Below are 56,563 nucleotides of genomic sequence, written 5' to 3' on the forward strand. Positions count from 1 at the left end.
GAGTAAGGAATGAACGCACCTGTCGTGATCGTTGGTACTGGGCTGGCTGGCTATAACCTGGCCCGCGAGTTTCGCAAGCTCGATGCTGAAACCCCGCTGCTGCTGATTACTGCCGATGACGGTCGCTCCTACTCCAAGCCGATGCTGTCCACCGGTTTTGGCAAAAACAAAGACGCCGACGGCCTGAGCATGGCCGAACCCGGCACCATGGCCGAGCAACTGAAGGCCGAAGTGCGCACCCATACCCGTATCAGCGGCATCGATCCGGGTCACAAGCGCCTGTGGATCGGTGAGGAAGCGGTGATTTACCGCGACCTGATCCTCGCCTGGGGCGCAGAAACCGTGCGGGTGCCTATCGAAGGTGATGCGGCGGATGCGGTGTTCCCGATCAACGATCTGGAAGACTACGCACGCTTTCGCGCAGCGGCGGCCGGCAAGCGTCGGGTGTTGCTGCTGGGCGCCGGCCTAATCGGCTGCGAATTCGCCAACGACCTGATCCTCGGCGGCTACGAGGTGCAACTGGTTGCACCGTGCGAACAGGTCATGCCGACCTTGCTGCACCCGGCGGCAGCCGCTGCGGTCCAGGCCGGGCTGGAAAGCCTGGGCGCGCGTTTCCACCTCGGTCCGGTGCTCAATCGCTTGCAACGTGTCGCTGAAGGGCTGGAAGCGCACCTGTCCGACGGCCAGGTCATCCTGTGCGATGTGGGGGTGTCGGCCATCGGCCTGCGTCCGCGCATCGACCTGGCGGCGGCGGCCGGTCTGCAGGTCAATCGCGGTGTGGTGGTCGACCGCCACCTGAAAACCTCCCACGCCAATATCTACGCATTGGGCGATTGCGCCGAGGTCGATGGGCTGAATCTGTTGTACGTGATGCCCCTGATGAGCTGTGCGAGAGCGCTGGCACAAACCCTCGCCGGCAACCCGGTGGCGGTGAACTACGGCCCGATGCCCATCACCGTGAAAACCCCGGTTTGCCCCTTGGTGGTTTCGCCGCCGCCACGGGGCACGGAGGGCGTCTGGACGGTCGAAGGGCAGGGCGCCGACATCAAGGTTTTATGCCGCGATGCCAACGGAAAACTGCTCGGTTATGCCCTGACAGGCGCGGCCGTGATGGAAAAACTGGCCCTGAACAAAGAGCTTCCGGCACTGCTGGCGTAAATACCGGTCGTTCTGTCGGAATCACCCCGCTTTTGCCCCTACAAAGGTCGCGCCGAGACTGGCGCGGCTCTCTTGTGCATGCCATTCTCACTCCCGTCTGCCGCAGAGTAGAGCACCTGCGGCGCTTTGGGCGCTGTTCCAACGAGAACAGCACGGACATAACAACAAAAAACCGTCAAAGGGGCTTCACTAATGCGTAAACCAGAACTCGCCGCCGCCATCGCGGAAAAAGCAGATCTCACCAAAGAGCAGGCCAACCGCGTTCTCAACGCCGTTCTCGAAGAAATCACCGGCGCTCTGCACCGCAAGGACAGCGTTACGCTGGTAGGCTTCGGCACCTTCCTGCAACGCCACCGCGGGGCCCGCACCGGCAAAAACCCGCAAACCGGTGAGCCAGTGAAAATCAAGGCCAGCAACACCGTTGCCTTCAAGCCAGGCAAATCGTTGAAAGACAGCGTCAACCCGTAACACGCACCGACTGCCTGCATAGCGGGTGAGCGGAATAAAAAATGGGCACGCCAACGAGGTTGGGTGCCCATTTTTTTGGCCGCAACACCGGTCCTTGTAGGAGCCGGCTTGCCGGCGAAAGCGGCGTGTCAGTCGACATCAATGTTGATAGATGCGCTGGTTTTTGTGCTCCCAGCTGTGTGCTGGGCACCGTGACGCGAAAACCCCGATGGCCAGAACACTCCCATCGGGGTTATTTACCGCTTGGTGAGTTAGCAGGCTGGGCTTTGTTGTTTGGTGAGAATCGCGGCCATTTCCGGTTCATCCAGATCATCCAGTGCTCGCTCCACCAACAAATGCACCCCGTCGGCCATGCGGCTGAGTGCCAAAGCTACGGAGCGGCGTGAGCCGTCCACATCGTCAGCGAGGTTAGCGGCGATGGCACTGATGGACAACAGGTCTTCCGAGGCGTTGGCGAGGAGGGCTTCAGTGTTGATGTCCCGGCAGACGCTGAAGAGTTGGCCGTTGCGTTTCGGTGGTTTCTTTTCGGTTGGCGGGAAGTGATGGTCGAGGGCGCGTTCGGCGGCTTCGTTTAGTTTGTTTGAATCGGGGCTTTCATAGGGGGAGACCGGATCGGTGTCCGGCGGGTTTGGCGTTACTTTGCACATAGTCTTCAATTCCTTGGGTGATGCTGACAACACTTCGCCGACTAAACGAAGGGGTGGCAGCTGTACGCAGGTTAGTCGGACCGGGGAATTGAAGAAGCCGGCGCACCCGAAGGTGCCCTACGCACAGCCGCCATCAAAAACAGGTAGGAACTACCTGTTTGAATGACGCTTGTGCAACTTCAATTACCGGCAGGCGACTAAACCCGATCACTGATAGGCAGTGACAGGAACCAAGTTACCGAGCAGCTACGAGACGCACAAGCCGGCGGATTCTGGCGTAGCCGTAGGCAACGGCGCAAGGTGTTGTAGCTTGCAGGAAGTAACTTGCAAGGCTTTTAAACAAGTAATATCGAGCCGTGTTTAATGCGCTGGCACTGAACTCTCCTGTTGGCGTATCCGCGCTACACAATCGAGTCAATATCCAAATGGTACGGGGCGCCCGGCGCAAACCCTCCCGTTATCGCCGCAATTGCCGCCTCATGGTCTTCGGGGTCTGGCGGAATCATCGCCAGTTGTTCCTTGGCGGTATTTTCTGGGTGAGCTCTCCAACGAAGCAGACTGTCTTGCACCCACTCGGGCTGGTCAGCGTAGCTGCCATAAACTTCAGCCTCGGTGACCGTCTGACGGTGCAACGCGAACAGGCGAGCCTGGGTCTGCGCTATCTTTTCCCTTTCTTTTTTTAGAGTTTCCGTCTCTTGGATATTTTGCTGGTGATTGCGATGACCGGTGGGGTTTCCTTCAATGCGCCGATTGAGGTCGCGAAGTTGTTCATCGATGCTTTTCAACGCGCCGCTGATCCATTCGTATTCATTTAGGGTGACCAGTGAACGCTTGAGTTCCTGCGCCTCCTGCCAACGACGCAGGCTCGCCCAGCAGGCAGGAATGTAACTGCTGACCATCGAGTGATGGCCGTTATCTATCAGCTGCCGCAGGAATGAATCACGCTTGGGCAAGCCATTGATCTGTCGCAGCTCCTCGGCGCAGCCATGGTCGTTGATCGTGCTGCAACCCGGTTCCCAGAGAATAGAGGATCGGCGTCCATCGTCGAAGTCCACCGGCATGAAGTGACGTAATTGGCCGTGATGGCCATAAGGGTCACCCATGAAGTTGATGATCCCGCCGATGAAGAAAGCCAAACCACCGGCCGGCTGCAGGGCAAGCACCACCCCATGAGTGGCATACGACGGCAAGCGATTGGACGGCGTATTCATCCAGGTGGAGGGAACGCTCGGCACCGGGTCGTTGTGGTTGACGATTCGGTGGTGGATGAGCGGCTTGGCGCCTTCGAGGAAGGTAGAATCGGCGGCGCGGGGGGCGCCGTAGGTGTAAAGCAAGATATCTGGGGTAAATCGTTTGTCGCGTCGCAACATCTCAGACAGGATTAACGCCACCGCCCCGCCCAGACTGTGCCCGGTAACCACCACTTTTTGTCCGCTAAAGAACTTATCCAGGTATTTCACAACAAACGCGTACGCTACCTTGGCAGCCCGATAAAAGCCGTTGTGCACTTTGCCATCCCCTTCCTCGAAGGGTACTTGGTGGGCATCCGCATCAAGCCAAGCGTCGGGACCTATCTCACTGGTTCCCCTGACGCTCACCAATATCAGCCCGTCGTGATGAATGATGAAGGCCTGCGTGTCGGTATTGTTTGCTTGGTTGCGATCATCAAGGAAGTGCAGCTTGGTCGGATTTTCCTGCTGATCACCCAACTCAGGGGCATTGACCTCTGGGTACAACTGCGGGTCGAACGGCACCACTTCCAATCGTTTGGAGTAAGGCACCTCCTCATACAGCGGATAGTGCTTTGCGGTCTGTGTGGCATCGACTTGCCACAGCTCATCAAATTGCGGCAGGGCATGACCGAACCAGTTGCCGCTGCTGGGCTGCAACGGAAATGCAACGCTGTTCGTTTCTACGGGCTGGGTGTTCGGGTCTTGACCAAAGTCGGTGTAACTCAACGTCGACATCAGCGCCAATTGATAGAGGTTGAGTGCGCAAAATTCGTTGCCGGTCGACAGCATTGGGCGCAGTGCCCTCATCGGACGCACTTCCAGCACATGATGTTTGTTCGGCAGCAGGGCGATGCCCTTTGGCTTGGGCAGTGGCGGTGCAAATCCCAGCTCGACCATGGCCGTGTCCATCGGGCTGACGACAGCGCTCATCCCGCCATCCGGGGCACCTGGATTTTGAATCGTGAACGTTCTGGTTTTGGCAGGTTGGCGCATCAGCGTGTGCACCACCATGTTGGGTGGGTCACTGCGAAAGGCCAAGGGCGGCAAATGCGCTGCGTGCTTTACCAGCTCACTCACTTCAATCTGGTAGTAGGCGCCGGGATCAGCGAGGTCTTTTGCTGGGTTCTCTTGGGTGCGTATACCGGTTTTGTTGAAGAAGCGGGTTTTTTCGGCGCGTACTTGTAGTTCGGTGATGGGGAGTGGGTAGTTCGGTCTTTCACATAAAAACGAGTATGTTTTTTCACGACCGCTATATGGCTGACTCAGCTTGAGCAATACCGGGCCACAGAAGTGGTTGTCTACCTTTCCGAAACCGGCTGCATCGAGTTTTCCTTTGTAAACGGTGTCTTCGTAATCAGTAACCTCGTAGGGCAAGCCAGCATAAGGTTTGCCGTTCCCCAACTCGTCTACTAACTGAAAACTCGTCGAATGACCGCGTAACGGGCAGGCGTGAATATTGCCACCCATAAATGGCGTATCACTCGCGGCTAAAGTTTCAATGCTCATGGGTTTCCTCCTTGTTTTCCGTGCAGCCCGGGTAGATGGTGCAGATCCGTTCATCCAGCATCTTGAAGGTGCTGAAATCCTTGTGATTGCCGTAGCAAAACGCATATTGGTCTTCAAAGTTGTCTCCCATGCAGCGCTTCCATCCACCGGGCACTTTGATCCAGGTATCGCCGATTGCTGGTCGTTCCACCTCGGCCAACGTGATTTTCAGCCTCACGGTTTTCCCCGGTAGCTGATCCAGCGTGTAAGCCGTAAAAGGACGACCTCTGATGACATTGCCTTGCGTATCGGTTTTTTTGCAGTCGAGGATTTTTGTGATGTAGCGCTTGGGGCCAACTGTGCGGAACAACCATTGGCACTGTCCGGAAAAACTGCCTTCGCCTTCAGAGTTGAAGTCGCCTTTGTATTTCTCAAGCAACTCATGGCGCACTGCGATTGAGATAAATTCGTAGGTGGTGTAACTGCGCTTGCTATCTCTGCCGATGACCCCAACGATTTTGACCTCTAAAAGGTTCAACGCCACCGGGCAGTTTTCAACCGTCCTGTACAGCTCTATCTCAGAAGTCGTTTCGTATTTCATCCCGATTTTGTTGAAACCGAGCTGAGCGTTTCTCCCTCCCGCGAGGGTGCATGTTTGCCCTTTGGCAGGAAGGTATACGGCCTTAAGTTCGTACGTGAAGTCAGGTGGAAAATCGGGAATGAAGGTAAAGGTGTCTGGCTTGCCAACAGCCGCACAACCCACGATCAGCGAAAGACAAGTGCCGAGGGCCAGTCTTTGAATGGCACGTTTCATACAGGAGCATTTCCCTGCCAATACAGCACTTGCTCATACACCCGCTCAAAATGTTCCGCCGAGTCTTCTTCCGGCTTAGGGAGCCAAGCCTTGGGTGGGAGGTAACCCGGCGTTTGCAGGCTCTGCGTCAACAAAAAATGCACCTGCTCAGGTTGCTGCCAGCCCCATAAACGGGCCGTTTGAATCAAGCCCCACAACCAATCATCCACATTCAGCTGTGTGGCCAGGCGAGCCAAGGCGTCAGTGTGCTCACGGATCAGGTAACGGCGCGTGTTTTCGAACTGCACGTTTGAATAGACAGTTTCCGGCGTCGGGGTTTTCAACCAGGCGGGGTCGAGCGGCAGCGGATGTTCGCCAGGGTCAGGGTTATCAGTGACCGTCCATTGATCAGCCTGCCAGTAACAGACGCTGGCAATCGGTCCAAGAAAATCGGCGCGCTGCTCAGGTTGCAGAAAGGTCAGGGCGCGCCCCAGTACCCGATTATCGTGGAAGCGATACACCGCTTGATTCGGGCGCTCACCGACGATTAGCCGGTCGCGCCAGTGAGAGACCAAAACATCCAGGTCAATGTTGCTGGCACTTGCCAACCAGCCCCAATGACGCTCGGGCGTGTCGAGCAGTGCCTCGATGACCGGATGTTTGACGGTTCCCATCTGAAAAAGAAAAGGACCTGTTTGCGCCAGTGAATTAGCCACCGTGCCCACATACAGGCTGCGGTACTGATGGGCTCCCAGTTCGATGACCAGCGCCGTGCGCTCGTCGAGATGGCCGTCAGTGTCGAGCATCAGGTAGAGGTCCCGACCGGACCGGGATTGCTCGAGCAGCCATTGATCAAGTGTGTTCATGCCACTTCTCCAATGCTGCATTCGCCAGCGAAACACGCCTCGCAAAGCGGGCAGTAGTCCGCCGCCTGCTGCCGAGCGGCGGACACGATAGACAGTGGGCTGGCGATGACGGGATTGGGGTAGCTGGCCACAGCCTGTGATGCCTGTAGCGGCCGAATACCCGTCAGTGGCGTACCGCCCTCGACGATGGCCACGCTGCTGAAAATCCCGCCGGCGTTGATGACGATGTGGTGACCACCCGCCGTTAGCGTCAGGCTCATGCCCGCGTCAATCACCACGTTGGTGGCGGTGACATGCGCCTGTTGACCGGCTTGGATAATGAGCGAACCCACGGACGTCGTGCTGCTATCGCCGCTAATAGTGATCAGCTCATTACCGCCAATCACCGTGCTTCGCACACCTTGGGTGGTGTGCAACTCCTCACCCTTGATCAGGCTGGTGCTGTTGTTGTTTACCTGCTCGAAGCGATCGTTGCTGATCAGGCTGTGGCTGTCGTTGAGGATCAGTTGCTCCATGTCGCGTTGGGCACGCAGGTAGATTTTTTCCTGCCCGGCGCGGTCTTCAATCGACAGTTCGTTGTAGCCGCCATTGCGCGGGGAGCTTTGGCTGCGCAGCACCGTTTTGGTCTTGTTCTCGGGCAGTTTATGAGCGACGGATGTGACCTTGTTGACCACGCAACCGGTGATGACCGGTTGGTCCGGATCGCCCTCCTGAAACGTCACGATTACTTCCATCCCGACGCGGGGGATGGTCACCGCACCAAACCCCGCACCTGCCCAACTCGATGAAACCCGCAGCCAGCAACTGCTTTTTTCGCTGTTGAGCCCGGCTCGATCCCAAGGCAGCTCGACACGAACCCGGCCGTGCTCATCGCAAAATATTTCCTCGCCGGGTGGCCCTGTGACGCGAGCGGTCTGGCAAACCAGTACAGGTCTGCGGGGAGGCAGCGGTGGGCGGTAGAGCACGTACGAAGGAATCGCAGTGAAGGTGTTGCGATAGCCCTGGGTGAATCCGTCGGCAGATTTGTCGTCGGTGATGAATGCCTCTTCCAGGGATTGCGGTTGTTTCCCTGTGTGATGGAGGCTGAGCAGTAACCACATATCGTTGCAGGCTTTGCGCGGATGGTCGGTCAGGTCGAACAAGTGACCGCTGCGCAGCGTCGGCTGATCACTTTCACCCTCGACCAACTGATAGTCGCTACGGTGTCGCTCCAGAGCCTGGCGCACGAGCTGTTTGGCATGTTCTTCAGTCTTCATCAAAAGCGGATAGCGATAGTCTTCCAGCACGGGGGTGAACTCGGCCGTGAAGCGCTGCTCCAGCAATAGGCTCGGGCGTTTCAGGTCGTAGTTACGACGTGTGACCGTGCTAGTGCGAGTGCTGAAGCCCATGGCGAACTGGTTGACGACCGGATGCTCGGCGACCATGCCAGCGTCTTGCCGATAGGGGGTTGCATCCAGCGTCGGGAAAAATACCTGGTCGTCGGTGAACACCAGCAAATGACCTTCTGGCGAATGCTGGTGATGCCATGCAATACCGTCTTCGGCGCACAGGCGCTGGACGAACTCGAAGTCATTTTCCCCATATTGAGTGCAGAACTCGCGTTCGGCGCTGGTGCTGACATGGAAGGTAAACACATCAGTCTGGATGCCATGCCCTTGGAGAACCTGAGTGATGATTTGCGGCACCGTCAGATTCTGGAAAATTCGCTGATCGTGACTGAGTTGCAAGTAGTACAGCGCAGGCACCAGGGTCAGGTGATAGCGGGTCAGGCGTATTCCGGATTCACTCACGAGCACGTTTTCGATGTGGCCATGAATGCCTTCGTTATTAGGGCCGAATTGAAGAAAAGCCGGTTGACCAAGCAAGCTTTCCAGATCGAAATCAGGGTACTCGCTGACCAGATCGACGCGGATGGCATACAGGGTGCTGATGGCTTCGGTGCCTTCGAAGGCCAGTACTTTGAAATCGTTGCGAACCGTTGGGATCACGAGCGTGAAATGAGCTGAATTAGCCATTGCGAACATGCGCTTATCCTTTTGCCTTTTTATTACCTCGTCCTTGAGCTGGAAGTGAAAACAAAACTTGAGGCGCAAACCCCTTTTGGGCTTGAACCTGCATTAATTGCTGAAACACGCTAACAAGGCATTGAAATGATTAATGTAGGAAAGCTCTCCTACATTGGTCAGAAACTTCCCGTATTGCAGGATGTTGCATAAGAGACGGAATTGCATGGCGGTAACTATTCCTACTTCAAAGTGCCATTAATCCGATGGCTCTTTAATTAACAGCTTTCATTTCTATGCATTTTCAGAAGCGTCCTACATTTTTCCTTTTCTATTTTTGTCATTCTCTGTGCCGGCTTCGGCTACAGGGTGATTGCCTCATTGAAACTCTAATTGGCGATTGACCCTAATTCTTAATAAAGGCCATGGATGACTTACTCAAACAAACTTTCCGCTCATTATCTCGAACTCGCGAAAGTCTCTGTGTCCCAAGAGAGTTTCGCGGGCGAGGACGTTCGTTTTTCGATCGACTATGAGGCGTTGGAAAGTGAGTTGGGCAAAGCCCAATCCATGCACGAAAGCGGTCAGATCGACTGGCTGAAAATCCGCGATAACAGCGAAAAACTGCTGCGTAGCCAATCCAAGGATTTGCGGGTGGGTGCCTGGCTGACGTGGGCTCTGTACCAGCGTGAATCCTTCCAGGGGCTGCTGGCGGGTCTCGGTTTGCTGCACCATTTGTGTGAACACCACTGGACCGATATTTACCCGAGTAAGGGCCGCACGCGCTCCGCGGCCATCAGTTGGTTGGTGCCGCGTCTTGAGCAGGTCCTGAACGAAAACATCGCGATCAAGGAACAACTGCCCCTGTTCCGCCGTCTGGTGGAGCATCTGGAAGGCCTCGATGCGGCTTGCACCCAGCACCTGGGTGACGATGCGCCTTTGCTACTGCCGATCTCCCGCCGCTTGAAAAACCTGGTCCAGCGCGCCGCCGACAACCAGCCGGAGCCTGGTGTAGTGAGCGCGGCTGTGGCTCAGGTCAAGCAGGCCGCTACGCAGTTGTTCACCCCCGGCGCACCGATCGACAACGAGAAAGAAGCCTACAAGGCCTTGCGCGCCCAACAGGAAAACGCACGCCCGTTGTGCGCCTGGTGGCTCAAGCAGAAAGCGACCGACCTGCGTGCGCTGCGCCTGAATCGCACGCTGCTTTGGTTGTCCATCGACGCCGTGCCCGAGCGCAACGCCGAACAGATCACTGCGCTGCGCGGCTTGCCGGCCGACAAACTCAAGTCCTTTCAGGACCGTTACGACCAAGCGAAGTACGCCGACTTGCTGGTGGAACTGGAGATGAGCCTGGCGAAGGCGCCGTTCTGGTTTGATGGCCAGCGAATGGTCTGGGAATGCCTTCAGGGCCTGAACGCTGAAATGGCCATGCGCGAAGTGGAAATTCACTTCTCGCTATTGATTCAGCGCCTGCCCGGCATCATCGAATTGCGTTTCCATGACGGTGCCCCATTCGCCGATCCAGCCACCCGCGTCTGGATCAGCGCCCACGTCATGCCGCATTTGCAAAGTGCCAGTGCGCCACGCAAGGCCGAAGTTGTCGGCACCCAACCGGCCTGGGAACTGGCCCTGGAAGCCGTGTTGCCGATCCTGCGCAAGGACGGTCTCAAGGCTGCCGTACAAATCCTCAAGCAGGACCTGCAAAGCGCCCAAGGCGGGCGCGTTCGGTTCTTCTGGCAGTTCGCCCTCGCGCGGCTGTGTTTCATGGCCAAGAAATACGAACTGGCCAAGACCCAACTCGAAACCCTCGACCAAACATTACAGGACTCAGGCCTGAACGCCTGGGAGCCCGACCTTGCGCTGGAGGTGCTGCATTTGCTGCATAGCTGCTGCGAGTTGTTACCGCAGAACCATGCCGTCCGTGAACGCAAGGAAGAGATATATCGCAGGCTGTGCCATCTCGATCTCGAAGTGGTACTCGAATAGGCCCACGGGCCTCAACCGCAAGGAAATTAGCCATGGCCAAAGAAGGCTCGGTAGCCCCCAAGGAACGCATCAACGTCACGTTCAAACCTGCCACCGGCGGTGCCCAGGAAGAGATTGAACTGCCGCTTAAACTACTGGCAATCGGTGACTACACCCACCGCAAGGACGAACGCAAAGTCGAAGATCGCAAGCCGATCAGCATCGACAAAATGACGTTCGACGAGGTGCTGGCCAAGCAAGAGCTGCAACTGACGCTGAGCGTGCCGAACCGTCTTCAGGATGAGGGCAGCGCTGAAGAGCTGGGTATGCAACTGCGCATCAAGTCGATGAAGGACTTCAATCCGGCCAGCCTGGTCGAGCAAGTGCCTGAACTGAAAAAACTGATGGAACTGCGCGACGCGCTGGTCGCCCTCAAAGGCCCGCTGGGTAACGCGCCTGCGTTCCGCAAAGCCATCGAGGGCGTTCTCGCCGACGACGAATCCCGCGGTCGCGTACTGGGTGAGCTGGGCCTGAACGCCGCAGCGCAGAACGCTTGAGTCTCCATCAGCCAAGGAAGCCAACACTATGAGCACCAGCGCAGCGCAGCAAAAGAATAACGAGACCGGCGAATACAGCATTCTCGACAGCATCATCGCCGAAACCCGCCTGACTCCGGACGACGAAGCCTACGACATCGCCAAACGCGGCGTGTCGGCGTTCATCGAAGAGCTGCTCAAGCCGCAGAACGATGGTGAGCCGGTCAAGAAAGCCATGGTCGACCGCATGATCGCCGAGATCGATGCCAAGCTCAGCCATCAGATGGACGAAATCCTCCATCACCCGCACTTCCAGTCCCTTGAGTCCTCGTGGCGTGGCTTGCAGCTGCTGGTCGAGCGCACCAACTTCCGCGAAAACATCAAGATCGAAATCCTTAACGTCTCCAAAGAAGACCTGCTGGACGACTTCGAAGATTCGCCGGAAGTGATGCAGGCGGGCCTGTACAAGCACGTCTACACCGCTGAATACGGCCAGTTCGGTGGCCAGCCGGTGGGCGCGATTATCGCCAACTACTTCATGTCCCCAAGCTCGCCGGACGTGAAGCTGATGCAGTACGTGTCCAGCGTTGCCTGCATGGCCCATGCGCCGTTCATTGCCGCTGCCGGTCCAAAGTTCTTCGGTCTGGAAAGCTTCACCGGGCTGCCAGACCTGAAGGATCTGAAAGATCACTTCGACGGCCCGCACTTCACCAAATGGCAGAGCTTTCGCGAGTCGGAAGACGCCCGTTATGTTGGCCTGACCGTGCCGCGTTTCCTGCTGCGTAACCCGTACGACCCTGAAGAAAACCCGGTCAAATCGTTCGTGTACAAGGAAACTGTCGCCAACAGCCACGAGCACTATCTGTGGGGCAACACCGCTTACGCGTTCGGCACCCGGCTGACCGACAGTTTCGCCAAATTTCGCTGGTGCCCGAACATCATCGGCCCGCAGAGCGGTGGCGCCGTTGAAGACCTGCCGTTGCACCACTTCGAAAGCATGGGCGAAATCGAAACCAAGATCCCGACCGAAGTGTTGGTGTCCGACCGTCGTGAATACGAGCTGGCCGAGGAGGGCTTCATCTCCCTGACCATGCGCAAGGGTAGCGACAACGCGGCGTTCTTCTCCGCCAGTTCGGTGCAGAAGCCGAAGTTCTTCGGCATCAGCGCTGAAGGCAAGACAGCCGAACTGAACTACAAGCTCGGTACACAACTGCCGTACATGATGATCGTCAACCGCCTGGCTCACTACTTGAAAGTGCTGCAGCGCGAGCAACTCGGTTCGTGGAAAGAACGGACCGACCTCGAACTGGAACTGAACAAGTGGATCCGCCAATACGTGGCCGACCAGGAAAACCCGAGCGCCGAAGTCCGTGGCCGTCGCCCGCTACGTGCTGCGCAAGTCATCGTCAGCGATGTCGAAGGCGAGCCCGGCTGGTATCGCGTCAGCCTGAACGTGCGCCCACACTTCAAGTACATGGGTGCCGATTTCACCCTGTCGCTGGTTGGCAAGCTGGACAAAGAGTAAGCGGAGCCCACTCATGACTGGATACGGCAGCCTATTCGAACGCCTGGGTGGCGACGCAGACAAACGCGTCGGCTGGAGCCGCGAGGTCTCCGCCATGGCGTCGGTTGCTGCCCATCTGGCGAAGATGCTCAGTACCCGTGCGGGCAGCGTGCAAACGTTGCCCGATTACGGGCTGCCCGATCTCAATGACATGCGTCTGAGCCTGCATGACGCTCTGAGTCAGGCCCGTTTGGCCATCGAACATTTCATCGAAGCCTACGAGCCACGCCTGAGCAATGTGCGTGTCATTTCCCTGCCGCGTGAACACGATCAGCTTCGCCTGTCCTTCAGTATCGAAGGCTTGCTGGAAGTCGAGGGTTTCAAGCGTCAGGTCAGTTTTGCCGCGCGCCTGGATGGCAGCGGTCAAGTCAACGTCCGCTAACGACAAGCAGGTATTGCGCGTGTCCTTTAACCACTACTACCAAAGCGAACTCACCGCACTTCGCCAGTTGGGTCGTCGATTCGCCGAGCGTAGCCCGGCGTTGGCGCCGTTCCTGGGGCAGGCCGGGCGTGATCCGGACGTGGAGCGGTTACTGGAAGGCTTTGCATTCCTGACCGGTCGCCTGCGCCAGAAGCTCGACGACGAATTGCCGGAGCTCAGCCATTCGCTGATGCACCTGCTGTGGCCCAACTACATGCGGCCGCTGCCGGCGTTCAGCATTTTGCAGTTCGATCCGTTGACGCGCTCCGGTCCGGCGCTGGTGGTCGAGCGTGACACACCGGTTGAGAGTGTGCCGATAGACAACGTGCACTGCCGTTTCCGCACTTGTTATCCGACTGAGCTTTTGCCACTGGCTCTGGCCGCGCTTACATACTCGGTGAAAGGCGACGGCTCGCTACTAAGCCTGCGGCTGCAGATGAGTGCTGACGGTCATCTTGGTGAAGTGGAGCTGAGTCGGCTTCGCCTGCATTTCGCCGGCGAGCGTTATATCAGCCAGATGCTTTACCTGAGCCTGTTGCGCAATCTGGAAGGCATCGAGCTGATCCCGCTGGACGGTGCCGGTGAGCCCATCAATGGCGTCAACGACACGCCGATGGCGTTCAAGATACCCGGCAACCGCGTGCAGCCGGTGGGGTTTGCCGAAGAAGAAGCGTTGATCCCATACCCGCTGAACACGTTCCGCGGCTATCGCTACCTGCAGGAGTATTTCGCCTTCCAGGACAAATTCCTGTTCGTCGACATCAATGGGCTGGACCTGCTCAAAGCCTTGCCGGAAGACACCCTCAAGCAGATGCGTGGCCTGGAACTACGCTTCGATATTCGCAAGAGTGGCATCCAGCGCCTGCGGCCGACCCTGGACAACGTGAAGCTCTACTGCACGCCGATCGTCAACCTGTTCAAGCACGATGCGCTGCCGATCCGTCTCGACGGCAAGCAGGACGAATACCTGCTGCTGCCGGCCAAATACGATCTGGAAAACTGCGGCGTGTTCTCGGTGGAAACCGTCACTGGCTGGAAACCCGGAGGCTTCGGTTACCAGGAATACGTGCCGTTCGAATCCTTCGAGCACGACCCGAGTTTCGACGTCCCCACCAGCCGTCCCCACTACAGCATTCGCCAGCGTCCATCTTCGCTGCATGACGGTCTGGACACCCACCTGAGCTTCGGCATCCGCCACACCGTAGCCCACGAAACCCTGTCGATCGAGTTGATGTGCACCAACCAGAATTTGCCGCGAAAACTCAAGCTCGGCGACATCTGCCGGTCCTGCGACAAGACGCCGGAGTTTTTGAGTTTCCGCAACATCACCCCGGCCACATCGAGTTTCGCACCGCCGCTGAACCGTGACTTCCTGTGGAAGCTGATCAGCAATATGTCGCTCAACTACCTGTCCCTGAACGACGTCAACGCGTTGAAGGTGATTCTCGAAACCTACGACCTGCCGCGTTACTACGACCAGCACGCGGCCAAAGTCAGCAATCGTCTGCTGGGAGGGCTCAAGTCGATCAAACATCAGCACGTCGACCGACTGCACCGAGGGTTGCCGGTACGCGGGTTGCGCACCGAGCTGACCATCGACCCGCAAGGGTATATCGGCGAAGGCGATGTGTTCGTGTTCGCTTCGGTTCTCAACGAGTTTTTCGCGCTTTACGCCAGCCTCAATTCGTACCACGAGTTGCGGGTAAAAAGTACACAAGGAGAGGTGTACCAATGGACACCACGTATGGGGCTGCAACCCCTGCTTTAAGCGGGCTGACCCGAGTGATACGCGAATACTCGCTGTTTCAGGCCGTGCTGCTGGTGGTTGACCGGTTGCGTGAGGCGCACCCGCAACTGAGTGAAGACGACCTGTACGACCAACTGGAATTCCAGGCCAATCCGAGCCTGGGTTTCCCCGGCAGCGATGTCGATCGCGTGGAGTTTTTCGAAGAACACGGGCAACTGCGCGCGCGCCTGAGGTTCAACCTGATTGGCCTGGTGGGTTCCGGTTCGCCGCTGCCGGCGTTCTACGGTGAACAGGCATTGGGCGACAGCGAAGACGGCAACCCGACTCGCAACTTTCTCGACCTGTTCCACCATCGCTTGCAACGATTGATGCTGCCGATCTGGCAAAAGTACCGCTATCGCGCGCGCTTCCAGAGTGGCGCCCTCGACCCGTTTTCTGCGCAGTTGTTTGCATTGATCGGCCTCGGTGGCGAAGAGATCCGCAGGGCCCGGGAGCTGAACTGGAAACGCCTGTTGCCATACCTGGGCCTGCTCAGCTTGCGGGCGCACTCGGCGGCGCTGATCGAAGCGGTGCTGCGTTATTACTTCAAGCATGCCGAGCTGACTATCGAGCAGTGCATTGAGCGCCGCGTCGAAATTCTCGGCGAGCAGCGCAATCGTTTAGGGCGCGCCAACAGCCTGCTCGGAGAAGACCTGGTGCTGGGCGAACACGTACGCGATCGCGGTGGAAAATTCCGCATTCACATCCGCGAACTCGACTGGCCGCGCTTTCACGAATTCCTGCCGATCGGTTTCGGCTACCAGCCGCTGTGCGCGCTGGTGCGGTTCACCCTGCGCGATCCGCTCGATTACGACATTCGCCTGGTCCTGCGCCAGGAAGAAATTCGCGAACTGCGCATCGGCGAGCAGAACGCCTGTCGCCTGGGATGGACCAGTTGGCTCGGCCGCGAAAAAGCGGACGGCGTGGTGACACTGGGCAGCAAAACTCATTAAGGACGTGAAGCCAATGATCAACGTAGACCTACAACAACTGATCCAGTCGCTGGACGCCGAAACCCGTCGTGACCTGGAAAGCTCTGCCGAACGCTGCGTCGCCCGTGGCGGTAGCAAAATCCTCGTCGAAGACCTTCTGCTGGGCCTGCTGGAGCGCCCGCAAGGCCTGCTTGCACGCGCGCTGCAAGACGCTGAAGTGGATGCCGGTGAACTCAGCGGCGCGTTGCAATCGCGGGGTGAGTACAGTGCTTCGCGCAATCCGGTGTTCGCCCCGGAACTGGTGCAGTGGCTGCAAGATGCGTTGCTGGTGGCCACCCTTGAATTGGGTGAAAGCCAGGTCGAGCAAGCGGCATTGATCCTCGCGCTGCTGCGCAACCCGATGCGCTATGCCGGCAGCCGCTACCAGTCGTTGCTGGCCAGGTTGAACATCGAGCGCCTGAAAGAATTTGCCTTATCACAGAAAGAACAAACGACCACCGGCCAATCAGCCGTGCCGGGTGAATCACTGCTGGAGCGCTTCACCCACAACCTGACGCAACAGGCCCGAGACGGCCAAATCGACCCGGTGTTGTGCCGCGATGGCGCGATCCGGCAGATGATCGACATCCTCGCCCGTCGCCGCAAAAACAACCCGATCGTGGTCGGTGAAGCCGGCGTCGGCAAAACCGCCATCGTCGAAGGCCTGGCCTCGCGCATTGCCGCTGGGGAAGTGCCGCAAGTGCTCAAAGGTGTTGAACTGCTGTCACTGGACATGGGCCTGCTACAGGCCGGTGCCAGCGTCAAAGGTGAATTCGAACGCCGCCTCAAAGGCGTGATCGACGAAGTCAAAGCCTCACCAAAACCGATCATCATCTTTATCGACGAAGCCCACACGCTGATTGGCGCGGGCGGCAATGCCGGCGGGTCCGATGCAGCCAATCTGCTCAAGCCGGCCCTGGCCCGCGGCGAGTTGCGCACTATCGCCGCGACTACTTGGGCGGAGTACAAGAAGTATTTCGAAAAAGACCCGGCGCTGGCCCGTCGTTTTCAACCGGTGCAACTGCACGAACCGACCGTCAGCGAAGCGGTGACCATCCTTCGTGGCCTGGCTCCGGTGTATGAAAAGAGCCACGGCATCTACTTGCGCGATGACGCCGTGGTAGCGGCGGCCGAGCTGTCCGCCCGTTACCTCGCGGGTCGTCAGCTGCCGGACAAAGCCGTCGATGTGCTCGACACCGCGTGTGCTCGCGTGCGCATCAGCCTCGCCGCCGCCCCGGAAAGTCTGGAGCATCTGCGAAGCGAGTTGGCCGAAGGTGGCCGTCAGCATCAGGCCCTGCGCCGCGATGCTGAAGCAGGCTTGCTGATCGATCATGAAGCGCTGGATGCTTTGGAAGATCGACTGGTCGCCGCCGAGGACGAAAGGGGCGCACTGGAAACCCGCTGGACCGAACAGAAAGAACTGGCCGAGCACCTGCTGGACCTGCGTCAGCAACTGGCCAAGGCCCGCGAAACCACTGCCGTCGATGAAACCCCAAGCGTCGAATCCCTTAAAGCCGCGTTGAACGAAACCCACCGCGCCCTGACCGATGCCCAGGTCAAGGAACGGCTGGTGAGTTTCGAAGTCTGCCCGCGTCTGGTGGCCGAGGTGATCAGCGCCTGGACCGGCGTACCGTTGGCGCAGTTGGCCCGCGAACACAACGCCAAGGTTGCGAGTTTTGCCACCGATCTGCGGTCACGCATTCGCGGTCAGGAGCAAGCCGTTCACGCACTGGATCGCTCGATGCGCGCCACCGCTGCCGGCCTGAACAAGCCGGATGCACCGGTAGGCGTGTTCCTGCTGGTGGGCCCGAGCGGCGTCGGCAAGACTGAAACCGCACTGGCCCTCGCAGACTTGCTGTACGGCGGCGATCGTTTCATCACCACCATCAACATGTCCGAGTTCCAGGAAAAGCACACCGTCTCGCGCCTGATCGGTGCGCCACCAGGTTACATCGGTTATGGCGAAGGGGGCATGCTCACCGAGGCCGTGCGACAGAAGCCGTACTCGGTGGTGTTGCTCGATGAGGTCGAGAAAGCCGACCCGGACGTGCTCAATCTGTTCTACCAAATTTTCGACAAAGGCGTGGCTAACGACGGGGAAGGGCGCGAAATCAACTTTCGCAATACGCTGATCCTCATGACCTCGAACCTGGGCAGCGAGCGCATCAGCGAGCTCTGCGAAAACGGCGCGCGGCCCACCGCGCAAGTGCTCGAAGAAACCATCCGCCCGGTCCTCAGCAAGCACTTCAAACCGGCGCTGCTGGCGCGCATGCGCGTGGTGCCTTACTACCCGGTGGGCGGACCGGTGCTGCGTGAGCTGATCGAAATCAAACTCGGCCGCTTGGGCGAACGGCTGAACCGTCGTCAGCTGGATTTCACTTACTCGCAGGACCTCGTCGATCACCTGGCCGAATGCTGCACCCAAAGCGACAGCGGCGCACGCCTGATCGACCATTTGCTGGATCTGCACGTGCTGCCACTGTTAGCCGATCGTTTGCTCGATGCGATGGTCACCGGCGAAAGCCTCAAGCGTGTTAATGCAACGCTCGACGGCAATGCCTGCGTCATCTGCGAGTTCGCTTGAGGTGGGTGTGATGTTCACTCAGGTGCCACAACCACTGGTGTATGCCGAAGCCTTGCTGGCGCAATTCGCCAGCCTGTCGCGGGTGGCGGACGGTGCAGCGTTGCTGGGGGAATTCGTGCGCGGGTTGGCTGAGCTCAGCGGGTGTGAGCTGACGCAGCTATACCTGCTGGACGCCACTCACACGAGCCTGGGAATGAACGCCGAGTGCTTGAACGGTATTGTGCAACCTCGGGAATCGGCGAGCCTGCCGGCGGATTACGACGGTGAGCAACTGCTGCAATTCGCCCTGCGCCAAAACCGCGTGGTATGCCTCAGCGAGTTGAGCGGGAGCCTGCATGAAACCAGCTTCCTGCCGGCCCAGGCCACGCCTTGGCAGTCGCTGCTGTGCGTGCCGCTGGTCAATCAGCAGAAGACTGTCGAAGGGTTGCTGGTGTGTGCCAGTTGCCGGCATATCGACCTGCAAGGCTTTGCCGATTCCCTTGGTCAACTGGGTTCGTTCGTGCTTGATCAATGGCGTCTGCAGCAACGGCTACGTCGGCCATCTGGCGACGCACGACCGGCACCGACCAGCGTTCCGAGCGCCAATGGGTTTGGTCTGCTCGGCAAGAGCTTGGCCATGCGCCAGACCTGTTTGTTGATCAGCAAGGTGCTGAACAGCCCTTACACGGTGCTGTTGCGTGGCGAGACCGGCACCGGCAAGGAAGTAGTCGCGCGAGCGATTCACGACTGCGGCCCGCGGCGCTCCCAGGCATTCATTGTGCAGAACTGCGCGGCGTTCCCCGAGAACCTGCTGGAAAGCGAGCTGTTCGGCTACCGCAAAGGCGCGTTCACCGGCGCCGACCGTGACCGCGCCGGTCTGTTCGACGCAGCCAGCGGCGGCACCTTGCTGCTGGATGAAATCGGCGACATGCCGTTGTCCCTTCAAGCCAAGTTACTGCGTGTTTTGCAGGAAGGCGAAATCCGTCCGCTGGGTTCCAACGACACCCACAAAATCGACGTGCGCATCATCGCCGCGACTCATCGGGATTTGTCGGTGCTGGTGCGCGAAGGCAAGTTTCGTGAGGACTTGTATTACCGCCTCGCGCAATTCCCGATTGAGCTGCCAGCCCTGCGACAGCGTGAAGGCGACATCCTCGATCTGGCCCGGCACTTTGCCGACAAGGCCTGCTCGTTCTTGCAGCGGGATATGGTGCGCTGGTCCGACGCAGCGCTGGACCATCTGTCCGCTTATGCCTTCCCCGGCAACGTACGGGAGCTCAAAGGTCTGGTCGAGCGTGCGGTGCTGTTATGCGAAGGCGGCGAGTTGCTGGCTGAGCATTTCTCCCTGCGCATGGACACCACGCCGAAAGCCAACAGCCTGAACCTGCGTGAACGGTTGGGGCAGGTCGAACGCAGTCTGTTGCTCGATTGTCTGCGCAAAAACGACGGCAACCAGACCCGCGCAGCCCGAGAGCTCGGATTGCCCCGCCGCACGCTGCTGTACCGCCTCGGGCGCCTGAATATCCATCACGGTGCCTTCGATGGCTAGGTAACGGACCGTCGATTCCACCTCAACCGCTTATTGCAGCGCAGCCCGAACGGGCCGGTGCATTGTGCATTGTCTACCCCTGGAGACCCTCTGATGTCTGTTCGTCACTGGCAAGCCGTCCTGCTGACCCTCGTCGTTCTATGCGGCCTCGGCGGCTGCAGCGGCAATTACAAATTCAACGACGACACCTATCGCCCCTTGGGTGATCCGCAGGCGGTCAATCGCGGCAAGTGACCGCAAGGAGTATCACCATGGAATTGGTTTTCGAAATGCTCAACACCAAGCAGTTCGTGCCCACGGACTTGTGCCAGAAGACCTTCAATCAGGCCGGCGGTGTGATTTGCCGGGGCAAGGATTGCGACTGGATCATTCCGGATCGCAAGCGTCACCTGTCCAACCACCACGCATTGATCAGCTACTGCAAAGACGCGTTTTTCCTGACCGATACCAGCAGCAACGGTATTCAAGACAGCGAAAGCGGCGCGCGCCTGCGCAGGGGCGAAGCGATGCGCCTCGAGCACGGCAGCGTCTATGTGCTGGGTGATTTCGAGATCCGCGCACGGCTGGTGCGCGCCCCGGCGACCTTCGACGTCGAAGCCGGCCGGCCGCAAATCGCGGGCAGCACCATTCCGGACAATGCGTTCCTTGACCTCGACCCGCTGAACGCCCTCGACGAGCAAGAGCACGGGTACTCGGAAATCGATGAGCTGACCGCGCTCAACGCACCCCGTCAGGAGCCGGAGCAACGCGCTGACTACGCGCGTATCGACATGGAAAGCCTGATGGTCCCGGAGCTGATCGACGCCCCGGTCGAACCAGCACCAGCCCTGGGACTGAAGGCAGTCGAGCGTCAGAGCGAAGGTTTCTGGGAGCATTTCGGCGCCGCGTTGGGCGTGGACCTCAATGGCCTCGACCACGACGCCCGCGAAGCCTTGGCACTGGATGCTGCACGTCTGCTCAAACAGAGCGTCGGCGGTTTGCAGCAGAGCCTGCGCACCCGTAGCGAACTGAAAAATGAACTGCGGCTGGCCCAGACCACTGTGCAAGGCACCCACAAAAACCCGCTGAAATTCGCCGTTGATGTCGATGAAGCGTTGGGCATTTTGTTGCAACCGAAGAGGCCCGGCCAGTTACCGGCCGAGCAGGCAATCTCCCGGGCGTTCCGCGATTTGCAGGCGCACCAGGTGGCTTTGCTCACCGCTACTCGCGCCGCTGTGCGCAGCACGCTGGAGCACTTCTCGCCTCAACAATTGACCCTGCGTTTCGAGCGCGACAACAAGCCGTTGCTCGCCACGTCCGGCAGCCGTTGGAGAGCTTACGGCCGCTATCACCAGGCCCTGCGTCAGGACGATGACTGGAGCGAACGCCTGCTGGCTCGTGACTTCGCCCAGGCCTACGAAGAACAGATCCGCCTGATTTCCACTCTTCACTCCGACCACCAAGGATGATGCGCATGTCTCGCTGCTCGACCGTTTTTTTCAAAACACTGGCTGCGCTCATGGCCTTGGTGCTGCTGGCTGGCTGCTCGTCGCTGTCACCGTATTCTCACGTCACCAAACTCAACCTGAAGCTCACCGCCAGCGATCAGCTGAACCCGGACCTCAACGGTCGTCCATCACCCATCGTCGTGCGCCTGTTCGAACTCAAGCACCCGGTGGCTTTCGAGAACGCAGACTTCTTCAGCCTGTACGAGCGCGCCAAGGAATCCCTGGCCCCGGACTTGCTGGCCAGCGAAGAAGTCGAATTACGCCCGGGTGAAACCGTCGAACTCAAGCTCAGTGTGCAGGAGGGTAGCCGTTACGTGGGCGTCCTTGCAGCCTATCGTGACTTGCCGGAAACCAAATGGCGCTACACGGTGCAAGTCACTCCAGTGGATGTCACCGAGGCTGATCTGACCCTCGACCAGGCCGGTATACGCAACAGCAACGAAGCGCTCGCCAAGGCGGATGACTGATCATGAACACCCATAAAGTCATTTGGCAGGAAGGCATGCTCCTGCGTCCGCAGCACTTGCAGCACAACGATCGTTACTACGACCACCAGATGAAGACCCGCACTCAGTTGCTGGGCAGCTACACCTGGGGTTTCCTGAACCTGGAGATCGACTTGCAGTTCCTCAACATGGGCAAACTGGTGATCAGCCAGGCCTCGGGGATTCTGCCGGACGGCAGCCTGTTCGAACTCAGTGGCAGTACCGAGCCGTTGGCGCTGGATGTGCCGCCGAACACTGGCAACATGCCCATCTACCTGGCGCTGCCGCTGGTCACCGGCAACCACATCGAGTCGCGTCGTCCAGAGCAATCCGACGTGTTGGCGCGCTACACCGCGTACGAAACACAAGTGGCCGACTCCAATGCCGGTGACGACTCCGCCAGCCAGGTCAGTTGCGCCCGACCTGATTTCCGCTTGTTGCTCGGCGAGCAGCAGAGCGATCAGGCTTACGTGAAGTTGAAAATCTGCGAAGTGCTCGACACCACGCCCGACGGCGTGATCAGCCTCGACGCGGATTTCGTGCCGACCTTTATACAGGCGCATTCGTCGAGCTATCTGTTGTCGTGCCTCAAAGAGGTCATCAGCATGCTTGGCCATCGTGGCGACACGATCGCCGAGCGGATTCGCTCCAACGGCAAGGTCGGCGGGGCGGAGGTCGGCGATTTCATGATGCTGCAACTGATTAACCGCACCGAGCTATTGCTGCGTCACTACCTTGGCCTGGAACAGATTCACCCGGAAGCGTTGTACCGCACGCTGCTGACCATGCTCGGCGATCTGGCGACGTTCTCCAGCGACAGCAAACGCCCACGTCTGGATAGCCGTTACCAGCACAGCGACCAGGGCGCGAGCTTCCGCAAACTGATGGAAGCGATCCGTCAGGTGCTGTCGATGGTGCTCGAACAGCACGCCATTGAACTGGTGCTGCAAGCGCGTCAGTACGGAATCATCGTCTCGCCGTTGCTCGATCACAAACTGCTCGGGTCGGCGTCGTTCGTGCTGGCAGCCAGTGCCAATTGCGACTCCGAAGAACTACGCCATCGCTTGCCGGCCCATCTCAAGGTGGGCCCGGTGGAGCACATTCGCCAACTGGTCAACCTGCATCTGCCTGGCTTCAGGGTCAAACCCTTGCCGGTGGCCCCACGGCAGATCGCGTTCCACTCCAACAAAACTTATTTCATTCTCGAACTCAGTGCAGAAGACCTGGCGCAACTCGAGCGCTCCGGCGGCTTCGCGTTCCACGTGTCCGGAGAATTTGCCGAGCTTGAACTGAAATTCTGGGCCATCAGGAACTGACCGACATGATCAAGGACAGGGAACATGACCAGGACGACAAAACTGTCCTGCTCGACCATCAGGGCCATGGCCCGGCGCAACGTCCGCTGACAGATTTCGCGTCACCGCCACGTTTCGAAGCGCTGGCAGAGCGGATGATCTACACCGCACGTTTGGGTCAGGCAGAAACCTTCAATATTAGCCTCAACCCGCTGGTGGCCGCCGGGTCCGAGCTGTTTTCCGAAGTGGTGCGCCTCAAGCGCGGCGACACTCGTGAAGATGTGTACGCGCTCAAAGAACGACTGGTCGCCGCGCTGAAACTGTTTGACGTGCATGCGTTGCACAACGGTGCCGAAAACAGTCAGGTGATTACCGCTCGTTACGTGCTCTGCACCGTGGTCGACGAAGCGGTCGTGACCACGCCATGGGGCAATGAAAGCGAATGGTCGCAGATGAGCCTGCTCAGCAGCTTCCACAACGAAACTTTCGGCGGCGAGAAGTTTTTCCAGCTGCTGGATCGCCTGTCGAAAAACCCGGTCAAGCACTTGCCGATGCTGGAGCTTATGTACCTGTGCCTGTCCCTGGGCTTCGAGGGCAAGTACCGCGTGCAAGCGCGCGGCATGCTCGAGCTCGAAGGCCTGCGCGACGCCTTGTATCGCCAGATTCGTCAATTGCGTGGTGATGTTCCTCGCGAACTGTCGCCGCATTGGCAAGGCTTGAACGATCGGCGCCGCAGCCTGGTGCGCATCGTGCCGGCGTGGATGGTGGTGCTGTTCACCGTGGCCTGCCTGATGGTGATGTATTCGGGATTCGCCTGGGTACTGGGCGAGCAACGCGAAACTGTGCTGCAACCTTATCAGCTGCTTGATCCGGCGGCGGTTCAGCCGCTGCCGTAAACAGGGATGTGTGATGAAAAAGTTTTTCAAGAAAGTCGGCGCATTCTTGCGTCAGGCCTGGGTCTGGACCTTGCTGTTGGTGCTGTTCGTAGCGCTGCTGGTGTGGTCCGTCGGGCCGCTGCTGGCGGTCGATGACTACAGATTCTGGGAAGGTTCGACCTCCCGCTTGTTGACCATTAGCGTGCTGTTTCTGATCTGGGGCCTGACCATGGTCTTCGTCAGCTGGCGTGCTGGCGTACGTAAGAAAGCCTTCGAAGACACCGAAGATGGCCAGGATCGTATCCGTAGTGAGGGGCAGATCGACGAAGAGCAAAAAGTGCTTCGCGTACGTTTCAAGGATGCGTTGAAAACGCTGAAGACCTCAAGCCTGTATCGCGGCCGCAGTGAACACTGGCGCGATGATTTGCCGTGGTACTTGCTGATCGGCCCGCAGGGCAGTGGCAAGACCAGCCTGCTGGACTTTTCGGGCCTTGAATTTCCGATTAACAAGATCGAGCGCAAACTGACCCGCGACACCCTCGGTACTCGTCATTGCGACTGGTACTTCGCCGACCACGGCGTGCTGATCGACACCGCCGGCCGTTACTTCACCCAGCCGGATGCCGAAGTCGACGGCAACGCCTGGTTCAGCTTGCTTGAGCTGCTGCGCAAGCGTCGTCGCAACCGCCCGTTGAACGGGGTGTTGGTGGTTATTCCGGTGGAAATATTGCAGGAGCCCGCCGGGCGGGGGGGCGCCACGCGGGCTAGCCAAGTGCGGGCTCGCCTGCAAGAAGTACATCAGAAACTACACGTCGATTTGCCGATTTATCTGGTGTTGAGCAAGGCTGATCAACTGCTCGGTTTCGACGAGTTCTTCGATCAACTGACCCGCGAAGAAAGCGATCAGGTACTGGGTACGAGCTTTCGCAATGAGCAGAGCGGCACCGACGTCGCCATCCTGCGCGTCGAGTTCGAGGCACTGCTGCGTCGCCTGAACAGCCAGGTCATCATGCGCATGCATCAGGAGCGGGACACCCAGCGCCGTGGTCGCATACTCGATTTACCGCATCAATTGGGGCTGATCGGCGAGCGCTTGTGCCTGTTTGTCGACATGGCTTTCACCGGCAACCGTTATCAGCGTGCCAGCCAGTTGCGTGGTTTCTACCTGACCAGCGCGCCGTACCTGATCGAACAGTTGGACCAGACCACCGCCGGCGTCGGCGCCAGTCTGGGCATTGACGCCGGTGTGCTGCCAACTCTGCGCAGTGGCCGTTCGCGGTTCATTCACCATTTACTCAGCCGGGTGGTTTTCCCCGAAGCCGATCTGGCCGGACTCGATAAGCGTGAACGTCGGCGCATTCATTGGGGGCAACGTGCGTTGTACGTCGGTGCATTGGCGGCGTTGGGCCTGTTCGGTCTGTTATGGGCGAGCGGCTACTCCGCCAGCTACGAACGCCTGGAAAACCTGCGCAACCTTGCACAAGCCTGGACTCAACAGCGCTCAGCCCTGACTGCTCGCGATGATTCCATGTCGGTACTCAAGCCCCTCGATACCCTCTACGCCGCAACTCAGGTCCTCCCGAAAAAAGGCGATGTGTCCTATCACGAGCGTGGCGGTCTGTACCAGGGCGAAAAGGCCAACCCGGTGGTCAAGGCTGCCTACGAGCGTGAGCTTGAAGTGCAACTGCTGCCACGGGTCGCGACGCTTCTGGAAGGGCAGATCCGCGTCAACATGAAGGACCGCGAACGCCTGCTCAACAGCCTGCGCGCGTACCTGATGCTGAACATGAAAGAGCGTCGCGATGCTGCGTGGCTCAAGGATTGGGTCGCCACTGACTGGTCCCTGCGTTACGCCGGAAACACCGTGGTGCAAAACGGTTTGAACATGCACTTCGAGCGCTTGCTGAAGCACCCGTTTACCTACCCGCTGAACGATCAACTGGTGGCCCAGGCGCGTCAGGTCTTGCGCAGCGAGTCGCTGGCTAACGTGGTTTACCGGATGCTGCGCGAGCAGGCCCGCCATCTGCCGGAATACCGCTTCAACCAACACTTGGGTCCACAGGGTGGATTGTTTGTCGGCACCGATTACGTGATCCCCGGGTTCTACACCCAGCAGGGTTATCAGCAGTATTTCTCGGTCCAGGGCTCGGCGCTGATCACCGATATCCTGCGTGACAATTGGGTGCTGGGCGAAGGGGCGGGTATCAGTGACATGGACTTGCGTCGGCTGATGGTGGAGCTGGAGCAACTGTACTTCCGTGATTACGCCAACTTCTGGAGTGAAGCGGTCGGTCAGGTTGCCCTGCAACCTGTCAACGATGCCGGCGAAGGCGCCGAGCAACTGGCGGGCCTGACTTCGGCCCATTCCCCGGTGCTGCAATTGCTGGTGGAAGTGCGCAAGAACACGCGCTTCCCGGTGATCGCGGACAGTGCAGATGACGCAGCCGCGGCTGCTGGAAAACTTGGAGAGAAGGTCGGCAAGCTCGGAAAGCTGACTGCGGCAGTCGCTGATAAAGCATCGGACATGGCGATGAGCCTGCCGGACACCGCGAAGAAATCCCTGCAACGTCGCTTCGAACCGCTGCACCGTATGCTGGATAAAAACAACGGCCCAACCGCCGATTTGATTCCGGCACTGACGGCACTCAACGACCTGCAAATGCAACTGGCGAGCCTGGCCCGCGCCAGCGCTCCGGAACACGCCGCGTATGAAATGGCCAAGACCCGCATGAGCGGCCAGCGTGATGCGCTGAGCAACTTGCGCAATGCCTCGAGTCGGCTGCCGCGCCCCCTCAGCGTGTGGTTCAACGTACTGGCCGAAGACACCTGGCGCCTGGTGCTCAACGATTCCTACCAGTACCTGAACCAGCGTTATCAGCGCGAGCTGTACAGCTTCTACGGCAAGGCAATCAACAAGCGCTATCCGTTCAGTGCCCACAGCACCAGCGACGTGGCGATCAGCGACTTCCGCGAGTTCTTCAAGGCTCAGGGCATCGCCGATCGCTTCTTCGAGAACTACATGCGTCCGTTTGTGAGTGGCGATCCAGGCAACTACCGACTGCGCAGCATTGACGGCCACAGCCTGCCGATCTCCAAGGTTTACCTCGACCAGATGGCCGCCGCACAAGTGATCCGCCAGAGCTTCTTCTCGATCAACCCGGCCGAGCCACACGTGCAGTTCAAACTGGAGCCGTACACCCTCGACCCGGCAGTCAGCCGTTCCGAGTTCAAGTTTGGCGACAAGACCATCGAATACCGCCATGGCCCGATCGTGCCGGTGTCGTTCAAATGGCCGACTGACGCTGAAGAGGGGCGCACCAGCCTGGTCCTCGACAAAATGGTCGGTCGCCCGATTGGAATCGAGAAAAACACCGGCCCATGGTCGCTGTTCCGTCTGTTCGACCTGATGCAGACCGAGTACCTGAGCGGTCGCGATGTGCTGGTATTGAAAGCTGACCTGGGAGGCCTGCGCGCCAACTACCTGCTGTCGAGCCAGCGCACACCGAACCCGTTCGACATGGGCGTGCTGCGTACCTTCCGTATGCCGGTGCAGCTCTGATGCCGATTGCCAGTCCCTGGCGCAGCGCTGCGCGCACCGACGCCGGCAAGGTTCGGGCGCGCAACGAAGATGCTTTTCTCGACTGTCCACAGCAGGGGCTGTGGGTGGTCGCGGACGGCATGGGCGGTCATCAGAGCGGCGACATCGCCAGCCAGTTGATCGTCGCCAGCCTGGCGGAATTGCCAGTGCAGGATGACTTCGACGAACGACTCAAAGGCGTGCGCCAGTGCCTGCACTGGCTCAACCGCCGCTTGGGCCAGGAGTTGACCGTCACGGCCGGGCGCCACGACAGCATCATGGGCAGTACCGTGGTGGTGCTGCTGGTGGAAGGCCAGCGCGCGGCCTGCATCTGGGCCGGAGACAGCCGCTGCTACCTGTGGCGCGGTCAGCGTTTGTATCAGCTGTCCAGGGACCACTCGCTGCAACAGTTGCTGATCGATGAGCAACAGATGAGCGTCGAGCAAGCCAAGGCGCATCCTTCTGCCCATGCTTTGACCCGTGCGATCGGGGCTGCCGAGCAATTGACTCTGGATGTACTCGAACTGGAGGTGTACCAAGGCGATGCGTTTCTGTTGTGCAGCGATGGTTTGTACAACGGGCTGAGCAGCGATGCCCTGGGCAATGCCCTGAGCCTGATCGCGCCACATATTGCGCTGGAGCGTCTGTTCGATAGCGCTTTGCGTGGTTCGGCACGGGACAACCTGACTGCCGTCGTGATTCGAAAATGACTCAACCCATACCGCTGCTCAACGACTTGCTGGTGAGCGCAGAGCAAGCCAATAACCTGACTTACTTTGCGTTCGCCAAGTCGCACCAGGCTGAGCCAGCGCTGGTGCCGACTCGTGTCAGTGTCGGCGAAATGCCGGATGTGCTGGCAGGCCGTTACCGTATCGAGCGTCTGCTCGGTGCCGGCGGCATGGGCACGGTTTACCGCGCACGGGACCTGCTGGGCGAGCAATTCGGCGATCCCGCCCCTTACATCGCGCTGAAAATCCTCAGCGAAGAGTTTGCCGAATCGCCGGACGCCAGCGCCTTGCTCTTCAGTGAGTTTGCCCTGACCCGACGACTGCGCCACAACAACGTGCTGCGTTTGCACACCTTTGAAGTGGACACCGACTGCCAGCGCGCCTTCATCACCATGGAGCTCATGCGTGGGCTGACCCTGGACAAACTGCTTTGCGAGCGGCCTCTGGGCCTGCCGTGGAAAGAGCTGCGCGACATCGCGCTGCCGCTGCTCGACGCGCTAGCCTACACCCACAGTCGCGGCGTGCTGCATGGCGACATAAAGCCGAGCAACGTGATGCTCAGCGAAGAAGGTGTGCGCCTGTTCGACTTCGGTCTGGGCCAGGCAGAAGCGGGAGTCCTGCCCGGTCTGCCGCACCTGAGCCGTAGCCGATTCAACGCCTGGACCCCGGGCTATGCCGCGCCCGAATTGCTCGACGGCCAACCGTTGTCGGCCCGCGCCGACGTCTACGGCGTGGCGTGCGTGCTGTATGAATTGGCGAGCGGTAAGCACCCGTTCCGTCGCTTGCCTTCGACCGAGGCCCGGGATGGGTATCTCGACCGCGAACTCCAGGCACCAAAGAATCTACCCAAACACTGCTGGCCAGCCCTACGAACGGCCCTGACTTTTGATGCGGCCAAGCGCATGGTCACTTCCGCTCAACTGCGTGACACCATGGGCGCCTCTTCATTTTGGCTGCAAAGACTGCGCAGTCGGGCGTAACACAAACCTTGTAGGAGCTGGCTTGCCAGCGAAGGCGGCGTGACAGCCAGCGTTGATGTGGACCTGATGGCTTCTTCGCTGGCAAGCCAGCTCCTACTGACTGCTTTTGGCCTCATGGACCGATTTCAGATGCGTGACTTGGCAGTCATCATGCGAGAAAACCCCTTCATCGTCCTCTAACGTTACCGGATAGTGGCGTTATTACCTGAAGCCGCTACACTGCGCCGGCCGTTCATTTTTTTCTTGAGGCTGTGCGCATGAAATTTCGTTTTCTGCTGTGGATGCTGGGTGTGTTGATGGGCAAGGCCAGTCGGACCAATCCTGCGTTTCAGCAGCAGTTGGGTGACAAGGAATTGGTGTTTCAGCTACAGACCCTGGACGGGAAAGTGGCGCGGCATTTCTTTGTGAAGGATCAGCGCATCACCAGCAAGTCGGGCGTGTATGCCGAACCTGCGTTTGCGATTGCCTTTAAAGATGCGGCGTATGGCTTTGCCACGATGCAGGCGAAGAACAAGCAGTTGGCGTTCATGACGGGGATTCAGGACAAGTCGATCCAGATCAAGGGCAACCCGGCGCTGGTGATCTGGTTCCAGGGGTTGACCAAGTATTTGAAGCCGCGCAAGGCCAAGGCAAAAGCCAAGGTTTGAGGCCTTTCAGGTAGCCCGCGGGGAGGCTTCGAGAGCAAGTTTGCCTCTTCAGCCATCCGACTCGGGAGGCTCGCGGGTGTCGAGTGGCTTCGTCCGGTATGTCTTGTAGATCTGCTGGACTTCCGGGCTGTTCAGGCTCTCGTATGTGATGCCTTCCTTGTCCAGGCCATCCAGGCCTTTGATGCCACTGATGGTCTCTGGCCACTCGTCACGACTGGATATGTCGATGACGAACGGGTTGAGGTAGTGATCGAGAGGTCTCTCACGAGGCTCTCTGATCTCATCGCTCATGGCCCGAAGATAGTCATCCTTGTTTGTCTTTGACCAGTCGATGGCGAACCCGGCCCGATAACAGAGCTCCATGAAGACTAATAGAATCGTGCGTCCGTTGCCGTCCAGGAAGGGGTGTGCGAAGGCCAGCTGGCCCATCACCCCGCCGGGATGGTCTCTGAAGCGTTTCTTGTCTGCCGCTAGCTTAAGCGCATAGTCGACAGACATTTTGATGGAGTCTGGGCGCTCGAAGACGGTGCTTCGGGGATCGCCGTGGGAGCCCTTGAAGACTGCCAGGTGAGGGACAAGCTCGTTCCGATCTTTCCCTGCCCAGTGATAGAAGCCGGAGAACGGGATTGCGTGAACGTTGAGTACTGTCTTGTAATCGATGGGCTCTTTCTTGGCCAAATAGGCAAGGGCATCTTCGATACTCAATTCGAACGAAAGATGCTCTGACTCTTTAACTTCAGTGGGATCTTTCAGTTGCAGCGAATTTTGTAGGTATCCAGCAGTTTCGAAGTCGCCGAACGGATCAAAACTCATGCGCTACGTTTCTTTGAACGCCTTTCCTGAAGGTAGCGTCCTTGGAGCGCCAGAATCTCAGACTTGCTCAGCACGCCTTTTCTCTTGAGGTTGACGAGCAACTGTTCGATACCATCCAACTCGACAGCATCGCCAGCCAAACGGGTAATGCTCACGGCCATACGACTCATGCCGTCACGTTCAGCAGTGACCTTGTGGTCTTTAGCAAGTTTGCGGACCTGGCTTGCAACACTGACAGCAGCTGATTGGGTCATCGGAAAGCCCTCTATTTGCCGTCAAATCATAGCAGCGTGCTTGTTTTTTGTCGTCGTTGGCTCATAGGCCATAACCATGCAGTCTGTCAGTTAGACCGAGGTGGATTCTTCGCGGGCAAGCCTCGCTCCTACAGGGTTTAGGTTGTTCCAATGGGTTGAACAACACGATCCTGTAGGAGCGAGGCTTGCCCGCGAAGCTTTCTAGGCCTGAGAGAATTGCGAAGCGAGCTCGCGCAGCAGCACTTCAGCTTCCAGCACTTTGCTGACGACGTCGTTGGCTTTGTCGCGACTCAGGCCAACGCGTTCGAGCAGGGCGTCGGGGATGTCTTCATCCGGACCGGAACCGATCCCACGGCTACGCAGCAGGCGTACAGCCAGGCACACCAGGTTTGGGTATTCGGCGTAGTCGCCGTCATAGCCCGGATCGTGCTGGAAGCGCAGGGCGGTGGCCAGTTCTTCGGGCATGTCCCAGTAGCGCATCAGCCATGAGCCGATCTGTTCGCGGCTGATGCCCAGCAGGTGCTGCTCGACATAGCTGTGGCACAGGTGCGGGTTGACCTCCAGGTGGCGGCAGATCAGCGAGAAGTGCGGTGGGAACACGTGGGCCAGCAGCAAGTAGCCAAAGTTGTGCAGCAGGCCGGCGAGGTAGGTCAGGCCGGCTTCAGGGCGCTGGGCGCGGGGCATGGCGCGGGTCAGGCCTTCGATGACGGCGGCGGTGTAGATCGATTGCTGCCAGTACGGCGTGGTCTGTTGCGGGTGGTCTTTGGGCAGGCTCAGGGTTTTGCCCAAGGCCAGGCCCAGTGCCAGGTTGATCACCAGGTCGAAACCCAGCACCCGGACGATGGCGTCTTCCACTGAGCGAATCTTGCCCGGCGAGGCGTAGTACGGCGACGCCGCCCAGCTCACGACTTGCGCGGCCAGGGCCGGGTCGGTTTCGACGACGCCGGTGATGTCGTCGATGGTGGCGTTGGGGTCGACCCGCAGCTTGATGATTTTCTGCGCGGTCTCGGCCAGCGGCGGTATTTCGATGGTCGATTCCAGGCGTTGCTGGATGCGCCGCGCGGTGAACGCTTGAACGGCCTGGGTGATTTCCTGGCGGTCATCGTCGGGGCGGTCGAGGTTCGGGCGGATGCTGGTCAGGGCCTCGCCGAAGTTGGCGGCGCTGGCCTTGGTCAGCAGGGTTTTGAACGCTTCGCTGGTGACTTCCAGCAACACGCCGGGCTCGCCCGAGTTGATCAGCAATTTCGGTTCGCGCAGCAGGCTTTCTTCGTACAGGCACGGCGAGCTGGTCAGCGCCGGCAGGCCGGGCAGCAGGCTCAGGTTGTGCTTGCCGAGCATTTTTACCAGGCGTTCGCTGGACACGGCGGTGAGGCGCCGGCCCGTCAGCTCGGCGAGGCGGTTGAGGTCGAGCAATTGGCTTTGGGGAAACAGCACCATCAAGGTGCCTACGGCATCGTCCACCAGAACAGCCTGCACTTTGCGCGCGGCGTTCAGACCGTGGTGGTCGAGGACTTCTTCGTAGGCAATGCCCAGTTTGCCCAGCAGCAGCCGAATAGCCGACGGCGCGTGCGGGATGGCGGGTGCGAGGGCAACTTCGGTCATGGTCTGTATCCGTTTTAAAACAATGGCAGGAGTATAACCAGCTTGCTCAGGACGATGGATCAGAAACTGCGACGGTGCTCACACTTGGCCGTATTGCTGCCCATGACGCAACCAGCGGTCGAGCAACGGGCTGACGTGATCCGGCCAGCGCTCCAGCAATGCCTGGGCAGCGTCGCGCACGGCGGGCAGCAGATCGGCGTCACGCATCAGGTCGGCGACCTTGAATTGCAGCAGGCCGGTCTGGCGGGTGCCGAGCATTTCGCCGGGGCCGCGCAGTTCGAGGTCCTTTTCGGCGATGACAAAACCGTCGTTGGTTTCGCGCATGATGCCCAGCCGCTGACGACCGATCTGTGACAGCGGCGGATGGTAGAGCAACACGCAATGGCTGGCGGCGCTGCCTCGACCGACGCGGCCACGCAATTGGTGCAGTTGCGCGAGGCCGAGGCGTTCGGGGTTTTCGATGATCATCAGGCTGGCGTTCGGTACGTCGACGCCGACTTCGATCACCGTGGTGGCGACCAGCAGTTGCAGGTTGCCAGCCTTGAATTCGGCCATGACGGCGGCTTTCTCGACGGGCTTCATACGGCCGTGGATCAGCCCGACCTTCAATTCGCCAAGGGCGGCGGTGAGGTCTTCGTAAGTGGTTTCGGCGGCCTGGCAAGTCAGCTCTTCCGACTCTTCGATCAGCGTGCACACCCAATAGGCCTGACGCCCCTCGGCGCAGGCGCCGCGTACGCGTTCGATGACTTCGACGCGCCGGGTATCGGTGATCAGCACGGTATTGACCGGGGTTCGACCGGGCGGCAGTTCGTCGAGGATCGAAGTGTCGAGGTCGGCGTAGGCGCTCATCGCCAGCGTCCGCGGAATCGGCGTGGCGGTCATGATCAGTTGGTGCGGACACATCCGCCCGCCGACGCCTTTCTGCCGCAACGCCAACCGCTGCTGCACACCGAAACGGTGTTGTTCGTCGATGATCGCCAGCGCCAGGTTCTTGAACTGCACTTCGTCCTGGAACAGCGCGTGGGTGCCGACCACCATCGGCACGCCGCTGGCGATTTGCTCCAGCGCGGCCACGCGGTTCTTGCCCTTGAGCTTGCCCGCCAGCCACGCGACTTCAATACCCAGCGGTTCGAGCCAGCGCTTGAAGGTGATGAAGTGCTGCTCGGCGAGGATTTCGGTGGGCGCCATCAACGCAACCTGATAACCGGCCTCAAGCGCTTGAAGCGCGGCGAGGGCGGCGCCCCCGGTTTTACCCGCGCCGACATCGCCCTGAATCAGCCGCAGCATCGGCTCGTGCTGACTCAGGTCGTAAGCGATTTCGTTGCCAACGCGTTGCTGCGCCCCAGTCGGCGTAAAGCCGAGATTGGCCAGGTACTTGGCCGGCAGCTTGGTGGCTTTCGGCATCGCCGGCGCGCGCAGGGAACGCATGCTCTCGCGCAGGCGCTGCTGGGACAGTTGATGCGTCAGCAGTTCTTCGAAGGCGAGGCGATGTTGCGCCCAGTGATGCCCGAGGGCGAGTTCGTCGACGTCGGCATCGGCGGGCGGGTGATGCAGGTAGCGGATCGCGTCGGCCAGTGGCGCCAGTTGATAGTCCCGGGCCAGTTCGGTCGGCAGCCAATCGGGCAGGCTGGTGGGACCGAGCATGGTCAGGGTTTGCATGCACAGTTGGCGCAAGCGTTGCTGGGTCAAACCTTCGGTGAGCGGATACACCGGGGTCAGGGTTTCGTCCACCGGCGGCGGCTCGTCGCCAGTGATCGCGCGGTACTCCGGGTGGTAAATCTCCAGCCCCGATGCACCGGGCCGCGCTTCACCGTAGCAGCGAATGCGCGTGCCGCGTTTGAGGCCTTCTTTCTGCGCGTTGCTGAAGTGATAGAAGCGCAGGCTCAGCCCGCCGGTGCCGTCCTGAATACGTACCACGAGACTGCGGCGACGGCCCATGACCACGTCGGCGCCGCTGACGGTGCCTTCGATCACGGCGTCTTGCCCGGGCCGCAAGTGGCCGATCGGGACCACACGGGTGCGGTCCTGATAACGCAGCGGCAGGTGAAACAACACGTCCTGGAGATTCTCCAGGCCGACCTTGGCCAATTTCTCGGCCATGGCTTCGCCGACACCCTTGAGTGCCGTCACTGACACTTGCGACAACTCGGTCATGGCTGCGGCTTAACCTGCGGCCACTGGCACCGGCGGCTTGGCCACCGAGCACAGGCGAATGGAGTCAGCGAGGATCTCGATGGCTTTTGGACGCGGGAAGCTTGCACGCCAGGCGATGGCCACGGTGCGGAACGGCACCGGCGGCGACAATGGGCGCACTTCGATCACGCCGGGGGCGTAGTGATGGCTGTCCACCGCCGAGAGCGGCAGGATCGAAATGCCGAGGCCGGAGGCGACCATGTGGCGGATGGTTTCCAGGGAGCTGGATTCCACCGTGGTGTGCTTGGCGCCGTCGTTGCCTTTGGCCAGGGTCGGGCAGGCCTCCAGCACCTGATCGCGGAAGCAGTGACCTTCGCCGAGCAGCAGCAGGCTCTTGTCATTGAGCAGGGCGGCGTCGATGGTTTCTTTTTGCGTCCACGGGTGCTGGGCCGGCATCAGGACGTAGAACGGCTCATCGTAGAGCTGCAGTGTCAGCACGTCGGCTTCGTTGAAGGGCAGGGCGATGATGATCGCGTCCAGCTCACCGTTGCGCAGTTTGTCGCGCAGGATGTGGGTGAAGTTTTCTTCGATGTACAACGGCATCTGCGGGGCGACCCGGTGCAGTTGTGGGATCAGGTGCGGGAACAGGTACGGGCCGACGGTGTAGATCGCGCCGACTTTCAGCGGGGCGGTCAGCTGGTTTTTGCCAGCCTGGGCCAGTTCGCGGATGCCTTGGGCCTGTTCCAGGACTTTCTGTGCCTGGGCAACAATGCCTTCGCCGACCGGCGTCAGGCGCACGGCGCTTTTGCTGCGCTCGAAAATCAGCACACCGAGTTCGTCTTCAAGCTTTTTCACGCCCACCGACAGGGTCGGCTGGCTGACGTGGCAACGCTCGGCCGCGTGGCCGAAGTGCTGCTCTTGGGCGAGGGTAACGATGTAGCGTAATTCAGTAAGAGTCATAGCAAGCGTCCATGAAGTTGCGGGCCAAGCATACCGGCTGCAATCGATAGACGCACGTTATCAGAGTGCGTGTGGTGGGCGACACCGGGCAATGCCGGTTTGCCGCGGATAGATAGGCAAAAGGCACCTTTCGGTGCCTTTCTGGCTGTTGCATCCCCCTGTAGGAGCGAGCTTGCTCGCGAAAAAACTGAGATCGCCCCGGGGATTCAGGCTTCAAGCGTTATCGTTCGCCTCATTCGCGAGCAAGCTCGCTCCTACAGTGGTTCTGCGGTTCTCAGCGGCGGCGTTTTTCCAGCGAGTAAACAAACGGTGCAACGATTTCGATGGAGCCGTTGTTCAGCATGTCGGCCGGTGGCTTGGGCAGCGGTTGGGCGCGCTTGATCATTTCCAGGGTGGCCCGGTCGAGATCGGCAGTGCCGGGGCCGCCCACCAGTTGGTCCGACAACACGTACCTTCGGCGTCCACCACGAAGCGCAGACGGTTCATGCCTTCCTTGCCCCGCGCCTGTGCACTGGCCGGGTACTTTTTGTACTTGGCCAAATGAGCGAGCAGGGTGCCTTGCCAACTGGCCTTGGCCGCTTGCTGCGCCGGCGATGGGCCCGGTGCCGGTTGTGCGGATTTCTCCGTTGGCGCCTGGGTCGGTTGCGCGTCGCTCGGTTTTTCCTCGGACGGCTTCTCCTTCGGCGGCTCCGGCTTCTGTTTCTCCACAGGCTTGGGCGGTTGAGGCTTCGGCTTGGGCTTGACTGGTTTCGGCCCCACGATCTCGGCTTTCGGTACTTCAGCCAGTTTCGGAATCGGCAGTTCTTCCACCGGGGCAGGTGGCTGTGGCGGCGTTATGACCTTCGGCGGTGCCGGTGGTGGCGGGGCTGGAACGGGCGCCAGCTCGACCATCATTGCCTGAGGCGGCAATTCGATCGGCGGGCGGGCGGTCCAGTTCATCGCCAGCGCAATGGCCAGCGCGTGAACGCCCAGCACCACGGCCAGGCTCCCGCTATAACGCGTCAGCTTATGGCGCGTCGTGATCATTTCTTGGCTGCCGTCTCGAGTCCGACCAGACCCACCTTCAGGTAACCGGCGGAGCGCAGGTTGTCCATCACGCTCATCAGGTCGCCGTAATCCACGCCTTTGTCGGCCTGGAAGAAGATTGTCGTGTCTTTCTTGCCCTGGGTCTTGGCGTCCAATGTGGCGCCGAGTGCTTCGGCCTTCACTTCGACTTCGCCGAGGAACAGGCGCTGGTCAGCTTTAACGCTGAGGAACACCGGTTTCTCCGGCCGTGGCGCCGGTTTGGCGCTGGAGGCAGGCAGGTCAACCTTGATGTCCACGGTGGCCAACGGGGCGGCCACCATGAAGATGATCAACAGCACCAGCATCACGTCGATGAACGGCGTGACGTTGATTTCGTGGTTCTCGGCCAGATCGTCGTCTGCGCCTTCTTTCAAATGCAGGCCCATGGCCGATTACCCCACTTTCACCATGTGCGGTTGCGAGCTGCGCTCAGGCTGGTGGTCGAGGTCGCGGCTGACCAGCAGCAGGACTTCTGCCGACGCGTCGGACACTTGCGCCTTGTAACCGGCGATGGAGCGGGCAAAGACGTTGTAGATCACCACGGCCGGAATCGCCGCAACCAGACCCAACGCAGTGGCCAGCAAGGCCTCGGCGATGCCGGGGGCCACGACGGCGAGGTTGGTGGTCTGGGTTTTGGCGATGCCGATGAAGCTGTTCATGATGCCCCATACGGTGCCGAACAGGCCGACGAACGGCGCGGTGGAACCGATGGTGGCGAGTACGCCGGTGCCGCTGCTCATGTTGCGACCGCAGGCTGCAACCAGGCGCTCGAGGCGGAAGGCAACGCGTTCCTTGATGCCTTCTTTCTCGCGGCTGTTGGTCGACAGGCGCATTTCTTCCAGGGCGTCGTGCACCAGCAGGTTGGCGAGGGTGCCGGCCTTGGTGGCGGTAGCACTGGCTTCTTTAAGGGTGGTGGCTTTTTTCAGGTGGACGATTTCAGTGCGCAGACGACGCTTGGCGCCCATCAACTCGAAACCCTTGGCGATCCAGATCGTCCAGGTGATGATCGACGCGATGGCCAGGCCGATCATCACGACTTTCACGATGATGTCAGCGTTCTGGTACATGCCCCAAGGCGACAGGTCGTGGGCCATGCCCAGGGTGTTGTCGGCTTCGAGGACTTCAGGAACGTCTTCGGCGGTGGTGTCTACAGCCTGGGCCGGGTCGGCCGCAACCGGGGTCACGGCTGGAGCGGCGTGATCGGCTGGCGCTGGCGCCGTGGCGGCGGCCGGAGTGGCTGGCGCTTGTGCATCAGCGAAAGCGGCGGTTGGCGCCAGCATCAGGCTGAGCAGCAGGGCGGCCACCGCGCTCCAGGCGCGAGGTCGTTTGGTTGGCGAAGCGGGGAATTGATTGCGTGTCATGCTGGCCGGACCTGAGAAAGAAAATCGGTAAATGCTCTTCCAGGCCTCGCGAGGCCGAGAACAAAAGTGGCGGGCATTATTGCAAGTAATTCTTGTTAACAAAAGTAATAGAGTTTCTTTTTTTCTACCATTGCTAGCCGCTCGTCCATTGCCGGCGCTAGTCTGTGCCTTTCTGACGGGAGTTTTCTGATGTCCGCGCCATCTGTTTTGATCGCCGGTTGTGGTGATGTTGGCAGTCGTCTGGCCACCCAATTGCTGGCTTTAGGGTGGGAGGTTCATGGCCTGCGGCGTGACGTCTCACGCCTGCCCCAAGGGGTGATTGGCGTTGCTGGCGACTTGTTTAATGAAGACTGCCCGCAGACGTGGCCAGTCGGTGCGGTGGATTACCTGGTGTATTGTGCAGCCGCGACTGATCACGATGAAGCCGGTTACCGCGCGGCTTATGTGCAGGGTTTGCAGCATGTGCTGGAGTGGCTGACCGACTATGGGCAGGTGCCCGATCGACTGCTGTTCGTGTCCAGCAGTAGCGTGTATGGGCAACAGGAGGGCGAGTGGGTCGACGAGACTTCACCGGCCGTGGCGGCAGGCTATTCCGGGCGTGTGATGCTGGAAGCCGAGCAGGTGGCCCTCAACAGCGGCATCCCGGCGAGCATTGTGCGGTTGACCGGTATCTACGGTCCGGGCCGTGAGTGGTTGCTGACTCAGGTTCGCCGGGGTTATCGCGTGGCGGTCGATCCACCGCTGTATGCCAATCGCATTCATGCCGACGACGCGGCAGGATTGATGGCGTGTCTGCTTGAGGCTGATCAGCGCGGTGTGGCGCTGGATGACGTCTATATAGGCGTTGATGATGCGCCGGCAGCGCTGGCGGAGGTGGTGGGTTGGTTGCGCGAGTATCTGGGCGTGACCGAGTGGTCCGAAGATGCGAGCGTGCGGCGTACCGGCAGCAAACGTTGCAGCAATGCACGGGCGAAAGCCTTGGGCTGGGTGCCGAAGTACCCAAGCTATCGCGAAGGCTATGCCGCGATTCTTGAAGGCCGCTGCTGAAATCCAGTTTCACACAAACAACTGTGGGAGCGGGCTTGCCCGCGATGGCGGTGTAACAGTCAGCCTGGATGCTGACTGTTATGGCCTCATCGCGGGCAAGCCCGCTCCCACAGGGTTATCTGTTGGCTTCAGATCCGGGTTACTGCTTCTCGAGCAACCACTTGCGATCACCCGGCGTGAACGAAGGCATTTCATCCGCCTGCGCCGTGTTCACCGCCTGGAGAATCTCCAGTTCCTTGCCCTTGCGCGCAAAGATCCAGGTGTTGCCCTGGCCGTTCAGTTGCAACCACATGTTGTCGTTGCCGCCGCTCATCGACGCGCAATCGCCCGCCAGGCACAGGGCATAACGATCCGCGCCGGGCAAACCGGCGACCTGACCGTCGGCCTGGAATTGCACGGTGTTGCCTTCACCCGGGCCGCTGACGACTTTCCAGCTGCCACCCATATAAGCCGAATACAACGCACGCTCGAAGCTGGCGCCGATCGGTGCGCCCTCCGGCACCGGGATCAGTGCACGGTCGAAGACCTGCGCCGACTCGTTCTCGGTCGCGGACTGGCTCAGTTGCTTGCCATCACGCTTCAGCTCACTGCCGGAACTGCCATAAAAGTCGACTTTCCACGCGCCGGACTCTTCGCCCAGCAGCTTGCCTTCGACATTTTCAAAACCATTGGTGTAGCGGGCCTGATTGGCCTTGGTGTTGACGTCCCATTCCAGGTTCGGACCATAGGCCTGGAGTGCTTCGCGCAGTGGGCCGCCTTTGGAGGCAGCATCAATCGCCACCTGATTGATCCAGGTGCCGCTGATATCACGGTCGGCAGGGTTGCTGGCACAACCGCCCAAGAGTAGGGCGACCAGCGAGATAGCTAGCGCTTTGCGCATGGTGGAATCCTTTCAAAACGCCTTTTATACGTACGCCAGCGACACAGCCTTGAAAGGCTGCGCCGCACGCATTACTCGATGACCAGAATGGCATCCATTTCAACCTGCGAACCCTTTGGCAGGGCGGCTACGCCGATGGCGGCGCGTGCAGGGTAAGGCTGGTCAAAGTATTTACCCATGATCTCGTTGACCTTGGCGAAGTGGCTCAGGTCGGTGAGGAAGATGTTCAGTTTGACGATGTCCTTGAACGAACCGCCGGCCGCTTCGGCCACGGCTTTGAGGTTCTCGAACACCTGGACGGTCTGGGCTTCGAAGCCTTCAACCAGTTCCATGGTTTTTGGGTCCAGAGGAATTTGACCCGACATGTAAACGGTGTTGCCAGCCTTGATCGCCTGGGAGTAAGTACCGATGGCGGCCGGGGCCTTGTCGCTGGTGATAACAGTCTTGGTCATGAATGACTCCTTGTAATAGTGGGCTTAGGCACGCATGCGGGTGATGCGAATCACCCCGGTCAGAGCGCGCAGTTTCTTGATCACGCGGGCCAGGTGCACGCGGTCGTGCACGCTGACCACCAGTTGGACCACGCTGATGCGACCATCGCGTTCGTCCATGCTGATTTTTTCGATATTGCCGTCGGCCGCGTTGACGCTGCTGGCCAGCAGGGCGATCAGGCCGCGCTGGTGTTCCAGCTCGACGCGCAGTTCGACGTTGAATTCGCCGGTGACATCCTTGGCCCACGAGAGCTGGATGCATTTTTCCGGGTTGTGGCGGATTTCGCTGATGTTGCGGCAGTTGTCCAGGTGCACGACCATGCCTTTGCCCGCGGACAGGTGGCCGACAATCGGGTCGCCCGGGATCGGCGTGCAGCACTTGGCGTAGCTGAGCACCAGGCCTTCAGTGCCACGAATCGCCAGCGGGCCTTCCGCGCTCGGCAGCTGTTCGCCTTCGCCGAGCAGGCGGCGGGCGACCACATAAGCCATGCGATTACCCAGGCCGATGTCTTCGAGCAGGTCTTCGATCAGTTCGAGGCGGTACTCGGTGAGCATCGCCTTGACGCGCTCGCCCGGGACCTTTTCCAGGGAGCTGTCGAAACCGTTGAGGACCTTGTTCAGCAGGCGTTCGCCGAGGCTGATGGACTCGGAGCGGCGTTGCAGTTTCAGCGCATGGCGGATGTGGGTCCGCGCCTTGCCGGTGACCACAAAATTGAGCCACGCCGGGTTCGGCCGTGCGCCGGGAGCGCTGACGATCTCGACCGTGGAGCCGCTTTGCAGCGGTTCGGACAGCGGCGCGAGACGGCGATTGATCCGACAGGCGATGCAGCTGTTGCCCACGTCGGTGTGCACCGCGTAGGCGAAGTCGACCGCCGTGGAGCCTTTTGGCAGCTCCATGATCCGGCCTTTGGGCGTGAACACGTAGACCTCGTCCGGGAACAGGTCGATCTTCACGCTTTCGATGAATTCCAGCGAGTTGCCGGCGCGTTGCTGCATTTCCAGCACGCCTTTGACCCACTGGCGCGCGCGGGCATGCGTGCCTTTTGGCTGCTCGTCGCCGCTGGATTTGTACAGCCAATGGGCGGCGATGCCATTGTTGGCCATCTCTTCCATTTCACGGGTGCGGATCTGGATCTCGATCGGCACCCCGTGCATGCCGAACAGCGTGGTGTGCAGCGACTGATAGCCGTTGGCTTTCGGGATCGCGATGTAATCCTTGAAGCGCCCCGGCAACGGTTTGTACAAATTATGCACAGCACCCAGCACGCGGTAGCAGGTATCGACCTTGTCGACGATGATCCGGAACGCGTAGACGTCCATGATCTCGTTGAAGGCCCGACGCTTGCCGCGCATTTTCTTGTAAATGCCGTAGAGGTGTTTCTGGCGACCGCTGACCTCGCCCTGGATTTCATCGATGGCCAGGCAATGGCTGAGGGATTCTTCGATCTTGTTGACGATTTCCTTGCGGTTGCCCCGGGCGCGCTTGACCGCCTGGTTGATCCGCGCGGAACGCATCGGGTGCATGGCCTTGAAGCCGAGGTCTTCGAACTCTATGCGGATGGCGTGCATGCCCAGCCGATTGGCAATGGGCGCATAGATTTCCAGGGTTTCCTTGGCGATCCGTCGGCGTTTTTCGCCGGACAGGACTTCCAGCGTGCGCATGTTGTGCAGGCGGTCGGCGAGCTTGACCAGGATCACGCGGATGTCGCGGGCCATGGCCATGGCCATTTTCTGGAAGTTTTCAGCCTGGGCTTCGGCCTTGGTCTCGAAGTTCATCTGGGTCAGTTTGCTGACCCCATCGACCAGTTCGGCCACGGTTTCACCGAACTGCGCTTGCAGCGCTTCCTTGGCAATACCGGTGTCTTCGATCACGTCATGCAGCATTGCAGCCATCAAGCTCTGATGGTCCATGTGCATGTCGGCAAGAATATTCGCCACCGCAAGAGGATGCGTGACGTACGCCTCGCCGCTACGGCGGCGTTGGCCGTCGTGGGCTTGTTCGGCGTAGAAGTACGCTCGGCGGACCAGGTTGACCTGGTCCTTGCCGAGGTAGGTCGATAAGCGATCGGCGAGGGCGTCTATGCTCGGCATGATAATTCCTGCCGTTCGCTGTGACCCCGCGCCGTGCTACGTCGACCAGGCATGACTTAGACTGCCTCGTTGGACTCGTCCTCGAACGCTGCGAACAGCGGTTCGTCTTCGACGATTTCAGCGTTGGCGATGAACTCGTAGCTCATCAGGCCTTCAGCGATTTCACGCAAGGCTACAACGGTAGGCTTGTCGTTTTCCCACTGAACCAGGGGCTCTTTGCCGCCGGTGGCCAGTTGACGGGCACGCTTGGTAGACAGCATGACCAGCTCAAAGCGGTTTTCCACGTGGTTTAGGCAATCTTCAACGGTTACGCGGGCCATGGTATTCCTCGGAGCGAATGCAATATGCGCGCTGCCCGGTTGGGCGAGCGGACTCGACAGTTTAAAAAATCACCAGCGTTTAGGGAAGCGCTGATTTTTTGACCAAGCCCTTCAACGCGCTGCAAGCACCAATGTAAAGCCCTTGCAGCTGTTTTGGGAAGAGCGAATCAACCCAGCAATTCAGCCAGCAATTTGCCGTTGCGCTGTTGCTGACGCTTCTGATGCAGCTGATTGGCACGGAAAATCGCCTTCAGATCGTCCAGGGCGTGGGCGAAATCGTCGTTGATGATCAGGTAGTCGTAGTCGACGTAGTGGCTCATCTCGCTGACGGCTTCGCGCATCCGGCCTTCGATGATCTCGTCGCTGTCCTGGCCGCGATTGGTCAGGCGCTGACGCAAGGCTTGCTGGCTCGGCGGCAGAATGAAGATCGAACGGGCCTGCGGCATCAACTTGCGCACTTGCTCGGCGCCTTGCCAGTCGATTTCCAGAATCAGGTCGTGGCCTTCATCCAGGGTCTGCTGCAAGTGGCTTTGCGACGTGCCATAGAGGTTGCCGAACACTTCGGCGCGCTCCAGGAAATCACCGTGCTCGATCATCTTCACGAATTGTTCGCGCGAGACGAAGTTGTAGTTCACGCCGTCCACTTCGCCCGGACGCATGGCGCGGGTGGTGTGGGAAACGGACACCTGAATCTGCGGCTGAGCGTCGATCAGCGCCTTGACCAGGCTGGTCTTGCCGGCGCCCGAAGGCGCGGAAATGATGTAGAGAGTGCCGGTGCTGTGGGTCATTTCAGGTTTGCCTTACTCAATATTCTGCACTTGTTCGCGCATCTGCTCGATCAACACTTTGAGGTTGACCGCAGCCTGGGTGCTGCGCGGGTCGAAGGCTTTGGAGCCCAGTGTGTTGGCTTCGCGGTTAAGTTCCTGCATCAGGAAGTCCAGGCGCCGACCCGCCGCGCCGCCGGACTTGAGCACCCGGCGAACTTCGATGATGTGAGTGCTCAGGCGATCCAGTTCTTCGGCGACGTCGCTTTTTTGCGCGAGCATGACCATTTCCTGTTCCAGCCGCTGCGGGTCCATCTCGGCTTTCATGTCGGCGAAGCGGTCGAGGACTTTCTGGCGCTGGGTGGCGAGCATCTGCGGGACCAGTTCACGCAGGGTCACCACATCGCCTTCAATCGAAGTCAGGCGATCGTTGATCAACCGCGCCAGCTCCGCGCCTTCGCGCTCACGGCCGGCCTTCAGTTCTTTCAGGCCTTCGTTGAACAGCGCCAGCGCTTCGGCATTCAACGCTTGCGGGTCGGTGGCATCGCCCACCAGCACGCCTGGCCAGGCGAGGACTTCCAGCGGGTTCAGCGCGGCCGGGTTTTTGATCAGGCCAGCGATTGTCTCGGCGGCAGCGACCAATTGCGCGGCGCGCTCGCGGTCAACTTGCAGGGGTTTGTCGGTGTTTTCTTCGGTGAAGCGCAGGGTGCATTCGAGTTTGCCCCGAGAGATTCCCTGGCGCAGGGCTTCGCGGACCGCGCCTTCGAGGTCGCGAAAGGACTCCGGCAAACGCAAGTGGGGTTCCAGGTAGCGGCTGTTGACCGAGCGCAGTTCCCAGCTAAGGGTGCCTTGGGCGCCGGCTTTCTCGACGCGGGCGAAGGCGGTCATGCTGTGCACCATGGAGATACCTCGCAATGCAGGTCAACGCTACCCTGAGGTTTCGCGGACCCGATATCTATTAATAAAAGCCGACAGGCAGCAAAGGCGCAGGATTGTAGCGCAGTGGGGCGGATGCGCCCAAACACACGGTGTGACAAAGGGCTGCAGGCCGTCGGCAATGCGTCGTCCAAGGCGCAGATCAGAGCCTTCAGTCGTCGGAGGATTTTTTTAGAAGTGCCCAGTTGTGGCCAGCGGCTCTATAATGCTCGGCAGTTTTCCGTCCCCGTACAGGTATTCCCTATGAAACGTCCAAGTGGTCGCGCTGCCGATCAGCTCCGCTCGATCCGCATTACCCGCAACTACACCAAACACGCCGAGGGTTCTGTACTGGTCGAGTTCGGTGATACCAAAGTCATCTGCACCGTCAGCGTCGAAAACGGCGTGCCGCGTTTCCTCAAAGGCCAGGGCCAGGGTTGGTTGACCGCCGAATACGGCATGCTGCCGCGTGCTACCGGCGAGCGTAACCAGCGTGAAGCGAGCCGTGGCAAGCAAGGCGGCCGCACGTTGGAAATCCAGCGCCTGATCGGTCGCTCCCTGCGTGCTTCGCTGGACATGTCCAAGCTGGGCGACGTCACCCTGTACGTCGATTGCGATGTGATCCAGGCTGATGGCGGTACTCGCACCGCGTCCATCACCGGCGCCATGGTTGCACTGGTCGACGCCTTGAAAGTGATCAAGAAGCGCGGCGGCCTGAAAGGTGGCGACCCGCTCAAGCAAATGATCGCGGCCGTTTCGGTGGGCATGTACCAGGGCGAGCCGGTGCTCGACCTCGACTACCTGGAAGACTCGGCTGCCGAGACCGACCTGAACGTAGTAATGACCAGCACTGGCGGCTTCATTGAAGTGCAGGGTACTGCCGAAGGCGCACCGTTCCAGCCTGAAGAGCTGAACGCTATGCTGGAGCTGGCGAAGAAAGGCATGAACGAAATCTTCGAGCTGCAAAAGGCTGCACTGGCCGACTGATCGGGCCCGCTCCAGGCAAGGAGGACGTATGAGTGACGAGCAACAGCTGCTTCCCACCCCGAGCAAAGAGGTTCGGCAGTGGGCGATGTTTTGTCACCTGTCTGCCTTGCTGGGGATCTGGATTCCGTTCGGTACGCTGATCGGCCCGCTGATTCTCTGGCAGATGAAGCGCGAGATGGACCCGTTCGTTGATGCGCAGGGCAAAGAGGCGCTGAACTTTCAGATCACCGTAGCCATTGTCTCGGCGATTTGCTTCTTGCTGATGGTGGTGATCGTCGGGTTCTTCCTGTTTGGGCTGGTTGCGATTGGTGCGTTGGTGCTGACGATCATTGCCGGGGTGAAAGCCAATGAAGGGTTTCCTTATCGTTACCCATTTACTTGGCGGTTGATCAAATAAGCTTCGAACAAATCCCCTGTGGGAGCGGGCTTGCTCGCGATAGCGGTAGATCTGTCAACTTCAATGTTGAATGTTAAGCCGCCTTCGCGAGCAAGCCCGCTCCCACATTGCGATTTAAAACAAATGCCCTGACTTGTCGGGGCTTTTGTTTTTTTGCAATAGGACTTTTCTGAAACGCTATACAGCGGTCGCTATTTAAGTTGAATACTGAGTTCCTCAAAGTCTGCTTGTCTTCCTTACACTTCTAGTCACAACTGCACGGCTTCAGCACCTCCTATAGGCTTGGCAATAAGACTGTGTGGTTGATAAAGTTGCCCGGCGCAATATCTTTTAAGAAATATTTCGATACGTTCAGACCATTGACGGTCCCTGAATCTAATACCAATCAGTGTTGAGACGAATCAACCTGTTCAAGAGACGTGCACAGGTAAAAAGTTCGCCTCTGAATGTATACCTAAGAATATCCCAATGCTTCAGCTCGATTTCTACGGAACACTTGTGGCCGCCTCTTTAGTGCTTTTACTCGGGCGCGGACTTGTTACACATGTCGGTTTTTTACGTGCCTATAATATTCCCGAGCCAGTAGCGGGCGGCCTGGTAGTTGCCCTGGGTCTATTGGCTTTGCGGGCCCTTGATATTGAAGTCCGATTTGATACTTCACTGCAGACGCCTTTGATGTTGGCGTTTTTTGCCACCATTGGCTTGAGTGCGGACTTCGCCAGCCTGAAGAAAGGCGGGCGCGTAGTGGGGGTTTTTGTGCTGGCGGTGACCGGGCTTCTGGTGGTCCAGAATGCCTTGGGCATAGGGCTCGCAAAGGCGTTGGGACTCGATCCTTTAATGGGACTGCTGACCGGCTCGATATCGTTGGCGGGCGGCCACGGAACAGGCGCTGCGTGGGGAGCGACGTTCAGTGAGAAGTTCGGTCTGGCTTCCGCCTCTGAACTGGCGATGGCCTCTGCGACGTTTGGCTTGGTGCTCGGCGGGTTGATTGGTGGTCCGGTCGCTCGCCTGCTCATCAAGCGTGTCCAGACACCTGGCTGCCAGCAGGAAAAGCCACGGCTGCCAAAGGGTTTTGAGCAGCCGAACAAAGAGCGCTCGATCACGCCATTTTCGTTTATCGAGACACTTGCCCTGATCGCTGTCAGCTTGCTGGCAGGCTCTCTGCTAAATGGCTTGCTGCACGGAACCGCATTTGAGTTGCCGACGTTCGTTTGTGTGTTGTTCGTGGGTGTGGTTTTACGCAATGGACTTTCAGCGCTTGGCCTTTATCAGGTGTTTGAGCGTGAAGTCTCGGTGCTGGGGAATGTCAGCTTGTCGCTGTTTCTGGCGATCGCTTTGATGTCGCTCAAACTGTGGGATCTGGCCGCACTGGCGTTGCCATTCTTTATCATCCTGGCGGCGCAAACGTTGGTCATGGCGCTGTTTGCGATTTTTGTGACGTTCAGAATGATGGGCAGTAATTACGATGCGGCCGTGCTGGCGGCAGGACACTGCGGTTTTGGCCTGGGTGCCACACCAACGGCCATCGCTAACATGCAAGCGGTGACGCAGCGCTACGGACCTTCGCAGATAGCGTTCCTGGTGGTGCCGATGGTGGGGGCGTTCTTCATCGACATCATCAATGTCATCGTGATCAAGTTGTACCTTGCGCTGCCGTTTTTCGCCGCGGCTTGAAGGTCTGATCACTGCTGAAGATCCATAAAAAATGCCCGTATCTTGCGATACGGGCATTTTTTACCGGCCAGTTTTCTCTCATCGAAAAAACTTAGATGGTCAGCGTCCAGTCGTAGTCCACGATCAGCGGTGCGTGCTGCGAGAACCGTGGCTGACGTGGCAAACGCGCGCTGCGTACAAAGCGGCGCAGGCCTGGGGTCAGCAGCTGGTAGTCGAAACGCCAACCGAGGTTGAGCATCTCCGCCTGTTCATTGTCCGGCCACCAGCTGTACTGGTCGCCTTCACGGCTGACTTCGCGCAGGGCGTCGACATAACCCATGTTGCCGACAATCTCGTCCATCCAGGCACGTTCAGGTGCCAGGAAGCCCGGGGATTGCTGGCTGTCGCGCCAGTTCTTGATATCCAGCTTCTGTTGCGCCACGTACAGCGAGCCACAATAAATGTACTCGCGACGTTTGCGTCGCTGTTTATCCAGATAACGGGCGAAATCGTCCATTAGCTTGAACTTCTGGTTCAAATCTTCATCGCCGTTCTGCCCCGAAGGGAGCAGCAAGGTCGCGATGCTGACCTTGTCGAAATCGGCTTGCAGGTAGCGCCCGTAGCGGTCGGCTGTCTCGAAGCCGAGACCGCTGATGACTGCCTTCGGTTGCAGCCGCGAATACAAAGCCACGCCACCTTGGGCGGGTACTTCGGCTTCGCAGGCATAAAGGAAGTAGCCATCCAGTTGGAAAGCTGGATCGTCCAGTTCAAAGGCGGAGGCGCGGGTGTCCTGCAGGCAGATGACGTCGGCATTCTGTGCTTGCAGCCAACTGAGCAACCCTCGCTCCACTGCAGCCTGAATACCATTGACGTTCACACTGATGATCCGCATAAATGGCCCCAAAAATCGCGTGCGTGTATGATACACGGCGTCAACCTAATTAGCTAAATCCGTGGTATTTGGGGTTTTTTTCATGCAAGCGTATCAGCGCGATTTCATTCGTTTTGCCATCGATCGCGGCGTTTTGCGCTTCGGCGAGTTCACCCTGAAGTCCGGGCGTACCAGTCCTTACTTCTTCAATGCCGGCCTGTTCAACTCGGGTTCGGCCCTTGCGCAGCTGGGGCGTTTCTACGCGGCAGCCATCGTCGAGAGCGGCATTCCCTTCGACGTACTGTTCGGTCCAGCCTACAAAGGTATTCCGTTGGCGGCGACCACGGCAGTGGCCTTGGCCGAACATCACGCCCGTGATCTGCCATGGTGCTTCAACCGCAAGGAAGCCAAGGCTCACGGCGAAGGCGGCAGCCTGGTCGGCGCACCGTTGACCGGCGAGGTGCTGATCATCGACGACGTGATCACCGCTGGCACCGCGATCCGCGAAGTGATGCAGATCATCGCTTCCCAGGATGGCGCCAAGGCTGCGGGCGTACTGATCGCCCTGAACCGTCAGGAGCGCGGCAACGGCGAGTTGTCGGCGATCCAGGAAGTGGAGCGTGACTTTGGCATTCCGGTGATCAGCATTGTTTCGCTGAACCAGGTGCTGGAATTTTTGGCCGACGACCCGCAGCTCAAGCAGCACCTGCCAGCCGTCGAAGCCTACCGCGCCCAGTTCGGCGTCTGACACCGCAGACCTGTAGGAGCGAGCTTGCTCGCGAAAAACGTCAACGATAACGCGGGGCACCTGATGCCCCGCGGTGTTCTGACGTCCATCGCGAGCAATCTCGCTCCTACAGAGATTGTGTGGGTCAGTGCAGTCTTCGCCATTTCCCGACCAGTCTTACTGCCAACCCCAGGTTGAACAGCGCAAACACCAGCAGTGCCAGGACGACTAACACGTACAGCGTTCGATCCACGTCGAAGTCCCATAGATCCAGTGTGCTGGTGCTCATGATCCTCACGGCGGCTGGCAAGTTGACGTAAAACAACGCCATGAAGGCGCACGTCAGCGGCACGGCGCAACCCAACAAAACCCCCAGCACTTTCCCCCGGCTGCGTTTTCTGGCCAGCGGACCTGATTGTTTTTCATCCAGCTCCAGTGCTTCATGCAACCTTGGCCAAGCCAGGTTGAACATGAAAGTGGTCAGGGTCAGCAGCAAGCCACTGACCGCCACAATGTCATTGAACGGCATCGATCCCCAATGTTGCGCACAACAGGTCGTGGGAGTCTTCGCTGATTTCGAACTGCCCGGCGCTACCCTTGCGCTTGGTGATGGGTTTGAAGGTCGGCTGGTTTTGCGTGATCAGCATGTTCAGTTCATCGCGGATCACGTCTGAAGTGATCACTACCAGATAAACCGTCTGCGCATGTTCTGCCGTCTCGATCACGGCCCTCATGCTGTGCTGAAGGATGTCGTCGAGTTGATTGCGAAACCGTGAAACCGTGTTTTTCAGCAAGGTTTTGCTCTGGCTCTGAGTCAGCTGGAAAATCGTCGATATCTGCGACTCGGTCGGCAATGTCTGTCCGAAGTAGCTTTGAATCAGATACAGCAAACGATCCTGCTTGGCCTCATCGGCCCTGCTGGGCATGCCACCTTCGACCAGCATCTTCAGGTATTCGGTCAGGCTTGCCTTGGCTATCCGCTGCAGGGCGTGGGCGATTTCGCCGTCGCAAATCCTCAAGGTTTTTTTGACCGGCTCCTTTTGCTCGAGGTCGAAGGCCTGGGCGTCGATCGTGAACGAGATCAGCATGTTCAGTCCCCCGTGGTCACTTGGAAGGCTCGTTTGGGTACGGATCTGCCTCGGCGTCGCCTTGGCCGGTCAGGATCTTCCAGCCATTGAGCACGTGCGTGCTTGGTTTGAAGTCAGGGCATGGCGGAAGCGAAGTCTTTGACTGATTGCTGTATTCGCGCCCGCAGTCTGCGCACTCATAGGTGCCTGCTGAAACATCACTGCCGTAGGGAACGTGGTTTTTTTGCATGGGGAAGATCTCCTGTGGATTCAGGGAAGATCCTATGCAGATTGTTTCTTTTGCGATGTCGGACGTTTCGCTTACTTAAGTCGGACAATTCCTGCAGGCATAAAAAAGATCGCAGACTTCGTCAGCTCCTACAGGAATTTCGTACATCCGAAAAATCCTGTAGACGCCGCCGAAGGCTGCGATCTTTTGAGGTGTTTGAATCAGTGACGCTTGCGATTGCTGATCAAGGTGCCCACACCGGTGTCGGTGAAGATTTCCAGCAGAATCGCATTTGGCACCCGGCCATCAATGATCAACGAGCTGCCCACGCCGCCCTGAACTGCTTCCAGCGCGCAACGGATCTTGGGCAGCATGCCGCCGTAGATAGTGCCGTCAGCGATCAGTTCGTCGACCTGTTGAGTCGTCAGGCCGGTGAGGACCGTGCCCGACTTGTCCATCAGGCCGGCGATGTTGGTCAGCAGCATCAGCTTCTCGGCTTTCAGCGCTTCGGCCACTTTGCCGGCCACCAGATCGGCGTTGATGTTGTACGACTCGCCGTTGGCGCCGACACCGATTGGCGCGATCACTGGAATGAAGTCACCTTTGACCAACAGGTTCAGCAGATCGGTGTTGATCCCGACCACTTCGCCCACCTGGCCGATGTCGATGATTTCCGGCTGGGTCATCTCCGGCGTCTGGCGGGTCACGGTGAGCTTCTTCGCACGAATCAGCTCGGCGTCTTTACCGGTCAGGCCGATGGCGCTGCCGCCATGACGGTTGATCAGGTTGACGATGTCCTTGTTGACCTGGCCGCCGAGGACCATTTCCACCACGTCCATGGTCTGCGCGTCAGTCACGCGCATGCCGTCGATGAAGTGGCTCTCGATCGACAGACGCTTGAGCAGGTCGCCGATTTGCGGACCGCCGCCGTGAACCACTACCGGGTTAATGCCCACGGCTTTCATCAGCACGATGTCGCGGGCGAAGCCGGTTTTCAGCTCCTCGCTTTCCATCGCGTTGCCGCCGTATTTGATCACCAGCGTCTTGCCGACATAGCGGCGAATGTAAGGCAGCGCTTCGGACAGGACCTTGGCGGTGTTGGCGGCGGCTTCGCGTTCGAGGGTCATTCAGGGCTCCGGGTGCTTCAGAAGATCAAAACGGTAATTGGAGATCAGGGGCAACACGCTTCAACTGGACTTTGAACACGTCCTTGATGCGCTGCAATTCAGCCTCGTCATCGGCCTCGAAACGCAGCACCAGCACCGGTGTGGTGTTGGACGCGCGCACCAGGCCCCAGCCTTTGGCGTAGTCGACTCGCACGCCGTCAATGGTGGTCAGGTCGGCGCCTTCGCCCCACTTCGCGTCGTGCAGAGCATCAATGATGCTGAATTTGCTCTCTTCGGTCACATGGATATTGATTTCCGGCGTAGAAATATCGTTCGGGAAGGTCGCAAACAGCTCTTCCGCAGTGGATTTTTCCTTGCTGAGGATCTCCAGCAGACGCGCGGCACTGTAAATGCCGTCGTCGAAACCGAACCAGCGCTCCTTGAAGAAGATGTGCCCGCTCATTTCGCCAGCCAACAGGGCGCCGGTTTGTTTCATTTTCTTTTTGATCAACGAGTGACCAGTCTTCCACATGAGCGGGCGACCGCCGTACTCCTTGATCAGTGGCGTCAGGCGACGGGTGCATTTGACGTCGAAAATGATTTCCGCGTCAGCGTTGCGCGCCAGCACGTCGCGGGCGAACAGCATCAGCAGGCGATCGGGGTAGACGATGCTGCCGGTGTTGGTCACCACGCCCACGCGATCGCCGTCGCCATCGAAAGCCAGGCCAATGTCGGCGTTGGTTTCCTTGACCTTGGCGATCAGGTCGACGAGGTTTTCAGGCTTGCCCGGATCCGGATGGTGGTTCGGGAAGTTGCCGTCGACGTCGCAGAACAGCGGGATGACTTCGCAGTTCAGCGCTTCGATCAGTTGCGGAGCGATCACGCCAGCGGCACCGTTACCGCAGTCGACCACGACTTTCAGGCGGCGGGCCAGTTTGATGTCCTGGACGATTTCGGTGTTGTAGCGATCGAGAATCTCGACCTGGGTGATGCTGCCCTTGCCGCTGCTCAGGTTGTTGGTCTTGAGGCGGTCGTGCAGGGCCTGGATCTGTTCGTTGGCCAGCGTGTCGCCCGCGATAACGATTTTGAAGCCGTTGTAGTTCGACGGGTTGTGGCTGCCGGTGAGCATCACCCCGGATTTGCCGGCCAATACGTTGGCGGCGTAGTACAGCGCCGGCGTTGGCACCAGGCCGACGTCGCTGACGTGGCAACCGCTGTCAGCCAGGCCTTTGATCAATTGCTCCACCAGCTCGGGGCCGGACAGACGACCGTCGCGGCCGACGGAAACGTTCGGTTCATCCTGGGCCAGGCTCTGGGCACCGATGGCACGACCGAGCCAATAAGCGGTTTCAGCGTTCAAGAATTCCGGGACGGTGCCACGAATGTCGTAGGCGCGGAAGATGCTGTCGGGGAACTTGGGTGGGACTTGGGCTGGGTTGCTCATTACTGGAAATGCTCCATCTCGAAGGTGGCTGGACCTGCTGGCGAAGAACTCGCCGACCGGCTCAAACTGAAGGGTATGACGGCTTTTTCCACTGAGAGTTCGTGGTGTGTAAAGGCCATGCCACCAGCGTTTGCATGGGAATGATCGGCCAATGCCTTGATTTTTGGCGGTAAACCTTCCAGATGAACTTTATAAATTGTGGCGGGGGGGGTGGCCTTGTGTAGGAGCTGCCGAAGGCTGCGATCTCTTGATTTTCGTTTTTAAGATCAAGAGATCGCAGCCTTCGGCAGCTCCTACATGGATCAATGGCTGCCGGAATGCCCAAAGCCGCCCGCACCGCGCTCGGTTTCAACGAACTCTTCGACCATCTCGAAGTGCGCTTGAACCACTGGCACCAACACCAGCTGAGCCAGGCGCTCGCCGACCACCATGTTGAAGTCGGTTTGCCCACGGTTCCAGCACGACACCATCAGCGGACCCTGATAATCGGAGTCGATCAAACCGACCAGATTGCCCAGCACGATACCGTGCTTATGGCCCAGGCCGGAGCGTGGCAGGATCAACGCGGCCAAACCTGGGTCGCCGATGTAGACAGACAGGCCGGTCGGGATCAGCACGGTTTCACCTGGCTTGATCACGGTGTCTTTTTCCAGCATGGCGCGCAGGTCGAGGCCGGCGGAGCCTGGGGTGGCGTACTGCGGCAGCGGGAATTCTGTACCGATGCGAGGGTCGAGGATTTTGGCTTGCAAAGCGTGCATGTAAATTAAACCTGGTTCAGACGTTCGGCGATAAAAGTGATCAGCTGGCGAGCGATTTTGCTCTTGCTGGTCTGGGCGAAAAGTGTGGCGTGGAGCTCACGGTCGATCACGCTGCAGGCGTTTTCTTCGCTGTTGAAGCCAATACTCGGGTTGGCGACGTCGTTGGCGACGATCAAATCGAGGTTCTTGTCTTTCAACTTGCGCGCAGCGTAATCGAGCAGGTGTTCGGTTTCGGCAGCGAAACCAACACTGAACGGACGGTCGGGGCGCGTGGCGATGGTGGCCAGGATGTCTGGGTTACGCACCATTTGTAGTAACAAGCCGTCGCCGTTCGTAGGGTCTTTCTTGAGTTTTTGTGGGGCGACGACTTCCGGGCGGTAGTCTGCGACGGCTGCCGAGGCGATAAACAGATCGCAAGGGATCGCGGCTTCACATGCGGCGAGCATGTCGCGGGCGCTGACCACGTCGATGCGGGTGACGCGATCCGGCGTCGGCAGGTGCACCGGGCCGGTGATCAGGGTCACACGGGCGCCGGCTTCCACGGCGGCTTCGGCCAGGGCAAAGCCCATTTTGCCGGAGCTGTGGTTGGTGATGTAGCGCACCGGGTCGATGTTTTCCTGGGTCGGGCCCGCCGTGATCAGCACGTGTTTACCGGTCAGCGCCTGGCGCTGGAAGCAGTCGGCCGCGCACTGGGCGAGGTCGGTGGCTTCAAGCATGCGACCCAGGCCGACGTCGCCGCAGGCCTGGCTGCCGGAGGCCGGGCCGAAGGCTTTGATGTCGCGGCTTTCGAGGGTTTGCAGGTTGGCTTGGGTCGCCGGGTCGCGCCACATGGCCTGGTTCATCGCCGGGGCAACGGCGACCACGGCGTCGGTGGCCAGCACCAAGGTGGTCAACAGGTCGTCGGCAATGCCTTGGGCCAGACGGGCGATCAGGTCCGCGGTGGCGGGGGCGATCAGCACCAGGTCGGCCCATTTGGCCAGCTCGATGTGGCCCATGGCGGCTTCAGCCGCGGGGTCCAGCAAGTCGAGGTGGACCGGGTGCCCGGACAGCGCCTGCATGGTCAGCGGAGTGATGAACTCGGCGCCGCCACGGGTCATGACCACGCGCACTTCGGCGCCCTGGTCCATCAGACGGCGAACCAGATCGGCGCTTTTGTAGGCAGCAATGCCGCCGCCGACGCCCAGAACGATGCGTTTCCGATACAGCCGCTGCATAGGTCTGCCTTTCATTTCGTTGATGACTGCGTGGCGATACCCCCTCCCCAGGGATGAAATCGCCCGCAAAAAAGATGGGCTACGATATCACAGCGACCGCTACGGAACAGCGGCGCCCATATTCCAGGGAGGTGCTATGAGTATTCGTGATTGGCCGGCGGCTGAGCGGCCGCGGGAAAAGCTTCTTGAGCAGGGACCGGCGAGTCTGTCCGACGCCGAGTTGCTGGCAATCTTTCTACGAACCGGTGTAGCCGGCAAAAGCGCGGTGGACCTGGCGCGACACCTGCTGCATCAATTCGGCAGCCTGCGCACGTTGCTGGAGGCTGACCAGCTAACGTTCAGTAAGCAGTTGGGACTAGGGCCGGCAAAATTTGCCCAGTTGCAGGCCGTGCTGGAAATGGCTCGGCGCCATCTGGCCGAGCGGTTGCGGCGTGATTCAGTGATGGAGAGCCCGCTGGCGGTGCGCGACTACCTGAAAGCGATGCTGCGACACGAGCCGCATGAGGTCTTCGGTTGTCTGTTTCTGGACTCCAAGCATCGGGTGCTGGCGTTTGAAACGCTGTTTCGCGGCTCCATCGACAGCACCAGCGTGTATCCGCGGCAGGTGGTCAAACGCGCCTTGGCCCACAACGCCGCAGCGCTGATCCTCTGCCACAACCATCCGTCCGGCAACACCGACCCCAGTCAGGCCGACCGAATGCTGACCAAGCGCCTGCAAGAGGCGCTGGACCTGATCGATGTGCGGGTGCTCGACCATTTCATCGTTGGGGACGGTGACCCACTGTCCATGGCCGAGTACGGGTGGATGTAACTCAAAACTCTGTAGGAGCGAGCGTGCTCGCGAAAAACCTGAGACCGCCACGGGGTGTCAGGTTTATCGCGTTATCGTTGACGATCATCGCGAGCAAGCTCGCTCCTGCAGGGCGCCTGGCTATTTGAGGTTGACCTTCGAGTAGTCCTGGCGACCGAAGGGGCTGACCGAGTAACCCTCGACGTCCTCACGCGTCAGCGCGAACGCAGTCGGGTGCGCCAGCGGCAGCCACAGCGCCTGCTGCTGGATCTGCGCCTGGGCCTGTTCGTAAAGCTTGGTGCGCACACCTTGCTCGCCGGTGGTCTTGCCGGCGCTGATCAGCTTGTCCAGGTCCTGGTTGCAGTAACGGGCGAAGTTCGTGCCGGATTTGACTGCCGCGCAGGAAAATTGCGGCGTGAGGAAGTTGTCCGGGTCACCGTTGTCGCCAGCCCAGCCCATGAACAGCAGGTCGTGTTCACCGGCCTTGGCACGGCGAATCAACTCGCCCCATTCGATCACCCGAATCTCGGCCTGAATGCCGAT

Annotated in this window: 51 protein-coding genes and 2 pseudogenes (1 of these 53 cut by a window edge); 25 read left to right on the forward strand and 28 right to left on the reverse strand. The window is 59.4% G+C overall.

Annotation, left to right across the window (positions count from 1 at the left end; translation table 11 throughout):
- Positions 1–9 precede the first annotated feature (9 nt).
- Both AEQ67_RS10725 and AEQ67_RS10730 read left to right on the forward strand, forming a co-directional pair.
- Positions 10–1,158, forward strand: coding sequence for an NAD(P)/FAD-dependent oxidoreductase (locus tag AEQ67_RS10725; RefSeq protein WP_059403842.1), 1,149 nt, complete (start codon positions 10–12; stop codon positions 1,156–1,158).
- Positions 1,159–1,350: 192 nt separating this feature from the next.
- Positions 1,351–1,626: an HU family DNA-binding protein gene (locus AEQ67_RS10730; RefSeq protein ID WP_003213368.1), complete on the forward strand. Its 276-nt coding sequence runs from the start codon at positions 1,351–1,353 to the stop codon at positions 1,624–1,626.
- A gap of 251 nt (positions 1,627–1,877) precedes the next feature.
- Here AEQ67_RS10730 and AEQ67_RS10735 read toward each other — a convergent pair whose 3' ends face one another.
- The 5 genes from AEQ67_RS10735 to tssI form a co-directional block, all read right to left on the reverse strand.
- A complete protein-coding gene (locus AEQ67_RS10735) occupies positions 1,878–2,273 on the reverse strand; it encodes a DUF6124 family protein (RefSeq protein WP_059403843.1) in 396 nt (131 codons plus the stop codon).
- A gap of 401 nt (positions 2,274–2,674) precedes the next feature.
- Positions 2,675–5,011, reverse strand: a complete 2,337-nt coding sequence (locus AEQ67_RS10740; protein ID WP_059403844.1) for a lipase family protein — start codon at positions 5,009–5,011, stop codon at positions 2,675–2,677.
- A complete protein-coding gene (locus AEQ67_RS10745; protein ID WP_059403845.1) occupies positions 5,001–5,804 on the reverse strand; it encodes a hypothetical protein in 804 nt (267 codons plus the stop codon). The genes AEQ67_RS10740 and AEQ67_RS10745 overlap by 11 nt, the downstream gene beginning before the upstream one ends.
- Positions 5,801–6,649: a DUF4123 domain-containing protein gene (locus AEQ67_RS10750; RefSeq protein ID WP_059403846.1), complete on the reverse strand. Its 849-nt coding sequence runs from the start codon at positions 6,647–6,649 to the stop codon at positions 5,801–5,803. Before AEQ67_RS10750 ends, AEQ67_RS10745 begins: the two co-directional genes overlap by 4 nt.
- Positions 6,646–8,673 carry a type VI secretion system tip protein TssI/VgrG gene (gene tssI / locus AEQ67_RS10755; RefSeq protein ID WP_059403847.1) on the reverse strand — a complete coding sequence of 676 codons (2,028 nt, stop codon included), beginning with the start codon at positions 8,671–8,673 and terminating at the stop codon, positions 6,646–6,648. The genes AEQ67_RS10750 and tssI overlap by 4 nt, the downstream gene beginning before the upstream one ends.
- 408 nt (positions 8,674–9,081) lie before the next feature.
- Between tssI and tssA the strand changes: the two genes are divergently transcribed.
- The 17 genes from tssA (at position 9,082) to AEQ67_RS10840 (ending at position 30,081) form a co-directional block, all read left to right on the forward strand.
- Positions 9,082–10,638: a type VI secretion system protein TssA gene (gene tssA / locus AEQ67_RS10760; protein ID WP_059403848.1), complete on the forward strand. Its 1,557-nt coding sequence runs from the start codon at positions 9,082–9,084 to the stop codon at positions 10,636–10,638.
- Positions 10,639–10,670: 32 nt separating this feature from the next.
- On the forward strand, positions 10,671–11,174 hold the full coding sequence (tssB, locus tag AEQ67_RS10765) for a type VI secretion system contractile sheath small subunit (RefSeq protein ID WP_059403849.1): 504 nt from the start codon (positions 10,671–10,673) through the stop codon (positions 11,172–11,174).
- Positions 11,175–11,202: 28 nt separating this feature from the next.
- The gene (tssC, locus tag AEQ67_RS10770; protein ID WP_059403850.1) at positions 11,203–12,678 is read left to right on the forward strand and encodes a type VI secretion system contractile sheath large subunit; all 1,476 of its coding nucleotides are present in this window, start codon (positions 11,203–11,205) and stop codon (positions 12,676–12,678) included.
- A gap of 13 nt (positions 12,679–12,691) precedes the next feature.
- On the forward strand, positions 12,692–13,099 hold the full coding sequence (gene tssE, locus AEQ67_RS10775; protein WP_059403851.1) for a type VI secretion system baseplate subunit TssE: 408 nt from the start codon (positions 12,692–12,694) through the stop codon (positions 13,097–13,099).
- Between the two features lie 19 nt (positions 13,100–13,118).
- On the forward strand, positions 13,119–14,906 hold the full coding sequence (gene tssF, locus AEQ67_RS10780) for a type VI secretion system baseplate subunit TssF (protein WP_059403852.1): 1,788 nt from the start codon (positions 13,119–13,121) through the stop codon (positions 14,904–14,906).
- Positions 14,870–15,877 carry a type VI secretion system baseplate subunit TssG gene (gene tssG / locus AEQ67_RS10785; protein ID WP_059403853.1) on the forward strand — a complete coding sequence of 336 codons (1,008 nt, stop codon included), beginning with the start codon at positions 14,870–14,872 and terminating at the stop codon, positions 15,875–15,877. Before tssF ends, tssG begins: the two co-directional genes overlap by 37 nt.
- Positions 15,878–15,890: 13 nt before the next feature.
- The gene (gene tssH / locus AEQ67_RS10790; RefSeq protein WP_059403854.1) at positions 15,891–18,479 is read left to right on the forward strand and encodes a type VI secretion system ATPase TssH; all 2,589 of its coding nucleotides are present in this window, start codon (positions 15,891–15,893) and stop codon (positions 18,477–18,479) included.
- Positions 18,480–18,489: 10 nt separating this feature from the next.
- Positions 18,490–20,007, forward strand: coding sequence for a sigma 54-interacting transcriptional regulator (locus tag AEQ67_RS10795; protein ID WP_059403855.1), 1,518 nt, complete (start codon positions 18,490–18,492; stop codon positions 20,005–20,007).
- 93 nt (positions 20,008–20,100) lie between these two features.
- Positions 20,101–20,241, forward strand: a complete 141-nt coding sequence (locus AEQ67_RS10800; protein WP_059403856.1) for a hypothetical protein — start codon at positions 20,101–20,103, stop codon at positions 20,239–20,241.
- 17 nt (positions 20,242–20,258) lie between these two features.
- Positions 20,259–21,455 (forward strand): type VI secretion system-associated FHA domain protein TagH, encoded by a 1,197-nt coding sequence (gene tagH, locus AEQ67_RS10805; protein ID WP_059403857.1) that lies wholly within the window; start codon positions 20,259–20,261, stop codon positions 21,453–21,455.
- 5 nt (positions 21,456–21,460) lie between these two features.
- Complete coding sequence (gene tssJ, locus AEQ67_RS10810; protein WP_059403858.1) at positions 21,461–21,961, forward strand: type VI secretion system lipoprotein TssJ; 501 nt, start codon at positions 21,461–21,463, stop codon at positions 21,959–21,961.
- A 2-nt stretch (positions 21,962–21,963) separates the two neighbouring features.
- On the forward strand, positions 21,964–23,295 hold the full coding sequence (gene tssK / locus AEQ67_RS10815) for a type VI secretion system baseplate subunit TssK (RefSeq protein WP_059403859.1): 1,332 nt from the start codon (positions 21,964–21,966) through the stop codon (positions 23,293–23,295).
- Between the two features lie 5 nt (positions 23,296–23,300).
- Positions 23,301–24,170, forward strand: a complete 870-nt coding sequence (gene icmH, locus AEQ67_RS10820; RefSeq protein WP_059403860.1) for a type IVB secretion system protein IcmH/DotU — start codon at positions 23,301–23,303, stop codon at positions 24,168–24,170.
- A 13-nt stretch (positions 24,171–24,183) separates the two neighbouring features.
- Positions 24,184–27,708, forward strand: coding sequence for a type VI secretion system membrane subunit TssM (tssM, locus tag AEQ67_RS10825; protein ID WP_059403861.1), 3,525 nt, complete (start codon positions 24,184–24,186; stop codon positions 27,706–27,708).
- Positions 27,708–28,436 carry a PP2C family protein-serine/threonine phosphatase gene (locus AEQ67_RS10830; protein ID WP_059403862.1) on the forward strand — a complete coding sequence of 243 codons (729 nt, stop codon included), beginning with the start codon at positions 27,708–27,710 and terminating at the stop codon, positions 28,434–28,436. Before tssM ends, AEQ67_RS10830 begins: the two co-directional genes overlap by 1 nt.
- The gene (locus AEQ67_RS10835) at positions 28,433–29,434 is read left to right on the forward strand and encodes a serine/threonine-protein kinase (protein WP_059403863.1); all 1,002 of its coding nucleotides are present in this window, start codon (positions 28,433–28,435) and stop codon (positions 29,432–29,434) included. The genes AEQ67_RS10830 and AEQ67_RS10835 overlap by 4 nt, the downstream gene beginning before the upstream one ends.
- Before the next feature lie 257 nt (positions 29,435–29,691).
- Positions 29,692–30,081, forward strand: a complete 390-nt coding sequence (locus AEQ67_RS10840; RefSeq protein WP_059403864.1) for a hypothetical protein — start codon at positions 29,692–29,694, stop codon at positions 30,079–30,081.
- A gap of 48 nt (positions 30,082–30,129) precedes the next feature.
- Here the strand turns inward: AEQ67_RS10840 and AEQ67_RS10845 are convergent, their stop codons facing one another.
- From AEQ67_RS10845 to exbB, 8 genes and pseudogenes are all read right to left on the reverse strand, one after another.
- Entirely contained in the window at positions 30,130–30,894 is a 765-nt protein-coding gene (locus AEQ67_RS10845; protein WP_059403865.1) for a Fic/DOC family protein, read from the reverse strand.
- Complete coding sequence (locus tag AEQ67_RS10850; protein ID WP_059403866.1) at positions 30,891–31,148, reverse strand: hypothetical protein; 258 nt, start codon at positions 31,146–31,148, stop codon at positions 30,891–30,893. The genes AEQ67_RS10845 and AEQ67_RS10850 overlap by 4 nt, the downstream gene beginning before the upstream one ends.
- A 201-nt stretch (positions 31,149–31,349) precedes the next feature.
- Complete coding sequence (locus AEQ67_RS10855; RefSeq protein WP_059403867.1) at positions 31,350–32,750, reverse strand: aminoacyl-tRNA deacylase and HDOD domain-containing protein; 1,401 nt, start codon at positions 32,748–32,750, stop codon at positions 31,350–31,352.
- A 78-nt stretch (positions 32,751–32,828) separates the two neighbouring features.
- Positions 32,829–34,904, reverse strand: a complete 2,076-nt coding sequence (gene recG / locus AEQ67_RS10860; protein WP_059403868.1) for an ATP-dependent DNA helicase RecG — start codon at positions 34,902–34,904, stop codon at positions 32,829–32,831.
- A gap of 9 nt (positions 34,905–34,913) precedes the next feature.
- A complete protein-coding gene (locus tag AEQ67_RS10865; RefSeq protein WP_059403869.1) occupies positions 34,914–35,843 on the reverse strand; it encodes a hydrogen peroxide-inducible genes activator in 930 nt (309 codons plus the stop codon).
- A gap of 274 nt (positions 35,844–36,117) precedes the next feature.
- Positions 36,118–36,869 (reverse strand): annotated as a pseudogene (locus AEQ67_RS10870) (TonB family protein).
- Entirely contained in the window at positions 36,866–37,294 is a 429-nt protein-coding gene (exbD, locus tag AEQ67_RS10875) for a TonB system transport protein ExbD (RefSeq protein ID WP_059403870.1), read from the reverse strand. Before exbD ends, AEQ67_RS10870 begins: the two are co-directional and overlap by 4 nt.
- 6 nt (positions 37,295–37,300) lie before the next feature.
- Complete coding sequence (gene exbB / locus AEQ67_RS10880; protein ID WP_059403871.1) at positions 37,301–38,269, reverse strand: tonB-system energizer ExbB; 969 nt, start codon at positions 38,267–38,269, stop codon at positions 37,301–37,303.
- Between the two features lie 189 nt (positions 38,270–38,458).
- Here exbB and AEQ67_RS10885 point away from each other — a divergent pair, with 189 nt between their 5' ends.
- Complete coding sequence (locus AEQ67_RS10885; protein WP_059403872.1) at positions 38,459–39,316, forward strand: SDR family oxidoreductase; 858 nt, start codon at positions 38,459–38,461, stop codon at positions 39,314–39,316.
- Positions 39,317–39,455: 139 nt separating this feature from the next.
- Here AEQ67_RS10885 and AEQ67_RS10890 read toward each other — a convergent pair whose 3' ends face one another.
- The 6 genes from AEQ67_RS10890 to AEQ67_RS10915 all read right to left on the reverse strand — a co-directional run bounded on the left by AEQ67_RS10890 (position 39,456) and on the right by AEQ67_RS10915 (position 44,762).
- Entirely contained in the window at positions 39,456–40,196 is a 741-nt protein-coding gene (locus AEQ67_RS10890; RefSeq protein ID WP_059403873.1) for a hypothetical protein, read from the reverse strand.
- A gap of 71 nt (positions 40,197–40,267) precedes the next feature.
- Entirely contained in the window at positions 40,268–40,648 is a 381-nt protein-coding gene (locus AEQ67_RS10895) for a RidA family protein (protein ID WP_003229509.1), read from the reverse strand.
- A 24-nt stretch (positions 40,649–40,672) separates the two neighbouring features.
- A complete protein-coding gene (spoT, locus tag AEQ67_RS10900; RefSeq protein ID WP_059403874.1) occupies positions 40,673–42,778 on the reverse strand; it encodes a bifunctional GTP diphosphokinase/guanosine-3',5'-bis pyrophosphate 3'-pyrophosphohydrolase in 2,106 nt (701 codons plus the stop codon).
- A 56-nt stretch (positions 42,779–42,834) separates the two neighbouring features.
- Positions 42,835–43,098, reverse strand: coding sequence for a DNA-directed RNA polymerase subunit omega (gene rpoZ, locus AEQ67_RS10905; protein WP_007894670.1), 264 nt, complete (start codon positions 43,096–43,098; stop codon positions 42,835–42,837).
- Between the two features lie 167 nt (positions 43,099–43,265).
- Positions 43,266–43,886 (reverse strand): guanylate kinase, encoded by a 621-nt coding sequence (gene gmk / locus AEQ67_RS10910; protein WP_059403875.1) that lies wholly within the window; start codon positions 43,884–43,886, stop codon positions 43,266–43,268.
- A gap of 12 nt (positions 43,887–43,898) precedes the next feature.
- Complete coding sequence (locus AEQ67_RS10915) at positions 43,899–44,762, reverse strand: YicC/YloC family endoribonuclease (RefSeq protein ID WP_059403876.1); 864 nt, start codon at positions 44,760–44,762, stop codon at positions 43,899–43,901.
- Between the two features lie 279 nt (positions 44,763–45,041).
- Here AEQ67_RS10915 and rph point away from each other — a divergent pair, with 279 nt between their 5' ends.
- The 3 genes from rph to gltS all read left to right on the forward strand — a co-directional run bounded on the left by rph (position 45,042) and on the right by gltS (position 47,835).
- Positions 45,042–45,764 (forward strand): ribonuclease PH, encoded by a 723-nt coding sequence (rph, locus tag AEQ67_RS10920; RefSeq protein ID WP_059403877.1) that lies wholly within the window; start codon positions 45,042–45,044, stop codon positions 45,762–45,764.
- A gap of 28 nt (positions 45,765–45,792) precedes the next feature.
- On the forward strand, positions 45,793–46,161 hold the full coding sequence (locus tag AEQ67_RS10925) for a DUF4870 domain-containing protein (RefSeq protein ID WP_059403878.1): 369 nt from the start codon (positions 45,793–45,795) through the stop codon (positions 46,159–46,161).
- A gap of 468 nt (positions 46,162–46,629) precedes the next feature.
- On the forward strand, positions 46,630–47,835 hold the full coding sequence (gltS, locus tag AEQ67_RS10930; protein WP_059403879.1) for a sodium/glutamate symporter: 1,206 nt from the start codon (positions 46,630–46,632) through the stop codon (positions 47,833–47,835).
- A 91-nt stretch (positions 47,836–47,926) separates the two neighbouring features.
- On the opposite strand, the gene AEQ67_RS10935 is transcribed toward gltS, so the two are convergent.
- Positions 47,927–48,706, reverse strand: coding sequence for an exodeoxyribonuclease III (locus tag AEQ67_RS10935; protein WP_007934608.1), 780 nt, complete (start codon positions 48,704–48,706; stop codon positions 47,927–47,929).
- An 82-nt stretch (positions 48,707–48,788) separates the two neighbouring features.
- Between AEQ67_RS10935 and pyrE the strand changes: the two genes are divergently transcribed.
- Entirely contained in the window at positions 48,789–49,433 is a 645-nt protein-coding gene (gene pyrE, locus AEQ67_RS10940) for an orotate phosphoribosyltransferase (RefSeq protein ID WP_059403880.1), read from the forward strand.
- Positions 49,434–49,557: 124 nt separating this feature from the next.
- Here the strand turns inward: pyrE and AEQ67_RS10945 are convergent, their stop codons facing one another.
- The 7 genes and pseudogenes from AEQ67_RS10945 to coaBC all read right to left on the reverse strand — a co-directional run bounded on the left by AEQ67_RS10945 (position 49,558) and on the right by coaBC (position 55,230).
- Positions 49,558–49,941, reverse strand: coding sequence for a hypothetical protein (locus AEQ67_RS10945; RefSeq protein WP_059403881.1), 384 nt, complete (start codon positions 49,939–49,941; stop codon positions 49,558–49,560).
- On the reverse strand, positions 49,928–50,500 hold the full coding sequence (locus AEQ67_RS10950; RefSeq protein ID WP_059403882.1) for a hypothetical protein: 573 nt from the start codon (positions 50,498–50,500) through the stop codon (positions 49,928–49,930). Before AEQ67_RS10950 ends, AEQ67_RS10945 begins: the two co-directional genes overlap by 14 nt.
- A gap of 16 nt (positions 50,501–50,516) precedes the next feature.
- Positions 50,517–50,729, reverse strand: coding sequence for a hypothetical protein (locus AEQ67_RS10955; RefSeq protein ID WP_059403883.1), 213 nt, complete (start codon positions 50,727–50,729; stop codon positions 50,517–50,519).
- A gap of 200 nt (positions 50,730–50,929) precedes the next feature.
- Positions 50,930–51,835: an acetylglutamate kinase gene (gene argB / locus AEQ67_RS10960; RefSeq protein WP_010465204.1), complete on the reverse strand. Its 906-nt coding sequence runs from the start codon at positions 51,833–51,835 to the stop codon at positions 50,930–50,932.
- Between the two features lie 25 nt (positions 51,836–51,860).
- Positions 51,861–53,264 (reverse strand): annotated as a pseudogene (locus AEQ67_RS10965) (phosphomannomutase/phosphoglucomutase); the annotation flags it as partial.
- Positions 53,265–53,560: 296 nt separating this feature from the next.
- The gene (gene dut, locus AEQ67_RS10970; protein ID WP_059403885.1) at positions 53,561–54,016 is read right to left on the reverse strand and encodes a dUTP diphosphatase; all 456 of its coding nucleotides are present in this window, start codon (positions 54,014–54,016) and stop codon (positions 53,561–53,563) included.
- A gap of 5 nt (positions 54,017–54,021) precedes the next feature.
- Entirely contained in the window at positions 54,022–55,230 is a 1,209-nt protein-coding gene (coaBC, locus tag AEQ67_RS10975) for a bifunctional phosphopantothenoylcysteine decarboxylase/phosphopantothenate--cysteine ligase CoaBC (protein WP_059403886.1), read from the reverse strand.
- A 136-nt stretch (positions 55,231–55,366) separates the two neighbouring features.
- On the opposite strand from coaBC, the gene radC reads away from it, so the two are divergent.
- Positions 55,367–56,041, forward strand: coding sequence for a RadC family protein (gene radC / locus AEQ67_RS10980; protein ID WP_059403887.1), 675 nt, complete (start codon positions 55,367–55,369; stop codon positions 56,039–56,041).
- Positions 56,042–56,161: 120 nt separating this feature from the next.
- Here the strand turns inward: radC and AEQ67_RS10985 are convergent, their stop codons facing one another.
- Positions 56,162–56,563, reverse strand: partial view of an ABC transporter substrate-binding protein gene (locus tag AEQ67_RS10985; protein ID WP_059403888.1) — the 3' portion only. It continues 1,185 nt past the right edge of the window; 402 of the gene's 1,587 nt are visible here — the last part of the coding sequence; the start codon falls outside the window, past its right edge; the stop codon is at positions 56,162–56,164.

It is taken from the genome of Pseudomonas sp. RIT-PI-q (assembly GCF_001297125.1).
Classification (GTDB): Bacteria; Pseudomonadota; Gammaproteobacteria; order Pseudomonadales; family Pseudomonadaceae; genus Aquipseudomonas.

What these genes read in the sequence shown, in the direction of transcription:
- AEQ67_RS10830 (WP_059403862.1), top strand. Translation starts at nt 27,708, where the DNA reads ATGCCGATTGCCAGTCCCTGGCGCAGCGCTGCGCGCACCGACGCCGGC.
- AEQ67_RS10950 (WP_059403882.1), bottom strand. Translation starts at nt 50,500, where the DNA reads ATGCTGATCTCGTTCACGATCGACGCCCAGGCCTTCGACCTCGAGCAA.
- AEQ67_RS10795 (WP_059403855.1), top strand. Translation starts at nt 18,490, where the DNA reads ATGTTCACTCAGGTGCCACAACCACTGGTGTATGCCGAAGCCTTGCTG.
- AEQ67_RS10915 (WP_059403876.1), bottom strand. Translation starts at nt 44,762, where the DNA reads ATGGTGCACAGCATGACCGCCTTCGCCCGCGTCGAGAAAGCCGGCGCC.
- spoT (WP_059403874.1), bottom strand. Translation starts at nt 42,778, where the DNA reads ATGCCGAGCATAGACGCCCTCGCCGATCGCTTATCGACCTACCTCGGC.
- icmH (WP_059403860.1), top strand. Translation starts at nt 23,301, where the DNA reads ATGATCAAGGACAGGGAACATGACCAGGACGACAAAACTGTCCTGCTC.
- tssA (WP_059403848.1), top strand. Translation starts at nt 9,082, where the DNA reads ATGACTTACTCAAACAAACTTTCCGCTCATTATCTCGAACTCGCGAAA.
- tssG (WP_059403853.1), top strand. Translation starts at nt 14,870, where the DNA reads ATGGACACCACGTATGGGGCTGCAACCCCTGCTTTAAGCGGGCTGACC.
- AEQ67_RS10865 (WP_059403869.1), bottom strand. Translation starts at nt 35,843, where the DNA reads ATGACTCTTACTGAATTACGCTACATCGTTACCCTCGCCCAAGAGCAG.
- gltS (WP_059403879.1), top strand. Translation starts at nt 46,630, where the DNA reads ATGCTTCAGCTCGATTTCTACGGAACACTTGTGGCCGCCTCTTTAGTG.
- gmk (WP_059403875.1), bottom strand. Translation starts at nt 43,886, where the DNA reads ATGACCCACAGCACCGGCACTCTCTACATCATTTCCGCGCCTTCGGGC.
- AEQ67_RS10735 (WP_059403843.1), bottom strand. Translation starts at nt 2,273, where the DNA reads ATGTGCAAAGTAACGCCAAACCCGCCGGACACCGATCCGGTCTCCCCC.
- tssM (WP_059403861.1), top strand. Translation starts at nt 24,184, where the DNA reads ATGAAAAAGTTTTTCAAGAAAGTCGGCGCATTCTTGCGTCAGGCCTGG.
- tssK (WP_059403859.1), top strand. Translation starts at nt 21,964, where the DNA reads ATGAACACCCATAAAGTCATTTGGCAGGAAGGCATGCTCCTGCGTCCG.
- AEQ67_RS10800 (WP_059403856.1), top strand. Translation starts at nt 20,101, where the DNA reads ATGTCTGTTCGTCACTGGCAAGCCGTCCTGCTGACCCTCGTCGTTCTA.
- AEQ67_RS10745 (WP_059403845.1), bottom strand. Translation starts at nt 5,804, where the DNA reads ATGAAACGTGCCATTCAAAGACTGGCCCTCGGCACTTGTCTTTCGCTG.
- AEQ67_RS10840 (WP_059403864.1), top strand. Translation starts at nt 29,692, where the DNA reads ATGAAATTTCGTTTTCTGCTGTGGATGCTGGGTGTGTTGATGGGCAAG.
- AEQ67_RS10740 (WP_059403844.1), bottom strand. Translation starts at nt 5,011, where the DNA reads ATGAGCATTGAAACTTTAGCCGCGAGTGATACGCCATTTATGGGTGGC.
- tssI (WP_059403847.1), bottom strand. Translation starts at nt 8,673, where the DNA reads ATGTTCGCAATGGCTAATTCAGCTCATTTCACGCTCGTGATCCCAACG.
- AEQ67_RS10845 (WP_059403865.1), bottom strand. Translation starts at nt 30,894, where the DNA reads ATGAGTTTTGATCCGTTCGGCGACTTCGAAACTGCTGGATACCTACAA.
- AEQ67_RS10955 (WP_059403883.1), bottom strand. Translation starts at nt 50,729, where the DNA reads ATGCAAAAAAACCACGTTCCCTACGGCAGTGATGTTTCAGCAGGCACC.
- AEQ67_RS10935 (WP_007934608.1), bottom strand. Translation starts at nt 48,706, where the DNA reads ATGCGGATCATCAGTGTGAACGTCAATGGTATTCAGGCTGCAGTGGAG.
- AEQ67_RS10925 (WP_059403878.1), top strand. Translation starts at nt 45,793, where the DNA reads ATGAGTGACGAGCAACAGCTGCTTCCCACCCCGAGCAAAGAGGTTCGG.
- coaBC (WP_059403886.1), bottom strand. Translation starts at nt 55,230, where the DNA reads ATGCAGCGGCTGTATCGGAAACGCATCGTTCTGGGCGTCGGCGGCGGC.
- AEQ67_RS10850 (WP_059403866.1), bottom strand. Translation starts at nt 31,148, where the DNA reads ATGACCCAATCAGCTGCTGTCAGTGTTGCAAGCCAGGTCCGCAAACTT.
- pyrE (WP_059403880.1), top strand. Translation starts at nt 48,789, where the DNA reads ATGCAAGCGTATCAGCGCGATTTCATTCGTTTTGCCATCGATCGCGGC.
- AEQ67_RS10730 (WP_003213368.1), top strand. Translation starts at nt 1,351, where the DNA reads ATGCGTAAACCAGAACTCGCCGCCGCCATCGCGGAAAAAGCAGATCTC.
- recG (WP_059403868.1), bottom strand. Translation starts at nt 34,904, where the DNA reads ATGACCGAGTTGTCGCAAGTGTCAGTGACGGCACTCAAGGGTGTCGGC.
- AEQ67_RS10750 (WP_059403846.1), bottom strand. Translation starts at nt 6,649, where the DNA reads ATGAACACACTTGATCAATGGCTGCTCGAGCAATCCCGGTCCGGTCGG.
- tssJ (WP_059403858.1), top strand. Translation starts at nt 21,461, where the DNA reads ATGTCTCGCTGCTCGACCGTTTTTTTCAAAACACTGGCTGCGCTCATG.
- radC (WP_059403887.1), top strand. Translation starts at nt 55,367, where the DNA reads ATGAGTATTCGTGATTGGCCGGCGGCTGAGCGGCCGCGGGAAAAGCTT.
- exbB (WP_059403871.1), bottom strand. Translation starts at nt 38,269, where the DNA reads ATGACACGCAATCAATTCCCCGCTTCGCCAACCAAACGACCTCGCGCC.
- tssH (WP_059403854.1), top strand. Translation starts at nt 15,891, where the DNA reads ATGATCAACGTAGACCTACAACAACTGATCCAGTCGCTGGACGCCGAA.
- rph (WP_059403877.1), top strand. Translation starts at nt 45,042, where the DNA reads ATGAAACGTCCAAGTGGTCGCGCTGCCGATCAGCTCCGCTCGATCCGC.
- rpoZ (WP_007894670.1), bottom strand. Translation starts at nt 43,098, where the DNA reads ATGGCCCGCGTAACCGTTGAAGATTGCCTAAACCACGTGGAAAACCGC.
- AEQ67_RS10885 (WP_059403872.1), top strand. Translation starts at nt 38,459, where the DNA reads ATGTCCGCGCCATCTGTTTTGATCGCCGGTTGTGGTGATGTTGGCAGT.
- argB (WP_010465204.1), bottom strand. Translation starts at nt 51,835, where the DNA reads ATGACCCTCGAACGCGAAGCCGCCGCCAACACCGCCAAGGTCCTGTCC.
- tssE (WP_059403851.1), top strand. Translation starts at nt 12,692, where the DNA reads ATGACTGGATACGGCAGCCTATTCGAACGCCTGGGTGGCGACGCAGAC.
- AEQ67_RS10835 (WP_059403863.1), top strand. Translation starts at nt 28,433, where the DNA reads ATGACTCAACCCATACCGCTGCTCAACGACTTGCTGGTGAGCGCAGAG.
- tssC (WP_059403850.1), top strand. Translation starts at nt 11,203, where the DNA reads ATGAGCACCAGCGCAGCGCAGCAAAAGAATAACGAGACCGGCGAATAC.
- AEQ67_RS10895 (WP_003229509.1), bottom strand. Translation starts at nt 40,648, where the DNA reads ATGACCAAGACTGTTATCACCAGCGACAAGGCCCCGGCCGCCATCGGT.
- tagH (WP_059403857.1), top strand. Translation starts at nt 20,259, where the DNA reads ATGGAATTGGTTTTCGAAATGCTCAACACCAAGCAGTTCGTGCCCACG.
- dut (WP_059403885.1), bottom strand. Translation starts at nt 54,016, where the DNA reads ATGCACGCTTTGCAAGCCAAAATCCTCGACCCTCGCATCGGTACAGAA.
- AEQ67_RS10855 (WP_059403867.1), bottom strand. Translation starts at nt 32,750, where the DNA reads ATGACCGAAGTTGCCCTCGCACCCGCCATCCCGCACGCGCCGTCGGCT.
- tssB (WP_059403849.1), top strand. Translation starts at nt 10,671, where the DNA reads ATGGCCAAAGAAGGCTCGGTAGCCCCCAAGGAACGCATCAACGTCACG.
- AEQ67_RS10890 (WP_059403873.1), bottom strand. Translation starts at nt 40,196, where the DNA reads ATGCGCAAAGCGCTAGCTATCTCGCTGGTCGCCCTACTCTTGGGCGGT.
- AEQ67_RS10945 (WP_059403881.1), bottom strand. Translation starts at nt 49,941, where the DNA reads ATGCCGTTCAATGACATTGTGGCGGTCAGTGGCTTGCTGCTGACCCTG.
- exbD (WP_059403870.1), bottom strand. Translation starts at nt 37,294, where the DNA reads ATGGGCCTGCATTTGAAAGAAGGCGCAGACGACGATCTGGCCGAGAAC.
- AEQ67_RS10725 (WP_059403842.1), top strand. Translation starts at nt 10, where the DNA reads ATGAACGCACCTGTCGTGATCGTTGGTACTGGGCTGGCTGGCTATAAC.